The 57,671-nt window shown below is 38.4% G+C and carries 49 protein-coding genes, 8 tRNA genes, 1 pseudogene and 1 other annotated feature (1 of these 59 running past the window's edge); of the genes and pseudogenes, 12 read left to right on the top strand and 46 right to left on the bottom strand.

The window, feature by feature from the left end:
* Nucleotides 1-292: 292 nt before the first annotated feature.
* The 3 genes from clpB to rluD form a co-directional block, all read right to left on the bottom strand.
* Nucleotides 293-2,866, bottom strand: coding sequence for an ATP-dependent chaperone ClpB (clpB, locus tag DK861_RS01130; RefSeq protein ID WP_109399017.1), 2,574 nt, complete (start codon nucleotides 2,864-2,866; stop codon nucleotides 293-295).
* Nucleotides 2,867-3,011: 145 nt separating this feature from the next.
* Nucleotides 3,012-3,743, bottom strand: a complete 732-nt coding sequence (gene yfiH, locus DK861_RS01135; RefSeq protein WP_109399018.1) for a purine nucleoside phosphorylase YfiH — start codon at nucleotides 3,741-3,743, stop codon at nucleotides 3,012-3,014.
* Nucleotides 3,744-4,721: a 23S rRNA pseudouridine(1911/1915/1917) synthase RluD gene (gene rluD, locus DK861_RS01140; RefSeq protein WP_006534736.1), complete on the bottom strand. Its 978-nt coding sequence runs from the start codon at nucleotides 4,719-4,721 to the stop codon at nucleotides 3,744-3,746. It lies immediately after the preceding gene.
* Between the two features lie 135 nt (nucleotides 4,722-4,856).
* On the opposite strand from rluD, the gene bamD reads away from it, so the two are divergent.
* From bamD to pheA, 3 genes are all read left to right on the top strand, one after another.
* Nucleotides 4,857-5,591, top strand: a complete 735-nt coding sequence (gene bamD / locus DK861_RS01145; protein WP_006534737.1) for an outer membrane protein assembly factor BamD — start codon at nucleotides 4,857-4,859, stop codon at nucleotides 5,589-5,591.
* A 271-nt stretch (nucleotides 5,592-5,862) separates the two neighbouring features.
* A complete protein-coding gene (raiA, locus tag DK861_RS01150) occupies nucleotides 5,863-6,198 on the top strand; it encodes a ribosome-associated translation inhibitor RaiA (RefSeq protein WP_006534738.1) in 336 nt (111 codons plus the stop codon).
* 154 nt (nucleotides 6,199-6,352) lie between these two features.
* Nucleotides 6,353-6,469, top strand: a sequence feature (Phe leader region).
* A 35-nt stretch (nucleotides 6,470-6,504) separates the two neighbouring features.
* Nucleotides 6,505-7,662 carry a bifunctional chorismate mutase/prephenate dehydratase gene (gene pheA, locus DK861_RS01155; protein WP_109399019.1) on the top strand — a complete coding sequence of 386 codons (1,158 nt, stop codon included), beginning with the start codon at nucleotides 6,505-6,507 and terminating at the stop codon, nucleotides 7,660-7,662.
* Between the two features lie 73 nt (nucleotides 7,663-7,735).
* On the opposite strand, the gene DK861_RS01160 is transcribed toward pheA, so the two are convergent.
* Nucleotides 7,736-9,076 carry an anaerobic C4-dicarboxylate transporter gene (locus DK861_RS01160; RefSeq protein ID WP_006534743.1) on the bottom strand — a complete coding sequence of 447 codons (1,341 nt, stop codon included), beginning with the start codon at nucleotides 9,074-9,076 and terminating at the stop codon, nucleotides 7,736-7,738.
* A gap of 603 nt (nucleotides 9,077-9,679) precedes the next feature.
* Between DK861_RS01160 and DK861_RS18370 the strand changes: the two are divergent.
* A pseudogene (locus DK861_RS18370) lies at nucleotides 9,680-9,873 on the top strand (IS3 family transposase); the annotation flags it as partial.
* 78 nt (nucleotides 9,874-9,951) lie between these two features.
* On the opposite strand, the gene tyrA reads toward DK861_RS18370, so the two are convergent.
* The 7 genes from tyrA to ffh form a co-directional block, all read right to left on the bottom strand.
* Nucleotides 9,952-11,076: a bifunctional chorismate mutase/prephenate dehydrogenase gene (tyrA, locus tag DK861_RS01170; RefSeq protein ID WP_109399020.1), complete on the bottom strand. Its 1,125-nt coding sequence runs from the start codon at nucleotides 11,074-11,076 to the stop codon at nucleotides 9,952-9,954.
* Nucleotides 11,077-11,102: 26 nt separating this feature from the next.
* Complete coding sequence (locus DK861_RS01175; protein WP_109399021.1) at nucleotides 11,103-12,197, bottom strand: 3-deoxy-7-phosphoheptulonate synthase; 1,095 nt, start codon at nucleotides 12,195-12,197, stop codon at nucleotides 11,103-11,105.
* A 407-nt stretch (nucleotides 12,198-12,604) separates the two neighbouring features.
* The gene (rplS, locus tag DK861_RS01180) at nucleotides 12,605-12,958 is read right to left on the bottom strand and encodes a 50S ribosomal protein L19 (RefSeq protein WP_006534749.1); all 354 of its coding nucleotides are present in this window, start codon (nucleotides 12,956-12,958) and stop codon (nucleotides 12,605-12,607) included.
* 52 nt (nucleotides 12,959-13,010) lie between these two features.
* On the bottom strand, nucleotides 13,011-13,763 hold the full coding sequence (trmD, locus tag DK861_RS01185) for a tRNA (guanosine(37)-N1)-methyltransferase TrmD (RefSeq protein WP_006534750.1): 753 nt from the start codon (nucleotides 13,761-13,763) through the stop codon (nucleotides 13,011-13,013).
* A gap of 38 nt (nucleotides 13,764-13,801) precedes the next feature.
* On the bottom strand, nucleotides 13,802-14,347 hold the full coding sequence (gene rimM, locus DK861_RS01190) for a ribosome maturation factor RimM (protein WP_006534751.1): 546 nt from the start codon (nucleotides 14,345-14,347) through the stop codon (nucleotides 13,802-13,804).
* 18 nt (nucleotides 14,348-14,365) lie between these two features.
* Entirely contained in the window at nucleotides 14,366-14,614 is a 249-nt protein-coding gene (gene rpsP / locus DK861_RS01195) for a 30S ribosomal protein S16 (RefSeq protein ID WP_004244772.1), read from the bottom strand.
* 137 nt (nucleotides 14,615-14,751) lie between these two features.
* Nucleotides 14,752-16,113, bottom strand: coding sequence for a signal recognition particle protein (ffh, locus tag DK861_RS01200; protein ID WP_109396311.1), 1,362 nt, complete (start codon nucleotides 16,111-16,113; stop codon nucleotides 14,752-14,754).
* Nucleotides 16,114-16,286: 173 nt separating this feature from the next.
* On the opposite strand from ffh, the gene DK861_RS01205 reads away from it, so the two are divergent.
* Together DK861_RS01205 and DK861_RS01210 are read left to right on the top strand one after the other, a co-directional pair.
* Complete coding sequence (locus DK861_RS01205; RefSeq protein ID WP_072063505.1) at nucleotides 16,287-17,087, top strand: inner membrane protein YpjD; 801 nt, start codon at nucleotides 16,287-16,289, stop codon at nucleotides 17,085-17,087.
* Nucleotides 17,088-17,121: 34 nt separating this feature from the next.
* Nucleotides 17,122-18,396, top strand: a complete 1,275-nt coding sequence (locus tag DK861_RS01210; RefSeq protein ID WP_072063506.1) for an HlyC/CorC family transporter — start codon at nucleotides 17,122-17,124, stop codon at nucleotides 18,394-18,396.
* Nucleotides 18,397-18,444: 48 nt separating this feature from the next.
* On the opposite strand, the gene DK861_RS18115 is transcribed toward DK861_RS01210, so the two are convergent.
* From DK861_RS18115 to gpt, 23 genes are all read right to left on the bottom strand, one after another.
* On the bottom strand, nucleotides 18,445-18,594 hold the full coding sequence (locus DK861_RS18115) for a hypothetical protein (RefSeq protein ID WP_162556748.1): 150 nt from the start codon (nucleotides 18,592-18,594) through the stop codon (nucleotides 18,445-18,447).
* 132 nt (nucleotides 18,595-18,726) lie between these two features.
* Nucleotides 18,727-19,242: an S-ribosylhomocysteine lyase gene (gene luxS, locus DK861_RS01215; RefSeq protein ID WP_109399022.1), complete on the bottom strand. Its 516-nt coding sequence runs from the start codon at nucleotides 19,240-19,242 to the stop codon at nucleotides 18,727-18,729.
* A gap of 162 nt (nucleotides 19,243-19,404) precedes the next feature.
* Nucleotides 19,405-20,985, bottom strand: a complete 1,581-nt coding sequence (gene gshA, locus DK861_RS01220) for a glutamate--cysteine ligase (RefSeq protein WP_109399023.1) — start codon at nucleotides 20,983-20,985, stop codon at nucleotides 19,405-19,407.
* A 183-nt stretch (nucleotides 20,986-21,168) separates the two neighbouring features.
* Nucleotides 21,169-21,245 (bottom strand) — tRNA-Arg (locus DK861_RS01225).
* Between the two features lie 51 nt (nucleotides 21,246-21,296).
* Nucleotides 21,297-21,373: transfer RNA gene (locus DK861_RS01230), tRNA-Arg, on the bottom strand.
* A 51-nt stretch (nucleotides 21,374-21,424) separates the two neighbouring features.
* Nucleotides 21,425-21,501: transfer RNA gene (locus DK861_RS01235), tRNA-Arg, on the bottom strand.
* A 54-nt stretch (nucleotides 21,502-21,555) separates the two neighbouring features.
* Nucleotides 21,556-21,632: transfer RNA gene (locus DK861_RS01240), tRNA-Arg, on the bottom strand.
* Between the two features lie 89 nt (nucleotides 21,633-21,721).
* Nucleotides 21,722-21,798 (bottom strand) — tRNA-Arg (locus DK861_RS01245).
* Between the two features lie 89 nt (nucleotides 21,799-21,887).
* Nucleotides 21,888-21,964: transfer RNA gene (locus DK861_RS01250), tRNA-Arg, on the bottom strand.
* A gap of 51 nt (nucleotides 21,965-22,015) precedes the next feature.
* Nucleotides 22,016-22,092: transfer RNA gene (locus DK861_RS01255), tRNA-Arg, on the bottom strand.
* Nucleotides 22,093-22,101: 9 nt separating this feature from the next.
* Nucleotides 22,102-22,194, bottom strand: a tRNA-Ser gene (locus DK861_RS01260).
* Between the two features lie 463 nt (nucleotides 22,195-22,657).
* Nucleotides 22,658-22,846 carry a carbon storage regulator CsrA gene (gene csrA / locus DK861_RS01265; protein ID WP_004244778.1) on the bottom strand — a complete coding sequence of 63 codons (189 nt, stop codon included), beginning with the start codon at nucleotides 22,844-22,846 and terminating at the stop codon, nucleotides 22,658-22,660.
* Between the two features lie 221 nt (nucleotides 22,847-23,067).
* On the bottom strand, nucleotides 23,068-25,695 hold the full coding sequence (gene alaS / locus DK861_RS01270; RefSeq protein WP_072063508.1) for an alanine--tRNA ligase: 2,628 nt from the start codon (nucleotides 25,693-25,695) through the stop codon (nucleotides 23,068-23,070).
* Between the two features lie 901 nt (nucleotides 25,696-26,596).
* Nucleotides 26,597-27,667: a recombinase RecA gene (gene recA / locus DK861_RS01275; RefSeq protein ID WP_072063509.1), complete on the bottom strand. Its 1,071-nt coding sequence runs from the start codon at nucleotides 27,665-27,667 to the stop codon at nucleotides 26,597-26,599.
* A gap of 107 nt (nucleotides 27,668-27,774) precedes the next feature.
* Entirely contained in the window at nucleotides 27,775-28,281 is a 507-nt protein-coding gene (gene pncC, locus DK861_RS01280) for a nicotinamide-nucleotide amidase (protein WP_109399024.1), read from the bottom strand.
* A gap of 36 nt (nucleotides 28,282-28,317) precedes the next feature.
* Nucleotides 28,318-29,517: a lysophospholipid transporter LplT gene (lplT, locus tag DK861_RS01285; RefSeq protein WP_109399025.1), complete on the bottom strand. Its 1,200-nt coding sequence runs from the start codon at nucleotides 29,515-29,517 to the stop codon at nucleotides 28,318-28,320.
* Nucleotides 29,517-31,676: a bifunctional acyl-ACP--phospholipid O-acyltransferase/long-chain-fatty-acid--ACP ligase gene (gene aas / locus DK861_RS01290; RefSeq protein ID WP_109399026.1), complete on the bottom strand. Its 2,160-nt coding sequence runs from the start codon at nucleotides 31,674-31,676 to the stop codon at nucleotides 29,517-29,519. Before aas ends, lplT begins: the two co-directional genes overlap by 1 nt.
* Before the next feature lie 103 nt (nucleotides 31,677-31,779).
* On the bottom strand, nucleotides 31,780-32,292 hold the full coding sequence (gene aroL, locus DK861_RS01295; RefSeq protein ID WP_072063512.1) for a shikimate kinase AroL: 513 nt from the start codon (nucleotides 32,290-32,292) through the stop codon (nucleotides 31,780-31,782).
* A 144-nt stretch (nucleotides 32,293-32,436) separates the two neighbouring features.
* Nucleotides 32,437-33,690: a glutamate-5-semialdehyde dehydrogenase gene (locus DK861_RS01300; RefSeq protein ID WP_109399027.1), complete on the bottom strand. Its 1,254-nt coding sequence runs from the start codon at nucleotides 33,688-33,690 to the stop codon at nucleotides 32,437-32,439.
* A gap of 11 nt (nucleotides 33,691-33,701) precedes the next feature.
* Nucleotides 33,702-34,805: a glutamate 5-kinase gene (gene proB, locus DK861_RS01305; RefSeq protein ID WP_072063515.1), complete on the bottom strand. Its 1,104-nt coding sequence runs from the start codon at nucleotides 34,803-34,805 to the stop codon at nucleotides 33,702-33,704.
* Nucleotides 34,806-34,920: 115 nt separating this feature from the next.
* A complete protein-coding gene (crl, locus tag DK861_RS01310; protein ID WP_006534776.1) occupies nucleotides 34,921-35,322 on the bottom strand; it encodes a sigma factor-binding protein Crl in 402 nt (133 codons plus the stop codon).
* Between the two features lie 71 nt (nucleotides 35,323-35,393).
* Nucleotides 35,394-36,644, bottom strand: a complete 1,251-nt coding sequence (gene frsA, locus DK861_RS01315) for an esterase FrsA (RefSeq protein ID WP_109399028.1) — start codon at nucleotides 36,642-36,644, stop codon at nucleotides 35,394-35,396.
* 200 nt (nucleotides 36,645-36,844) lie between these two features.
* The gene (gene gpt, locus DK861_RS01320; protein WP_006534780.1) at nucleotides 36,845-37,306 is read right to left on the bottom strand and encodes a xanthine phosphoribosyltransferase; all 462 of its coding nucleotides are present in this window, start codon (nucleotides 37,304-37,306) and stop codon (nucleotides 36,845-36,847) included.
* A gap of 353 nt (nucleotides 37,307-37,659) precedes the next feature.
* Between gpt and pepD the strand changes: the two genes are divergently transcribed.
* On the top strand, nucleotides 37,660-39,117 hold the full coding sequence (gene pepD, locus DK861_RS01325; RefSeq protein WP_109399029.1) for a beta-Ala-His dipeptidase: 1,458 nt from the start codon (nucleotides 37,660-37,662) through the stop codon (nucleotides 39,115-39,117).
* Nucleotides 39,118-39,408: 291 nt separating this feature from the next.
* Complete coding sequence (locus tag DK861_RS01330) at nucleotides 39,409-41,571, top strand: TonB-dependent siderophore receptor (RefSeq protein ID WP_109399030.1); 2,163 nt, start codon at nucleotides 39,409-39,411, stop codon at nucleotides 41,569-41,571.
* Between the two features lie 75 nt (nucleotides 41,572-41,646).
* Here DK861_RS01330 and dinB read toward each other — a convergent pair whose 3' ends face one another.
* Complete coding sequence (gene dinB / locus DK861_RS01335) at nucleotides 41,647-42,702, bottom strand: DNA polymerase IV (protein WP_109399031.1); 1,056 nt, start codon at nucleotides 42,700-42,702, stop codon at nucleotides 41,647-41,649.
* Nucleotides 42,703-42,935: 233 nt separating this feature from the next.
* Between dinB and DK861_RS01340 the strand changes: the two genes are divergently transcribed.
* Entirely contained in the window at nucleotides 42,936-43,808 is an 873-nt protein-coding gene (locus DK861_RS01340) for a glycerophosphodiester phosphodiesterase family protein (RefSeq protein WP_109399032.1), read from the top strand.
* 92 nt (nucleotides 43,809-43,900) lie between these two features.
* Nucleotides 43,901-44,113, top strand: coding sequence for a CsbD family protein (locus DK861_RS01345; protein ID WP_109399033.1), 213 nt, complete (start codon nucleotides 43,901-43,903; stop codon nucleotides 44,111-44,113).
* Nucleotides 44,114-44,264: 151 nt separating this feature from the next.
* Here the strand turns inward: DK861_RS01345 and nqrM are convergent, their stop codons facing one another.
* From nqrM to DK861_RS01385, 8 genes are all read right to left on the bottom strand, one after another.
* Complete coding sequence (gene nqrM / locus DK861_RS01350) at nucleotides 44,265-44,492, bottom strand: (Na+)-NQR maturation NqrM (protein ID WP_036932601.1); 228 nt, start codon at nucleotides 44,490-44,492, stop codon at nucleotides 44,265-44,267.
* Between the two features lie 19 nt (nucleotides 44,493-44,511).
* Nucleotides 44,512-45,534 carry an FAD:protein FMN transferase gene (locus tag DK861_RS01355; protein ID WP_109399034.1) on the bottom strand — a complete coding sequence of 341 codons (1,023 nt, stop codon included), beginning with the start codon at nucleotides 45,532-45,534 and terminating at the stop codon, nucleotides 44,512-44,514.
* An 80-nt stretch (nucleotides 45,535-45,614) separates the two neighbouring features.
* The gene (gene nqrF / locus DK861_RS01360) at nucleotides 45,615-46,841 is read right to left on the bottom strand and encodes an NADH:ubiquinone reductase (Na(+)-transporting) subunit F (RefSeq protein ID WP_072063525.1); all 1,227 of its coding nucleotides are present in this window, start codon (nucleotides 46,839-46,841) and stop codon (nucleotides 45,615-45,617) included.
* Nucleotides 46,842-46,857: 16 nt separating this feature from the next.
* Nucleotides 46,858-47,454 (bottom strand): NADH:ubiquinone reductase (Na(+)-transporting) subunit E, encoded by a 597-nt coding sequence (gene nqrE, locus DK861_RS01365; protein ID WP_006534792.1) that lies wholly within the window; start codon nucleotides 47,452-47,454, stop codon nucleotides 46,858-46,860.
* Nucleotides 47,455-47,459: 5 nt separating this feature from the next.
* Complete coding sequence (locus tag DK861_RS01370; RefSeq protein ID WP_004244801.1) at nucleotides 47,460-48,089, bottom strand: NADH:ubiquinone reductase (Na(+)-transporting) subunit D; 630 nt, start codon at nucleotides 48,087-48,089, stop codon at nucleotides 47,460-47,462.
* Nucleotides 48,082-48,867: a Na(+)-translocating NADH-quinone reductase subunit C gene (locus DK861_RS01375; protein ID WP_006534795.1), complete on the bottom strand. Its 786-nt coding sequence runs from the start codon at nucleotides 48,865-48,867 to the stop codon at nucleotides 48,082-48,084. The genes DK861_RS01370 and DK861_RS01375 overlap by 8 nt, the downstream gene beginning before the upstream one ends.
* Nucleotides 48,860-50,098, bottom strand: coding sequence for an NADH:ubiquinone reductase (Na(+)-transporting) subunit B (locus DK861_RS01380; RefSeq protein WP_109399035.1), 1,239 nt, complete (start codon nucleotides 50,096-50,098; stop codon nucleotides 48,860-48,862). The genes DK861_RS01375 and DK861_RS01380 overlap by 8 nt, the downstream gene beginning before the upstream one ends.
* A gap of 3 nt (nucleotides 50,099-50,101) precedes the next feature.
* Nucleotides 50,102-51,442 carry a Na(+)-translocating NADH-quinone reductase subunit A gene (locus DK861_RS01385; RefSeq protein WP_072063527.1) on the bottom strand — a complete coding sequence of 447 codons (1,341 nt, stop codon included), beginning with the start codon at nucleotides 51,440-51,442 and terminating at the stop codon, nucleotides 50,102-50,104.
* Between the two features lie 415 nt (nucleotides 51,443-51,857).
* Between DK861_RS01385 and DK861_RS01390 the strand changes: the two genes are divergently transcribed.
* The gene (locus tag DK861_RS01390; protein ID WP_109399036.1) at nucleotides 51,858-52,625 is read left to right on the top strand and encodes a murein L,D-transpeptidase family protein; all 768 of its coding nucleotides are present in this window, start codon (nucleotides 51,858-51,860) and stop codon (nucleotides 52,623-52,625) included.
* On the opposite strand, the gene DK861_RS01395 is transcribed toward DK861_RS01390, so the two are convergent.
* The gene (locus tag DK861_RS01395; protein ID WP_109399037.1) at nucleotides 52,596-53,363 is read right to left on the bottom strand and encodes a class II glutamine amidotransferase; all 768 of its coding nucleotides are present in this window, start codon (nucleotides 53,361-53,363) and stop codon (nucleotides 52,596-52,598) included. The two genes, DK861_RS01390 and DK861_RS01395, sit on opposite strands and share 30 nt — an antisense overlap.
* Nucleotides 53,364-53,416: 53 nt before the next feature.
* Nucleotides 53,417-53,995, bottom strand: a complete 579-nt coding sequence (gene lpcA, locus DK861_RS01400) for a D-sedoheptulose 7-phosphate isomerase (protein ID WP_006534804.1) — start codon at nucleotides 53,993-53,995, stop codon at nucleotides 53,417-53,419.
* A 238-nt stretch (nucleotides 53,996-54,233) separates the two neighbouring features.
* Between lpcA and fadE the strand changes: the two genes are divergently transcribed.
* Complete coding sequence (fadE, locus tag DK861_RS01405) at nucleotides 54,234-56,681, top strand: acyl-CoA dehydrogenase FadE (protein ID WP_109399038.1); 2,448 nt, start codon at nucleotides 54,234-54,236, stop codon at nucleotides 56,679-56,681.
* Nucleotides 56,682-56,789: 108 nt separating this feature from the next.
* Here the strand turns inward: fadE and lysA are convergent, their stop codons facing one another.
* Nucleotides 56,790-57,671: the 3' portion of a diaminopimelate decarboxylase gene (gene lysA / locus DK861_RS01410; protein WP_109399039.1), read on the bottom strand. Its footprint extends 360 nt past the window's final position; the window shows 882 of its 1,242 coding nt (coding positions 361-1,242); its start codon lies beyond the right edge, outside the window; the stop codon is at nucleotides 56,790-56,792.

A 57,671-nucleotide genomic window follows, 5' to 3' on the forward strand; every position in this document is an offset into this window, starting at 1 on the left:
GTGGCTTGTTGTTTGCTCATCGCCGGTCAGTGGATGCGCATTATAGGGAGATCTCGGATTAGCGCAAGTGTTTTTTTAAAAAAACTTACCAAGCGAATGCTTTATAATCAAACATCCTATATTGGTATAAATAATAGACACTGATTGTTTAAAAAAGTTTCAATTTTATCTGTGATTCTTAGCGATTTAACCGTTAAATCTTCATTTATAAATTAAGAGCATAAAAAAGAGGCTTAAATAAGCCTCTTTTCAGTTTCACGACATCTCTTATTACTATAGAGAGGATGCTCTATTACTGTTTTGCAATTATCTTATTATTATCCAAATCTAAGATAATCTCTTTACCTGGTAATAATTTACCAGACAAGATGTCTTGAGCTAATGGGTTTTCAACCTCTTGCTGGATAGCCCGTTTCAATGGACGAGCACCATAAATTGGGTCGAATCCAACTTCGCTCAACTTCTCTAATGCAGCCCCAGTAATAGTAACGTGATAACCACGCTCTTCTAAACGCTGGTATAAACGACGCAACTGAATTTGTGCAATCGCTGCAATGTTTTCTTTGCCTAATGGATGGAATACCACAACTTCATCAATACGGTTGATAAACTCTGGTCTGAAATGATGGCCCACAACATCCATCACAATAGTTTTCATTTCTGGATAATCAATTGTCCCGAAACGTTCTTGAATTAAATCAGAGCCCAAGTTCGATGTCATAATCACAACTGTATTACGAAAATCGACTGTTCTACCTTGTCCATCCGTTAAACGACCATCATCCAATACTTGCAATAAGATATTAAATACGTCCGGATGCGCTTTTTCAACTTCATCTAATAAGATGACTGAATAAGGACGACGACGAACTGCTTCTGTTAAATATCCACCTTCTTCGTAACCAACATATCCTGGAGGCGCACCCACTAAACGAGAAACGGAGTGTTTTTCCATAAACTCAGACATATCGATACGAACCATTGCATCATCACTATCAAACAAGAAGTTTGCTAATGCTTTACATAATTCTGTTTTACCCACCCCTGTTGGTCCTAAAAATAAGAACGAACCAATTGGGCGATTAGGATCAGACAACCCTGCACGACTACGGCGGATCGCATTTGATACTGCACTCACAGCCTCAGCCTGACCAATAACACGTCTATGTAACTCTTGTTCCATTCTTAGCAGTTTTTCACGTTCCCCTTCTAACATTCTAGATACAGGAATACCTGTCCAACGCGCTAAAATTTCAGCGATTTCAGCATCAGTGACTTTATTACGTAACAGCTTCATATGCTTATCTTCAGCTTTATTCGCTTCAGCAAGCTGTTTTTCTAATGTCGGGATTTGTCCATATTGGATCTCCGACATTTTCGCTAAATCACCACTACGACGAGCCTGCTCTAAAGCAATACGAGCCTGCTCTAATTCAGATTTAATATGTTGAGTGCCAGTAAGCTCTGCTTTCTCAGCTTTCCACTCTTCTTCTAAAACAGAATACTCTTTCTCTTTCTCAGCAAGTTCTTCATTTAGCATCTCTAAACGTTTTTTACTTGCATCATCAGACTCTTTTTGCAGTGCCTGTTGTTCAAGTTTGAGCTGAATGATACGTCTATCAAGTCTATCTAGTGCTTCTGGTTTTGAATCCATCTGCATACGTAGGCTTGCACCCGCTTCATCAATTAAATCAATTGCTTTATCTGGCAACATACGGTCAGAAATATAGCGATGAGATAAAGTCGCAGCTGCAACGATAGCTGGGTCTGTAATTTGAACATGATGATGAAGTTCATAACGTTCTTTTAGACCACGTAAAATAGCAATAGTATCTTCAACTGTAGGCTCAGCCACATACACTTTTTGGAAACGACGCTCTAATGCAGCATCTTTTTCAATGTATTGACGATATTCGTCAAGTGTTGTTGCACCCACACAGTGTAATTCACCACGAGCTAATGCAGGCTTTAGCATATTTCCCGCATCCATAGCACCGTCGGCTTTACCTGCACCAACCATCGTATGTAATTCATCAATAAACAGAATGACACTGCCTTCCTGTTTAGATAAATCATTTAAAACAGCTTTTAAACGCTCTTCAAACTCACCACGATATTTAGCACCTGCTAATAACGAGCCCATATCTAAGGAAAGTACGCGCTTATTCTTTAAACCTTCAGGGACTTCACCATTAACAATGCGTTGAGCCAAACCTTCAACAATCGCCGTTTTACCCACACCCGGCTCGCCAATAAGTACAGGGTTGTTTTTAGTACGACGTTGTAAAACTTGAATGGTTCTTCTTATTTCTTCATCACGACCAATAACAGGATCGAGTTTGCCTTGTTCTGCTCTTTCCGTTAAATCCACAGTATATTTTTTCAATGCCTGACGTTGGTCTTCTGCATTTTGATCGTTCACTGTTTCTCCACCACGTATTTTTTCAATCGCTATCTCAAGACTCGCTTTATTCGCTCCGGCCGCTTTTAGCATGTCAGCAACTTGACCACCCGTTTCCATGGCAGCTAAAAGAAAGAGCTCTGACGAAATAAATTCGTCACCTTTTTTCTGTGCCAACTTATCGCACAAATTAAGGTGTTTAATTAAATCATTTGAGGGATGAACCTCTCCACCAGCACCTTCGACTTTAGGTAATCGAGATAAAGCATCATTAATTCGCTCATTAAATTGCGATGCATTAACGCCTACAGATGTTAATAAAGGGCGAATTGAGCCACCTTGTTGATTAAATAACGCACTCAGTAAATGTATGGGTTCTATAAATTGATTATCGTTCCCAAGTGCCAATGACTGGGCGTCTGCGAGAGCTTGCTGGAATTTATTGGTTAATTTATCCAGACGCATAACACCTCCAAGTAAAATTTAAAGTAAAATTCGTAACTGGAGAATAGATGAGGTCATTTTGACAATATTCAAGCTCAAAATAAAAATTTTGAGCAAAAATATTTATCAATATTTGAGATAAGTGAGAAAAACGGTTGAGAGAAGTTTATTTAATCCAGATTAATGACGCCATTCGACCTGTTATCTGTTCGCGTCTATATGAAAAGAAACGCGATTTCTCTGTCACAGTACAGAAATTACCACCGTAAATCTGAGTTACCCCATTTTCCTGTAAAATTATTCTCGCTAACATATAGATATTAGCTAAATATTTACCATTATGAGGAATAAATGCAGGATCAAAGGCCTTATTTTTTTCAATAAAGGCCAAACGGACTTCAGAGCCTACCTCAAAAGCAGTTGGCCCAATTGCTGGCCCTAACCATGCCATTATTTGATGTTTTGGTGCTTTAAACTTCGCTAGTGTATTTTGTAATACACCATGGCAAAGCCCTCGCCATCCACCATGAGCTGCGCCAACTTCTGTTCCATCAATAGTTGTAAAAAGAACAGGTAGGCAATCTGCCGTCATAATTGCACAAACTTTTTTCTCAGTAGCGGTATAAAGGGCATCACCTCGTACTTCATTATTTTTCTCAGTATTTAGCGTAACAACATGGGTACCATGAACTTGTTCAAGCCATAATGGCATTTCAGGCAGTTGAGCTTGCTGACAAAGTCTGCGTCTATTTTCTTCAACATCAGATAATTTATCACCAACATGAGCACCTAGATTGAGGCTATTATAAGGTGGCAGACTAACTCCCCCCTCTCTCAAGGTACTGCAAGACCCAATATTTTCAGGTTGTGGCCAATCTGGAAAAATCAATGAAGTCATTTACCAATCCATTTCATCTTTAAACTGTTCAACGTCAGCTTTTAGCACATCGATAAGCTTAACCATATCATCAGGTAATGGTGCATGCCATTCCATTTCAATACCTGTTATTGGATGATAAAGACGTAGCATCGTTGCGTGCAAAGCTTGTCTATCAAATAAACGTAACGTTTCTCGTAATTCATCTGAAGCCCCTTTTAAAGGACGAGGTCTTCCTGCATAAAGCTGATCACCAATTAAAGCATGATGTATATGTGCCATATGAACACGAATTTGGTGAGTACGACCGGTTTCTAAACGTAAACGCAAACGTGTATGAGCACGGAAATGCTCCATAACACGATAATGTGTTACTGCAGGTTTACCCATTGGGTGTACAGCCATATGTGTACGTTTAGTTGGATGTCGAGAAATAGGTTCATTCACTAATCCTCCTGCTGTCATTCTTCCTGTTGCAACCGCTTCATACTCACGCGTGATTTCACGACGTTGTAAAGCTTCGACTAAATGCGTTTGAGCAGGAACTGTTTTTGCAACAACCATTAAACCTGTTGTATCTTTATCCAAACGATGGACAATACCAGCACGAGGTACATTAGCAATCTCTGGATAACGATAAAGTAATGCGTTTAATACGGTGCCATCAGGGTTACCCGCACCAGGATGTACAACAAGATCTCTTGGCTTATTGATAACTAAAATATCATCATCTTCATAAACGATATTTAACGGAATATTCTGAGGCTCCCAGCGAACATCCTCTTCAATTAAGGCATCGATTTCAATTTTTTCACCGCCAAGCATTTTTTCTTTTGGCTTATTGATGATTTTATCGTTAACCTGCACTCTATTGTCTAAGATCCACTCTTTTATACGAGATCTTGAATAATCAGGGAACATTTCGGCCAAAGCCTGATCTAAGCGTTGACCCAGCTGTGAATCTGCGACTGTAGCATTAAGTCGTATTTGTTGAGACATAAATAATTTTCTATTAATTAAGTTAGTGTTTTGACGGCACAGCCGTTTCATTTAAAATGAGTTATAGTGTAACCGATTTCAGGGGAGCTTCACGGAGAGACTCCCCAAACCTATTCAGAGGATAATCAATACGTGATGAGACGCATTAAATACCTAGTGGCAGCGGCCACTGTAAGCCTGTTACTTGCTGGCTGTTCGAGTTCAGACAAAGACGCTACTGCCGATATGTCGCCTTCTGAGCTTTACTCAACCAGTCAGGAAAAATTGCTAGATGGCAATTATGGAGCGGCTATCAAACAATTAGAGTCTCTCGATAATCGCTATCCTTTTGGCCCTTACTCGCAACAAGTTCAACTCGATCTGATTTATGCTTATTATAAATCAGCGGAACTACCAATGGCGATTTCGGCAATCGACCGTTTTATGCGATTAAATCCAACCCATCCTAATATCGACTATGTTCTTTATATGCGTGGCTTAACGGCTCAGGCATTAGATGATAGTGCATTACAAGGGTTCTTTGGTATTGATCGTTCAGACCGAGATCCTCAACATGCAATTGTAGCATTCAAAGATTTTAGTCAATTAGTTCGCTACTATCCAGACAGCCTTTATGCCGCTGATGCAACTAAACGTCTTGTCTTTCTTAAAAACCGTTTAGCGAAGTATGAGCTTTCTGTTGCAAAATTCTATACTAAACGAGGGGCTTATGTCGCGGTTATTAATAGAGTAGAGCAAATGATGCGTGATTATCCTGATACACAAGCCACTCGCGACGCGCTTGTTTATATGGAAAACGCTTATAAAGAATTAGGTCTGACACAAGAAGCAGAAAAAGTAGCTTCACTGATTGCAGCCAATCCAGCCTAATTAAAGCCTCACTATCAAAAACAGCAGCTTATCGCTGCTGTTTTTTTATTCTTTGCTAGCTAAATTGTCTTTACTTTTTATCAGCCCAACCTTCCTAATATGACCGAATAAATACAACTTAACAAGCGGTCTTTTTCAGCTATTTATCATTTGTCACGTTTTTATTACTAGTTACACATACATCTAACAAAAAGTGATTTTGATCATGTTTTAAATTGTGTATCACGATATTCTGAATTTATCGAAGATGGAGTAATAAAGAGGTAACTATATGATTATAAATATTACTAGCAAACAAATGGAAATTACCCCAGCACTACGAGAACACATTGAAAGCCGTCTAACTAAACTTAATAAATGGCAGGTGAATTTAATCAATCCTCATATTATTCTTACGAAAGATCCTAAGGGTTTTAGTGTTGATGCCAGCATTCATACTCCAAATGGGCAATTGGTCGCTAATGCACAACACGCCGATATGTATGTTGCAATTAATGACTTACTCGCAAAACTTGAACGTCAATTAAACAAAGTTCAGCATAAAAATGAATCTCGCCGGGCGAATAACAGCCTGAAAGAAGAGAATTTACTTGTCGATGAAATGTAAATAGTAAAGCAAGATTAAAAATTAGAATAAATCACTGACTCAAAACGCCTCTGCGCATCCTCGTGATGCGCTTTTTGTTGTATTTTTCTTGACTCCTTTCACATCATCATGTTTGATAGCGATATGTTAAATAATTTACCAATCAATATAATGAACAAATATCCACATTTGCCTTTCTTCTTTTTCTTTCTACTCTTTCATTAAGAGGCTTTGTCATTTCAGAAAGAAAAGTAAGAACGACAATAGCCTCCAAGTTGGAGGCTTTTTTATTTATGATGGTATGACATAACGGTATAGGGCTTAAACATGGAAAAACTCGATTTATTAGCAATCAGAGATAAAATTACAACGTTAGATTCAGAATTACTAACGTTGTTAGCAAACAGACGCCAATTATCTGCTGACGTAGCTCAATTTAAATTGAATACACATCGCCCTATTAGAGATAAAAATCGTGAGCGTGAATTACTTGATTTATTAATTGAGAAAGGAAAAAAAGTTGGGCTAGATGGTTTTTATATTAGTCGTATTTTTCAAATGATCATTGAAGACTCTGTATTAACGCAACAAGCCATTCTACAACAACATCTTAATGCAACCCCCAATGAATCAGCCAGAATTGCTTATTTAGGACCTAAAGGTTCTTATTCACATATTGCTGCCCGTCAATATGCAGCCCGCCATTTTGATACCTACGTTGATTGCACTTGTCAAAAATTTGACGACATTTTTACACTTGTCGATACAGGTCAAGCTGATTACGGTTTACTACCCATTGAAAATACTAGTTCGGGCGCAATTAATGATGTTTACGATTTATTGCAAACAACATCAATCTCTATTGTTGGTGAAATTCGCATCCCTATTAATCATGCGCTTTTAACAAGTGTTGATAGCAGTACAGAAGAATTGCAAACTATTTATAGTCACCCTCAACCCTTCCAACAATGTAGCCATTATTTAAACCAGTATCCAAACTGGAAAATTGAATACTGTGAAAGTACTGCCGCTGCAATGGAAAAAGTGGCTTTCGCACAATCGCCACATGTTGCGGCTATTGGTAGTGAAGCTGGTGGCTCTCTTTATGGTTTAAAACCTTTAGCTAATAATTTAGCAAACCAGCAAATAAACGTAACACGCTTTATTGTTATTGCACGAAAAGCCATAGATGTTTCAGAGCAAGTACCTGCTAAAACAACCTTCTTAATGGCAACAGGACAACAAGCAGGTGCATTAGTTGATGCATTAATGATTTTAAAAAAATACGACATTATTATGACAAAACTTGAATCTCGTCCTATTAATGGCACACCTTGGGAAGAGATGTTTTATATTGATGTTCAAGCAAATTTACGTGACATCAATATGCAAAAGGCCTTACACGATTTATCACAAACAACACGTTCATTAAAAATACTAGGCTGTTACCCTTCAGAAAATGTTGTTCCTGTTGAAGTAAAATAAACTCACTCTCAGATAAAAGCCAAATAGCATATAACTATCTGGCTTTTCTTTTTGGCTCTTATTTTAAAATTAATTATAAGAAACCATACATCGCAGCAAATACCCAGCCAAAGACACAGGAAACGGTTACACCAATTAACCCTGGTAAAATAAAGCTATGGTTAATAACAAAACGCCCTATTCGAGTTGTACCAGAACGGTCAAATTGAATTGCCGCTAAGTCACTAGGATAAGTTGGCAGAATATAATAACCGTAACAAGCAGGTGCCGATGCAATGATATAAGCAGGATCAACACCAATACCCAGTGCTAAAGGAACAATTGCAGCTAAAGCTGCCGCTTGAGAGTTAACAAACTTAGATACCAATAGTAAGACAACGGCATAAGCCCAAGGATATTCTCGTACTAATTGTCCTAATGCTGCTTCTATTTCTTTCATATGTGCAGAGAACATGGTTTCTGCCATCCAAGCAATACCATATACAGCAACAATTGCTATCATCCCTGAACGGAATACTTCATTTTTAGATATAAGAGACGGATTGGTTTTACAGATAATAATAATTGATGCGCCTGCTAATAACATAAACATCTGAATAACGAGCACCATAGATAACGGTTTGCCATTAAATACAGGACGTATTTCAGAAAAAGCACCTAATATTGCAACAACAGCAATTGCACCTAAAAATATCCACATTGCCACCCAGTTTTTCATAGGGAGCTTTTTATCTAGAAGTGTCGCTGTATCTCCATAAACATAATCATGGTTTTCAGGAACTGAAACAAACTCTTGGAAACGTTGGTCTTTATCTAAGTCTTTTCCTCTAAACCAGCTAAAGATACCAATGGCTAAAATACCGATAAAAGTAGAAGGTATAGTAATTGCCAATAAATCTAAAAATTCAAGGTGTTTACCATTAAAAGTCACATCACCGAGCATTGCGACTAATGTAACAACGGCAACGGAAACGGGGCTTGCAATAATCCCCATTTGCGAGCCGATTGTACTTGCTGCCATTGGTCTTTCAGGGCGAATATTATTTTTTATCGACACATCATAGATAATTGGCAATATAGTATAAACAACATGCCCAGTACCACATAATATTGTAAGAGTACAAGTTACGAGTGGTGCAACAATAGAAATATATTTGGGATTTTTTCGTAATAATTTTTCTGCTATTTGCAACATAACATCTAATCCACCAGATGCTTGTAATGTTGCTGATGCAGAAACAACGGCAATAATAACTAACATTACATCAACAGGTGGTTTTCCCGGAGGGAGATTAAAAACAAAAACTAAAATAACTAGACCTACACCACCTAATAAACCTAATGCAATTCCGCCCTTCCTAGCCCCATAAAATAGACACACTAATATAATGGCGAGTTGTATTAAAAAATCCATAAATTACCCCTTGAAAAACACGTCGGAATATAAATAAAAAATAATACAATTGAATTTTTAGCACTTCTTGCAAAAAAAAGAGTCTATAAAATATAATTTACGATAATTGTTATAATCATTTTTTTGATCATTGTTATAGTTTACATAATACCTTTCAATTTCATTCAGTTTTAAGATCTCATCAACAAATAACTTTTAACGAAGAGACAATATTGAACATTAATTATTATGTAATTAAACCAAGTAATAACAATTAAATAACAAGACATTACTGTATATAAAAATTAATAATTTCCAATTATCAAAAAACATTAAAATCCCATTAAAAATAGAAGTTTAATCACTTACTTTTCCGATATAACGTATACATGATTGTTTTACTTCTTATGAAATACCAGAGAGGTTGTTAGATAAAATAGAATTATGCTTTAAGCATAAATAGGATGATTATATGAATAAATTTATATTATTGATTTTAAATGTAATTTTTATTTTTTTCACAGCAAATGCTTATGCATCACAAAGTTCTTATTCTGAAGTAACAGTAAGTTCGATAAACCAGCTTCATTGTACTGTTAGCCCATGTCCTAATCCTAAGGATTATTAGATAATGCAGTAATAGAGAATTTTTTGGCATATTAAAAACAGAATATTTTTATACTAAATAATTTAGAGATGTAGATGAATTAGAAGAAGAACTTTATGAATATATCAAGTATTACAATACTGAAAGGATCAAGATAAAATTAAAAGGACTGAGTCCAGTTCAATACCGAACTCAGTCTTTATCTAACTAATTTAAACAGTCCAATAAACTAGGGTCAGTTCACTTCACACAATTAATTGACTGTTTTTTTATAAAATGAAGCTTTAAATTATATTCGGCTATCATTTGCTTTTTGTAATAAGATTCCACTTTCTTTCATAAATTGAGAAGCATAATCACCAAACCAATAACTCACGTTATTAAACGAATGAACAAATTCACTCTTTGCATTTATATCTAATAAATCGATAGCTTGACCTAATGACTGATGATATCGACGAATTAATTCAATATTCTCTTTCGATGACAAAATAATATCAGCATAAAGTTGTGGATCCTGAGCAAATAGGCGCCCTATCATTGCCAATTCTAACCGGTAAATAGGAGATGAAAGCCGCAGTAAACTGGCTAAATCAACTTTTTCTTTTGCTAAATGCTGGCCGTAAGCAAAGGTTGTAAAGTGTCGAAGTGCTTGAATAAAACTCATATTTTTATCATGCTCTTCCGGCGTAATCGCCTCAATTCTTGCTCCCCATACCATTAATTGCTCTAACAACCATTCAAATTTTTGATGATTTCGTCCTTCACAATAAGCCACAACCTGCTTTGCTAAACTGGGCACATCAGGGCCAAACATTGGATGAAGACCTAAAACTGGCCCACTATGTGCTTTTAACATTGCGTCTAAAGGTTGTTTTTTAATAGAAGCGAGATCTACTAACAAACAACTTTCAGGTAAAGGAGGAAGCGTCTCAATAACCTCAACAGTTAAATGGATAGGTACACTAATTATTACCATTCCTGCATTATCAAAAATAGCAGGTGATTTAGTTTGCCATTCATCAGCTTCTAAGCTTTCAACTTGATAACCAGAGAGTGTAAACAAACGAGAAAATAGTTTACCCATTTTCCCATTTCCGCCCACAATAACGATTTTACCCAATTGAGGATTAAGCGTTTTAAATCCCTTATCATTCTCTTTAGTATAGGATTCTCGCATTACTCGGCGTAACACATCTTCAATCAAATCTGGGGAAATCCCCATCATTTGAGCATCATTACGACGAGAAGCAAGCATAGAGGCCTCTCTATCAGGTGCATAAATCGGTAAGCCATAACGGTTTTTAACTTCTCCCACTTCAGCTACCAGTTGCATTCTTTTTGCGAGTAAAGAAAGCAGTGATTTATCTACCTGATCAATTTGCTCACGCAAATTTTGTAATTCTTCAGCCATCTATGCTTGCCTCTTTTTATTTATGATTAACTAACTTTTTTTAACTGTGCTTCACGCTGAGCCAGAATCGGGGATAGTTGAGCATGTAAATTTCTTAACACTGATTCCGTTGTTTCCCAACTAATACATGCATCTGTTACTGAGACACCGTATTTCATTTCACTGCGAGGCTGCTCTGACGATTGATTGCCTTCATTAATGTGACTTTCTAACATAATACCAGTGATAGATTCATTACCTTTAGTAATTTGCTCAATCACTGAATCAACTACCGCCGTTTGACGACGGAAATCTTTATTAGAATTACCATGGCTACAATCAATCATTAATGATGGTTTTAATCCAGCTTTTACCATCTGAACTTCACACTGAGCAACATCTTCTTCATGATAATTTGGTGTTTTACCACCACGTAAAATCACATGACCATCTGGGTTACCTTGTGTTTGCAATAAACAAACCTGCCCTGATTGATTAATTCCCATAAATCGATGTGGCATAGAAGCCGCTTTCATCGCGTTAATTGCAGTATCTAGATTACCATCTGTACCATTTTTAAATCCAACTGGCATTGAAAGCCCCGATGCCATTTCACGGTGAGTCTGAGATTCTGTTGTTCTGGCTCCAATAGCAGACCAACTAAATAAATCACCTAAGTATTGTGGATTGTTAGGATCTAACGCTTCTGTTGCTAAAGGCAAACCTAATTGCACTAGTTCAGTCAATAACTTACGGGCAATATGTAATCCTTTTTCCATTTCAAAACTACCATCCATAAACGGATCGCTGATTAAACCTTTCCAGCCAACAGTAGTACGAGGTTTTTCAAAGTAGACACGCATCACAATGTACAGGCTATCACTTAATTCAGAGGCTAAGACTTTCAGACGTTTTGCGTAATCTAACGCAACATCAATATCATGAATGGAACAAGGCCCACATACCACGAGTAAGCGAGGATCACGACGTTGGACAATTTCAGAAATTGTTTGACGTGACTGAGCAATGGCATGCAGATCATTGCGACTCAATGGGTATTTTTGTTTTAACTCTTCTGGAGTAATTAAAACCAGCTCTTCGCTGATATTCACATTATTGAGTGCGTCTTTTTGCATGATCATAATCTTTACCTTTTTATATCTGTCATTGTGATTTTTGTGTGTCTGAAAGATAAGATAACATGCAATGTAAAGAAATCAATCCATATTTTTGACATTTTTGATAAACCTGTAAACATATGATTACATAAAAGATGATTATCAAAAATAAGCGATAGATAACAATAAGTTACAATAAAAAAATAGAATAAAGATAATGTGATCAACATTGAACCAAAACACCGAACTGTAATAATATATTTACAGCTTATCTTTTAATGAATCTCAATATAAGAATAATAAATAAGATAGGAATATAGAGGCAACAGAGATGAAAAACTCACAAACAATATTTTCAACATCGTGAGATATAAAAAAAGGTCAGCAAATGCTGACCTTTTAACAATAACTTTCGGATGTGCGAAAGCGTATTATTTAGCGTTAAGACGCTCTTTGATACGAGCAGCCTTACCTGAACGCTCACGCAGGTAGTACAGTTTAGCTTGACGAACCGCACCACGACGTTTCACAGTGATGCTATCTACGACTGGAGAGTGAGTTTGGAATACACGCTCAACACCTTCGCCATTAGAAATTTTACGAACAGTGAATGCAGAGTGCAGACCGCGGTTACGAATAGCGATAACCACGCCCTCGAATGCCTGCAGACGTTTTTTAGAACCTTCAACAACCCATACTTTAATTTCTAAAGTATCACCAGGACGGAATGAAGGAACATCTTGCTTCATCTGTTCTTGTTCGATTTGTTTAATAATATTGCTCATAATAATTCTCTTACCCTAGGTAAACTGATATTAATGACATCTTGTGTCAGACTTACTCTGCTGTTCCTGACAGATGTTCCCGTTGGAACTCTGTTAACAGCACTCTTTGCTCGTCAGTCAGAGCTAGGCTTTCCAGAAGCTCAGGTCTTCTTAGCCAGGTTCGACCCAGTGATTGTTTCATACGCCAGCGATTAATATGTGCATGGTTTCCTGACAGTAAAACAGCCGGAACTTCCATACCATCTAAAACCTCTGGGCGAGTATAGTGAGGATGATCAAGTAAACCTTCAGCAAAAGAATCTTCTTTCGCAGAGGCTGCGTGTCCGAGAACCCCCGGAACAAAACGCGCTACTGCATCTATCATTATCATGGCAGGTAGTTCCCCACCACTTAATACGTAATCACCAACAGACCACTCTTCATCGATTTCAGTCTGAATGACGCGCTCATCTATACCTTCATACCGACCACAAACCAGAATTAACTTCTCATTTGTTGCCAGTTCACAAACTCCTTGTTGATCGAGTTTGCGTCCCTGAGGTGATAAATAAATCACCTTTGCTCCATCACCTGCCGCAGCTTTTGCTTGATGAATAGCTTCCCTTAAAGGTTGAACCATCATCAACATACCAGGACCACCGCCATATGGACGATCATCAACAGTATTGTGTCTGTCGTATGTAAAATCTCGGGGATTCCAACATTCTACATTGAGCAGACCATGCTTCACTGCCCGACCAGTCACCCCGTACTCGGTTATAGAGCGGAACATTTCTGGAAATAGGCTAATTACCCCAATCCACATTTTAGTGTCCCACTATTGAGAACCGTTAACCGGATAATCTAAAAACCAGGATCCCAATCAACGATAATTTTTTTCGCTGAGAGATCGACTTTCTTGATAACCTGCCCATCAAGAAACGGAACTAACCGTTCCCCGATACCGAACGCATCTTTCAGATTCGCTTTAATCACCATGACATCATTTGAGCCCGTTTCCATCATGTCTGTAACGACACCCAGATCGTAGCCTTTGTCCGTTTCCACATGGCAACCCATCAGATCTTTCCAGTAATATTCACCTTCAAGTTCTGGAAGTTGCGAAGCATTCACGACAATTTCAAAATTAGTCAGGAAGTTAGCCGCATCTCTGTCATCAATACCTTTTAGCTTGACGATAATATCTTGGTTGTGATGTTTCCAACTTTCAATTTCAATGGTTTCCCACTGTCCATGACGCTGAATAAACCACGGTTGATATTCAAAAATGTTTTCGGCGTGTTCGGTGGAAGAAAAAACTCTGAGCCAACCACGGATCCCGTAAGGTGAGCCCAACTTACCCATAACAATAGGTTCTACAGGCTCTTTTAAGGTTTTTTGTTCGCTCATTGTTACCACCGCGACAGATTAAGCGCTTTTCTTCGCTGATTTGATCAGGCCAGCAACACGTTCTGAAACAGTTGCGCCTTGAGCAACCCAGTGTTCAACACGGTCTACGTCTAAACGTAATTCTTCTGCATTACCGGTTGCCAGTGGGTTATAAAAGCCTACGCGTTCAATAAAACGACCATCACGCGCATTGCGGCTATCGGTTACTACTACTTGATAAAACGGACGCTTTTTTGCGCCGCCACGAGCTAAACGAATTGTTACCATAACATCCTCATTAGTTAATAAAACAACCAGACGCCATCGAGGAACGGAGTCCGGTTGTCATATAAAAAGCCCGAAAAGTTTACTCACTTTGGCGAAAAAAGCAATCCAAAGCACGTTTTTTTTCCAGCTTTTTGATTTTATCGGCCAGGGAATCCAGGTGGCATCATACCTTTCATGCTACGCATCATCTTAGCCATGCCACCTTTTTTCATTTTTTTCATCATACGTTGCATATCATCAAACTGTTTTAATAAACGGTTGACGTCTTGCACTTGTGTTCCAGAACCTGTAGCAATACGGCGTTTTCTGGAACCTTTAATGATTTCCGGTTTTTGGCGTTCTTTTTTAGTCATGGAATTAATAATCGCTTCCATTTTCACTAAAATTGAATCATCCATTTGTGATTTCACTGCATCTGGCACCTGAGACATACCCGGCATTTTGCTTAGCATACTTGCCATGCCGCCCATGTTCTTCATTTGCTTTAATTGATCTAAGAAATCATTTAAATCAAAGCCATCACCTTTTTTAAGTTTTGTCGCTAACTTTTCAGCTTGTGCTCTATCAACTTTGCTTTCAATATCTTCAATTAAAGACAGAACATCACCCATGCCTAAAATGCGGGAGGCGATACGATCTGGGTGAAAAGGTTCTAAAGCTTCTGTTTTTTCCCCAACACCGAGGAATTTAATTGGCTTACCCGTGATATGGCGAATTGATAATGCCGCCCCACCACGCGCATCACCATCAACTTTGGTTAATACAACCCCGGTTAATGGCAATGCTTCATTAAATGCTTTTGCTGTATTTGCCGCATCTTGACCCGTCATGGCGTCAACAACAAATAAGGTTTCCACAGGATTAATGGCTTTATGGAGAAGTTGGATCTCTTCCATCATGCCTTCATCTACGTGTAAACGACCTGCTGTATCCACCAGCAATACATCATAGAATTGAAGTTGCGCATGTTTTAATGCATTACTTGCAATTGTGACTGGATTTTCTTGAACAGTCGAAGGAAAGAAATCAATGCCAACCGTTTCGGCTAACGTTTCAAGCTGTTTAATCGCTGCTGGACGGTAAACGTCAGCAGAAACAACAAGAACTTTTTTCTTCTTTTTCTCTTTTAAGAATTTACCTAATTTTGCGACACTGGTTGTTTTACCTGCACCTTGTAAACCAGCCATTAACACAACAGCTGGCGGTTGTGCTGATAGGTCAAGGTCAGTATTCACTTCCCCCATCGCATTGACGAGTTCATTTTGAACAATCTTCACAAACTCCTGACCCGGTGTCAGGCTTTTGTTAACTTCATGCCCTACTGCGCTCTCTTTGACGCGCGCAATAAAATCACGAACCACGGGTAAGGCAACGTCAGCTTCTAATAAAGCCATACGCACTTCACGCAGTGTCTCTTTAATGTTTTCTTCGGTCAGTCTTCCTCGACCGCTTATATTGCGCAATGTGCGCGATAGTCTGTCACTTAAATTCTCAAACATTATCTTAGCTCAGTGTTAAAGTTGGGCTTATCGGTCATGTATGCCACCGATTATATCACGATGACTCGCGGATCTCTGCATAGAGATTTAAGCTTAATGACTTCAATAGTTGGAGCCGTATGCTCCTAGCGCTATACTAGGAAGTTATTCAAACAATATATGTAAGCGAAACTATGCCCGTTATATCAATCTCTATCGTCGCTGTCTGCGCTTATTTACTCAGTCTGGTAATGTTTTTACCCGGTCTGTTACGAAAAGAGCAGAATGGATACCGCGGATTAGCTCTGCTATTTGCGGTAATTGCACTTGTTGCACATGCCATCTCATTAAAATTTTTAATTTTCCGTCCTCACAGTGGACAGAATCTTTCACTCACTAATCTAGGTGCAATTGTTAGCCTAATGGTCTGCGTTATCATGACGATTGTGGCTTCTCGTGGTCGTGCATGGTTCTTACTGCCTATTGTTTATTGTTTCGCAATAGTCAATCTTGTTATTGCAGCACTGATGCCGGGTGAATTTGTTACACATCTTGAAAGTAGCACATCACTCTTTATTCACATTGGATTGGCGTTATTAAGCTATGCCACTCTGTTAATAGCCGCCTTATATGCATTACAACTTAGTTGGCTCGACTATCAACTAAAAAATAAGAAACTAAAATTCTCACCTCAAATGCCACCATTAATGTCAATTGAGCGTAAAATGTTTCATATCACACAAGTGGGTGTGGTATTACTGACACTGACCTTATGTACAGGTTTGGTGTATATGGATAATATTTTTGGTAAAGAAAACATCCATAAATCTATTTTCTCTATCATTGCTTGGTTTGTTTACATCATTTTATTATGGGGACATTTCCGAGAAGGCTGGAGAGGAAAGAAAGTCATTATTTTTAATTTAATTGGCGCTCTTATTTTGACATTAGCTTTTTTTGGTAATCGTTTATTACAAGAGTTAGTACTTAATTAATTTTCTATTTTAGGGTTGCAAAAGGATCTCAATTTTGGAGCATGTGTCGACAACTACGCTCATTATCATACTTGTCTGTATGATTATTGCCTCAGCTTATTTTTCTGGGACTGAAACCAGTATGATGACGATTAATCGCTATCGTCTCCGTCATGCTGCGAAACAAGGAAATCGCTCTGCAAAACGTGTAGAAAAATTATTACAACGTCCTGACAGATTGATTAGTTTAGTATTGATTGGCAATAATCTGATTAATATTGTTGCGTCTGCGCTAGCTACCATTGTCGGTATGCGTTTATATGGTGATGCAGGCGTAGCAATAGCTACGGGTGTACTGACCTTTATTATCCTTATTTTTGCTGAAGTGCTCCCAAAATCAATCGCAGCACTTTATCCAGAGCGTTTTGCTTATCCAAGCAGTGTAATTCTTTCTCCTTTACAAAAATTGATGCTACCTATTGTTTGGTTTTTTAATAAACTCACATTAATATTAATGCGCATTTTTGGTATCAAATCTCCAGTAATACAAGGGAATGCAGTCTCAAAAGAAGAGTTAAGAACTATCGTTCATGAATCTAAATCAAAACTTTCGCAAAGAAATCAGAATATGTTGCTGTCGATTTTAGATTTAGAAAAAGTGACGATTGGCGATATTATGGTGCCAAGAAATGAAATTTTTGGTATCGATGTCAATGATGAATGGAAATCTATCGTAAGACAGTTAACTCATTCTCCTCACGGTCGGATTGTGCTTTATCGTGATACTTTAGACGATGCGATTGGTATGTTACGAGTACGAGAAGCTTATCGCTTAATGACCGAGAAAAAAGAATTTACCAAACAAATTCTGATGAAAGCTGCCGATAAAATTTACTTTATTCCAGAAAGCACACCATTAAACCTACAGCTCGTCAATTTCCAACGTAACAATGAAAAAGCGGGGATTGTGGTTGATGAATATGGTGAAATTCAAGGTTTAGTAACCGTTGAAGATATTCTTGAAGAGATTGTTGGTGACTTTACTACTTCGATGTCCCCATCTTTAGCTGAAGAAGTTATTCCTCAAAAAGACGGTTCATTATTAGTTGATGGTACGACAAATATTCGAGATATCAATAAAGCTTTCGGTTGGCATTTACCTGAAGATGAAGCTCGAACGATCAACGGCGTTATTATTGAAGAGTTAGGTGACTTACCTGTTGTAGGTAATAAAATAACTGTGAGTGACTATGAATTTGAAATACTTGAAGTTCAGGATAACGTCATCAAAAAGGCGTTAATTCGCCATCTTTCAATCCCACATCATTAGTAAAAAGAAATAAGCGCCTTAGCCTTAAAAGGCGCTTATTTTTGCTGTTTATCCTAACTTAAATCGTAATTTGCTATTACGAAAATCAAACTCTCTGGCAGATTTCATATAGAAAGGCTCTATCGCTTGCTCTTGTACTAGTTTGGCTGGCTTTACTTGTTGATAATCAGAATAAAAACCATGATTTTTGACCCACATAACTAAGTTTAATGCTGGTTGATAAGAATAATCAGCGACATATTCTTCACGCCTGCAAATAAAAAAGAGACAATAAATCAGAATGCGAATTTCCTGATCTATTATCCCCTAATATTATAAATTAGCGATTACTTAGATATGTAACTCTTTTAAAGTCTCTTCAGGCAACGCTAATTCATCGTTATGATTAATACCAATGCTATGAGATAAAATATCACGTGCGATATCTTGTGCTTCTGTCAGCGAATGCATTTCATAGGTACCACATTGGTACACATTTAGTTCTGGGATATGGTTTTGATCTTTTACTTTCAAAACATCTTCCATTGCGGCTTTCCATGCATTCGCTACACGTTGCTCTTCAGGTTGCCCAATTAAGCTCATGTAGAATCCTGTACGGCATCCCATTGGGGAAATATCAATTATCTCAACACCACTACCGTTAAGATGATTACGCATAAATCCAGCAAACAGATGCTCTAGAGTATGAATTCCTTTCTCAGGCATGGCTTTTTTATTTGGTACCGTAAAACGTAAATCAAATACCGTAATAGTATCACCCGATGGCGTTTTCATGGTCTTAGCAACGCGTACAGCAGGTGCTGACATACGCGTATGGTCAACAGTAAAGCTATCCAATAAAGGCATAAAAAACCTCCTAAGAAAAATTTAAATATTTTTAAGAAAAAATGAAACTTTCTACAAGTAGCACGGTCTTAGTAACGAATACGCGCAAAATGTTATCATCCCTATTTCTCTATAGAATTTTTTAGCCACACAAATCTTAGTGTGGCTTTTTTCTATCTAAGTTTAGGAAGCCACATTATCGGTGTTAGTCCCCGCATGGATCTTCAAATACTCATCAAAAGAAATGGTATCACTCTTTTCTAACTCTTCTTGACGTTTTATGGATGAAATTCTCTCATGTTCAAAAGCTTCATCAGTTAACGTTTCATAAGGTGTTTTAATTAATTCTTGGTAATATTCTTCAGCCAAAGACAAGCCAAAACCACCAATGCCTTGTGTTTTAATTTTGTCTAAAAGTCTGCCTGAAAAAGTTAATTCAGGATTATCGAACATTTCTTCTAACTTAACACAAACTTCCATATATTTAGTGCCTGAACAACAATCAAGAACATTAGCAACACGTGCTAAATCAGCAAATAAGGCTTTACCTACTTGCGCTAATGGCTCTTTTCTTTCGCCACAACCCATTCCAATAACTTGACCTGGCTTACGCCCTTCTAGAATAACGTTATTCCAATTTGAACGGCAGCACGCTAATTCAGAAGCATCCATTTCTGGAGCATCAGCTAATACACACCAAATCAGGAATAAATCAAGGAAGCGAATTTGTGTTTCGTCAACACCAATAGGGGTAAATGGATTGATATCAAGTGAACGAACTTCGATATATTCAATACCACCACGTAATAACGCATCAGAAGGCGATTCATCCCCCTTAACCACACGTTTAGGACGAATAGGTGCATAGAGTTCATTTTCAATCTGCAACACATTGGTGTTTAACTGAATATACTCACCGTTTTTCTTAACACCTAATTTAGCAAACTCTTCTGAAGGCTTATGAATCGCTTTTTTGAGCCCTTTGACATAAGTTTCAAGATGATTAAAGGTGATATCTAAATCGCTTTGAGATTTATTGGTATACCCTAAATCGCTTAAACGTAATGAAGTTGCATAAGGTAAATACTTCGCCCCCTTAAGCGTACTTTCAAATGGTAAATTTGTTTCTCTTCCTTTTAAGAAAGATCCACAAATTGCTGGTGATGCACCAAAGAAAAATGGAATGATCCAACCAAAGCGATAGTAGTTACGAATAAGACGTAAGTAACCATCAGAAATCGCCTCTTTTCCACTCTCTTCATCTTTTACATTTGCCCATGCTTGCCAAAATTCGATAGGTAATGAGAAGTTGTAATGCACACCTGAAATGGTTTGCATTAATGCACCATAACGATTTTTAAGCCCTTCGCGATAGAGTGTTTTAAAACGCCCAACATTCGATGTGCCAAATTGAGCCAGCGTAATCTTATCTTCCGCTTCAATAAAGCAAGGCATACTCATAGGCCACATACGTTCATTATCTAAGTGACGAGCTGTATAGCGATGTAAATCACCTAAAAAATGCAAGGTATGTGCAATGTTGTCATCAACAGGTGTAATAAATTCTAATAAAGACTCAGCAAAATCAGTTGTGATCCATTTATGAGTTAATGATTTACCTAATGAAATAGGATGCTCTGTTGATGCTAAATTGCCTTCTGGCGTAACTCTTAAAGTTTCACGCTCTATACCACGGTGGATGCCACATAAAACTTTAGGGTGTGCTTCTAACCAAGAAAGCGCTTTTGATACGTCCGGGATCAAAGGTGACCTCCCGCGTTGATTGATGTTAGTAAATAGATAGGAGTTACTTTATCGCAAAGTCACTAAATTGTCGCTTATTAGATGATGTTAGCATTGTTAGTTGGTGCTAAACAAAAACGTTATTTATGCAAAATAATAGAATAGTAGAAAGCAAAAAGCCCCGCTATTGCGGGGCTTTTAATATGGTGCATCCTGGAGGATTCGAACCTCCGACCGCTCGGTTCGTAGCCGAGTACTCTATCCAGCTGAGCTAAGGATGCAGGGCTGACGTTTTTGCTAGAAATAATTAAACTAAGTAATCTAATAAAAGATGGTGCATCCTGGAGGATTCGAACCTCCGACCGCTCGGTTCGTAGCCGAGTACTCTATCCAGCTGAGCTAAGGATGCAGGTCTGACGTTTTTGCTAGAAATAATTAAACTAAGTTATCTAATAAAAGATGGTGCATCCTGGAGGATTCGAACCTCCGACCGCTCGGTTCGTAGCCGAGTACTCTATCCAGCTGAGCTAAGGATGCATCGTAGTTATTTTCTAGCTGTTCATATTGCAATTAGCAATCTGAGTAATGAGATGGTGCATCCTGGAGGATTCGAACCTCCGACCGCTCGGTTCGTAGCCGAGTACTCTATCCAGCTGAGCTAAGGATGCGCCGTTTTAATACTTTACGCTTTTAATGCAAATTATTCATCATTTGCACCAAAATAAAAACCCCATACAGTAATCATGGTGTTGGAATATGGTGCATCCTGGAGGATTCGAACCTCCGACCGCTCGGTTCGTAGCCGAGTACTCTATCCAGCTGAGCTAAGGATGCGCCGTTTTAATACTTTACGCTTTTAATGCAAATTATTCACCATTTGCACCAAAATAAAAACCCCATACATTAATCATGGGGTTGGAATATGGTGCATCCTGGAGGATTCGAACCTCCGACCGCTCGGTTCGTAGCCGAGTACTCTATCCAGCTGAGCTAAGGATGCAGGTCTGACGTTTTTGCTAGAAATAATTAAACTAAGTTATCTAATAAAAGATGGTGCATCCTGGAGGATTCGAACCTCCGACCGCTCGGTTCGTAGCCGAGTACTCTATCCAGCTGAGCTAAGGATGCAAATCTAAATGGCGGTGAGAGAGGGATTCGAACCCTCGATGCAGCTTTTGACCGCATACTCCCTTAGCAGGGGAGCGCCTTCAGCCTCTCGGCCATCTCACCATATTTAGAACCACTCGAAGAAGTTCTTACTGAACATCTCGTCTCTGTGTGGCGCACATATTACTTTCTCAGCCTAAGAAGTCAAACGATTTTTCTCAACTTTTTACGAATATACGTTTGTTTGAACACTTCACAAACAAACTGATGCGTTTATCAGCAAGATTGGCTAAAAAAGTCCTGAACACAATGATATCGCTGATGAAAAATCATTCAAGTATTTTATTCTCTTAGTTAATAAATTCATTCGCACATCAAATTATTATGAATCGAATTATTAGAGGTAAAAAGACTTTCAATTCTGTCAATCAGAATAAACGGATAGTGCAATAATAAATACAGTTCAAGGAAAGAGAAGATAGGAACAAAGAAGGGAATCAAACGTCTTATAAAGAGAAAAGCGCCCAAACCCGGCAAAAGTGTGGACGCTTACGAATGAATTGTGACTAACTAAAATAGGAATTATTTAGTAGTTATCAGTAGGCTGAGTTTTCTCGGCCTGAATTCGTTGATAGATCTCTTCACGATGGACAGATACTTCTTTAGGTGCGTTTACGCCAATCCGTACCTGATTACCTTTAACCCCTAAAACGGTTACGGTCACATCATCGCCTATCATAAGCGTTTCACCAACTCGACGAGTTAGAATAAGCATTCTTTGCTCCTTGAAAATTTACAAGAGTCGGGTCTCTAGAATTTCCCGGCCATTATCCATCATACATTGTCAATTCGTATAATCATTATTTATCACAAGTAACTTATACTTCATAACAAAATATAAATTTAGTGATTGATTATTTAACGGATTATCAATATCTCAATAAGGCGTTATCCCTATAAATCAGGAATAGCGCCTTTTTTTCAGGTTATTATCGCTTACAGATGCGATTCAACCCACTCGTCAACACTTGCCAAAGCCGCAGGTAAAGCGTCAATATCAGTACCACCAGCTTGAGCCATATCAGGGCGACCGCCACCTTTACCACCGATTTGCTGTGCTACAAAACTAATTAACTCACCTGCTTTAACTTTAGCAGTTAAATCTTTAGTGACCCCAACAATTAAGCTCACTTTACCATCAGAAATAGTGGAAAGCACAATAATTGCAGAACCTAATTGATTTTTTAAATCGTCAACCATTGTTCTTAACATTTTTGGCTCAACACCATTAAGCTCACGAACTAAAAGTTTGATACCTTTCACATTTTTAGCCTGACTACCTAAAGAGGAACTCTCTTGAGCAGCTTGCTGATCTTTTAGTTGTTGGAGTTCTTTTTCTAATAAACGATATTTTTCTTGGACTGTTTTGATTCTTTCGACCAAGTTTGTACCATCGCTTTTTAGAACTTGTGCAACAAGAGAGATAAGATCTGATTGTTCATGAATACTCTCAATTGCTGCAATACCAGTAATTGCCTCAATACGACGAATACCAGCAGCAGTGCCTGACTCACTGACAATGCGGAATAAACCAATATCCCCCGTTCTAGAAGCGTGAGTACCACCACAAAGTTCAGTAGAGAAGTCACCCATTGTTAAAACACGAACTCGTTCGTCGTATTTTTCACCAAAGAGTGCCATCGCACCTTTTTCTTTCGCATCTTCAAGATCCATTAACTCAGTGACAACTGGTGAGTTAAGTCGGATTTGCGCATTGACAATATCTTCAATTTCTCGTAATTGTTCTGGCTTAACTGCTTCAAAATGAGAAAAGTCAAAACGCAGATATTTATCGTTAACCAAGGAGCCTTTTTGAGTAACATGCGTACCCAGAACTTGGCGCAATGCGGCATGTAATAAGTGCGTCGCAGAGTGATTTAAACGAATAGCATCACGGCGAGCAATATCGATAGTGGCATTAATTTTATGGTTAACAATAAATGACCCTACGTTAACTTTACCAATATGACCAATCGCTTTACCGTATTTTTGCGTATCTGTGACTTCAAACAGGCTATCTTTACCAGTTAAAACACCTTTATCACCAACTTGTCCACCAGACTCTGCATAAAATGCGGTTTTATTTAAGAAGATAATACCTTCTTCGCCGGCTTTCAATTCAGTGACTGATTGTCCGTTATGGAAAATAGCGGTGATTGTGCCCTGTTGTTCATCATGATCATAACCAGAGAACTCACTACGGCTATCCACTTTGATTAGACTATTATAGTCAGTACCAAAACCACTAGATTCACGCGCACGTTTACGTTGCTCTTCCATCGCGACATCGAAGCCATTTTCATCAACCTTGATATTTCTTTCACGACAAACATCGGCAGTTAAATCAAGAGGAAAACCATATGTATCATAAAGACGGAAAGCGGTTTCACCCGGAAGAATGTCATCTGTTAAGTTAGCCAGTTCTTCATCTAATAATTGAAGACCGCGTTCTAATGTACGAGCAAATTGCTCTTCTTCCGTTTTTAATACTTTTTCGACGATAGCTTGTTGACGTTTTAATTCTTCACCTGCCTCTGCCATAACTTCAATTAATGGAGCGACTAACTTATAGAAGAAGGTATCTTTGGCGCCAAGCATATAACCATGACGTACTGCACGACGAATAATACGACGCAGAACATAGCCACGGCCTTCATTAGAAGGGATAACGCCATCGCAGACAAGGAATGAACAAGAACGAATATGATCGGCAATAACGCGTAATGATTTATTTTCTAAATCCGTTGCATTAGTCACTTGTGCAACAGATTTAATTAAAGAACGGAATAAATCAATGTCATAGTTAGAGTTTACATGTTGTAAAACAGCAGTAATACGCTCTAACCCCATTCCCGTATCAACAGATGGTTTCGGCAGTGGATCCATAGTGCCATCTGACTGACGATTAAATTGCATGAAGACGATATTCCAGATCTCAATATAGCGATCGCCATCCTCTTCTGGTGATCCAGGAGGTCCGCCCCAAATGTGATCACCATGATCATAAAATATTTCGGTACAAGGTCCACAAGGGCCTGTATCCCCCATTTGCCAGAAGTTATCTGATGCAAATGGTGCACCTTTATTATCACCAATGCGGATAATTCTTTCTGCTGGAATACCAATTTCTTTATTCCAAATATCATAAGCTTCATCATCTGTGGCATATACCGTTACCCAAAGTCTTTCTTTAGGTAAATTAAACCACTCTTCGCTTGTTAATAATTCCCAAGCAAAATTGATTGCATCATGTTTGAAATAGTCACCAAAACTGAAATTACCTAGCATTTCAAAAAAAGTATGGTGACGAGCGGTATAACCCACATTTTCTAAATCGTTATGTTTACCACCTGCGCGCACACAGCGTTGCGCAGTTGTCGCTCGGGAATAAGGTCTATTATCCAATCCAAGAAATACATCTTTGAATTGGTTCATCCCTGCGTTTGTAAACAGCAATGTTGGATCGTTATTTGGAACCAAAGAACTGCTAGGTACTATTTGATGTCCTTTAGTATGAAAAAAGTCGAGAAACGCCTGACGGATCTCAGCGGTGCTTTTGCTCATAATTATCCCGAAATCAAGCTGGAAAAACAGAAATTAGAAATCTAGTTAGAGGAGGTTTATTATTACCTCTACTTAGCCAACGAATACATAAGTAGGGATAAGATAGAATTTCTTCTGTCAGAAGTAAAACCCCCGATAAACTTATTCGTGTTGACATTGTAAATCGTCTAGTTTTTTTCTGAAAGTGGGATTGTTATCTGAGAATGGGACTTTTCTCTATTTAAGAGCAATTATCTTGGAAAATGTTAGCAACTTAAAGTATTTTCATTTTGTAATTATTAAAAAGTATTTGTTATTACTGCTTTTTTATGAGATGACTCGCTATACGTTTTTTTCCTTTCATAATCTCTTTTTCTCATGGCAAATAGTAATAAATACATAAGCGCCATTACTTAAAAAATATATTGATATAGTGATAACCTACTAAAACAAAAGCACTTATTACTACAAAATACACCTTACATCTCAACAAACCTTTAAATACAATTTAAATTAGATCCAAATATATTGAAGATATTTATCTTTATATGTCAATTATTTATTATCTGGTACAACCAAATTATAATAATGATTCTTATTTCTATTTTTTATTGGTAAGGATATATCACCAAAATTTCACTATATAAATTTTCATATAACTATCAAAAACAAATTAGTAAAAAATATCGTTATATTAAATAAAGTAGTGTTAAAGGCTATTTTTCATGGAAAGGAAACAAAATAAGACTAATTTTAATCCTCTTTTGAATAAAAGATACAACATATAACAAAAAGGAAGCCATTTGAGAGCTTCCTTTTTTAAGTGAGTTAAATCACATTAATTGGCTAATGGTTAACAACTGCAATGATCGTAATATGTTTTAATATACATTCAATGTGCAATTTAGGCATTAGTAAAAAATTATTTTTCTGTTTCTTCAATATCTGCTGCGTCATCACTATCATTAGCAAAATCAGCTGCGCTAGTAAATTCACCTGCGTGATTTAATAACATTTCACGAAGTTTAGTGTTTAACTCATTGTACATTTCAGGGTGTTCTTTTAGATAAGTTGTTGCGTTGGCTTTACCTTGACCAATTTTCTCACCATTGTAGCTGTACCATGCACCAGCTTTCTCTACCAATTTGTGTTTAACGCCTAAATCAATCAATTCGCCAAAGGTATTGATGCCTTCACCATACATAATTTGGAATTCAGCTTGTTTAAATGGTGCTGCAATTTTGTTTTTCACCACTTTAACGCGTGTTTCACTACCAACAACTTCATCACCGTTTTTAACAGAGCCGATACGACGAATATCTAAACGAACAGATGCGTAGAATTTAAGTGCATTACCACCTGTTGTGGTTTCTGGATTACCAAACATAACACCGATTTTCATTCGAATTTGGTTGATGAAAATAAGCAGGGTGTTGGAGTTTTTCAAGTTACCCGCTAACTTACGCATAGCTTGACTCATCATACGAGCAGCTAAACCAACGTGTGAATCACCAATCTCACCTTCAATTTCTGCTTTTGGTGTTAAAGCTGCAACGGAGTCAACAACGATAACATCAACTGCACCAGAACGAGATAATGCATCACAAATTTCTAGGGCTTGTTCACCAGTATCAGGCTGAGAACAGAGCAGGTTATCAATATCTACGCCTAGTTTTTGAGCATAGATAGGGTCTAAAGCGTGCTCAGCATCGATGAATGCACAAATCTTGCCTTCACGTTGAGCAGCAGCGATAACTTGCAGTGTTAATGTTGTTTTACCAGAAGATTCTGGGCCATAGATTTCAACAATACGCCCGCGTGGTAAACCACCAGCACCTAAAGCAACGTCTAATGATAAAGAACCCGTAGAGATGGTTTCAACGTTCATGGAACGATCTTCGCCCAGACGCATGATAGACCCTTTACCAAATTGCTTTTCAATTTGACCAAGTGCTGCGGCCAATGCTTTTTGCTTGTTTTCATCAATAGCCATGTTATCTCCCTCTGGGCAGTGAAGCATAAAAATGAGTCACTACCATTAAAACGTATATGATTTTGCTTGTTGAAATTCATTATACTGTATAATCATACAGTATCAAGTTAATTATTAATAATTTCTTTAAGAATTGATTTTAAAGAAAAAATAACAGATTCAGCTCTTATTTGATCTCGAGAACCACTGAATATACAGTGTGTTGCCGTAGCTTGAATACCTGTTGATGTTTTCATTGCAAAGCCAAACCAAACTAAACCAACGGGTTTTTCTTCACTACCACCACCAGGGCCTGCAATACCACTAACTGAAACAGCAAAATCTGCATTTGCAGCGCTAAGTGCGCCTTTCGCCATCTGAAGAACAACTTCTTCGCTAACAGCGCCGTATTTAATCAAGGTTTGCTCATCAACACCTATCATTTCATGCTTCGCTTCATTGCTATATGTTACAAAGCCACGCTGATAATATTCAGAGCTTCCTGCAATATCAGTGATAACTTTCGCAATCCATCCGCCAGTGCAAGATTCAGCTGTTGTTATCGTACGCTTCTTTTCAAGTAACACTTTACCCATTTCAATACTTAGACGGGTCATTTCATCGTAATTTATCATTAAGGTTCATCTAACCTCTATTATAAATCTCACTGTTTAAGATTTCTTCCTAGTGCAATCCCATAACCATAGACCACCAATTGCTAGGGCAAAAATAGCCCCAAAGCCTATTCCGATAGCAACAACAGATACACCAATGCTTGTAACCAATGAGAATAAACCAAGCATTAATAACATTGCTGTATTTTCACCGAGATTTTGTACTGCGATAGCATTACCAGCACCAACACTGTGCTTTCCTTTGTCTTGTAATAACGCATTCAATGGCACGACAAAGAAGCCACCAAAAACACCGATGATAATGAGAATTAAGTAGGATGGAATAATTGAAGTTTGTAATGAGAAATAAACAACACCAAGACCAATTAAAATACCTGCAGGCATACAGCGCCGTACTGTTTTCAGAGTCACAAATTTAGCAGCTAATCCAGCACCGACCACAATACCAATCGCAACCATCGCATTTAATACTGTTGGGGTTGTATTATCAGTCATACCTAAAGCAATAGGTACCCACTGCACAAGTAAAAAGCGCAATGTTACTCCTGCCCCCCAAAACATGCTGGTTCCCACTAAAGAAAAGCGACTTTCTTTATCAGCCCATAAAGTATGTGTAGCCTCAAGAAACTGTGTAAACATTCTTTTAATGTTCCAACCACGACCAATTTGAGCAGCTGATAATTTAGGTATACCAAAGTTAACAAATACCGCTAAACCATACATTGCCGCACAAACACCTAATGCAAAAACAATGCTCCAATCTGATAGTAAACCACCAATGACAGATCCCAATAGAATAGCGGCAATTGTAGAAGCTTCCATTAAACCATTTGCTTTAACTAAACGTTCGCCATCGGTTAATTCACCTAAGATGCCATATTTAGCAGGAGAATAAACAGCGGCACCAATTCCAACGAGAGCATAGCCAAGGAAAGGATCAGAGCCAACGCAAATAAGAAATGCGCCTACAAATTTTAACAGATTACCACTGAGCATTACCCTACCTTTAGGATTACGATCAGCAAACTGCCCTACAAAAGGAGCTAAAAGAATAAAAGCCAGCACAAAAACCATCTGTAAAACAGGCTGACTCCACTCTGGATACAGTGATGATTTAAACTGCGCAAGAATAGCAAACAGTAAGGCATTATCGGCAAAAGCAGAAAGAAATTGCGACAAAAGTACCGCTTTCATTCCCCTACTCATTAAAGGAGGCTGACTAATATTCTCTGGCATTAATTATTTTCCTGTTCAGCAAGTTTCTTCAATGAAACAAAATCCGTTTTTCCACTTCCTAATACAGGAATCTCTTTGATAAAACGAATGTCTTTTGGTACAGCGATTTCGGCAACACCTTCAGATTTTGCCAGTGTTGATAGTACACTACGATCTAATTGTTTATCTGTTGTAAAAAGAACTAATGATTCACCTCTGCGCTTATCACTTATTGATACAACCGCATGCTCACCTTGAGATGCTTTGCGTGCAAGTTGCTCAACCCCTTCGAGAGAAACCATTTCACCTGCAATTTTTGCAAAGCGTTTAACCCGTCCTTTAATTGTATAGAAACCTTCACTATCGATAGCAACAATATCACCGGTGTCGTACCAACCTTCCTCATCAATACCTTCAGCATTAGCTGCGACTGGGGTTTCCAATTTTTCAGGGGATTCAACGCGTAAGTACCCCATCATTACATTAGGACCACGTAGTTGTAGTCTACCGCCATCAGTAATGCCATTCATTGGAATTAAACGCCCTTCCATGCCGGGTAATAAACGCCCTACAGTATGAGTTTTGGCACTCATAGGCACGTTGATTGACACAACAGGTGCGCATTCTGTTACACCATAACCTTCTAAAATACGAATACCAAATTTCTCTTGCCATAAAACACGAGTTGATTCAGAGAGTTTTTCAGCGCCAGCAACCACATATCTCACTCGGGCAAAATCATAAGGATGAGCAAATTTTCCGTAGTTTCCTAAAAAGGTTGATGTCCCAAATAACACCGTACAGTTTTGGTCATAGACTAATTCGGGTATAACTCGATAGTGTAACGGGCTGGGATAAAGAAAAACGCGTGCTCCCAGACAAATTGGAGTTAACAAGCAAGCTGTTAAACCAAATGCATGGAATAACGGCAATGCTGACATAAATTTATCTTTCGGTGAAAAGTCAGCAATAGCTCGAATTTGCTCAACGTTAGCCAGTAAACTCGAATGGCTGTGAACAACGCCTTTAGGCGTCCCTTCCGATCCTGATGTAAATAGAATAACGGCTGCATCATGTGCATCTTGCGGTAACATCGCTTTATGTGGCGTAATAAGGTGTTTGAGGATCCAGCGTTTATCTTCACTCGTCACACTATCTTTGAGATCTTCAAGGTAAACCCAATTAGCTTCAGGGGTTTGCTCAGGAATATGTAATAAATTCCCTTTTTCTAAAAACTGGCGTGATGTAAAGATGGTTTTGATTGATGCGGCTTTCATCGCATTTTGTACACCTAAACTACCTGCCGTGTAGTTGAGCATTGCAACAACACGTTGACGCATTGTTGCACCTAATAGTGCAGCCGCAGTTACTGTTGTATTTGGAAGCAGTAAACCTATACGCTCTTTGGGTTCTGTGTAGCGTTCAATCAAACGACTGAGCCCTAACGTTTTTTTCAGTAACCCTTGATAAGAATCTTCTTTTAAGCTGATATCAGAAATTAGCGGACTAAATCGGCCATATTGAGACATTGCCTGTAAAAATGCTTCATACAACGTAAGATTAGGGCGTGTTTGCATGATGGCTTCCATCATGATGTCACGCATAGCTTCCCCCGCTAATCGGCGACGCTCAGAAGATTTTTCAGCTTTTGGCATCGGTAAATCAACTGCAGGAAGCACCTTGATAGTGATTTTAGGAAAGAATTGAGACTTTACTCGTAAACTTTTACGTATTCGTGAAAAATAGCTGAATTCAGCCCCTTCAATTCTAACAGGAACAACTTTAGCGCCTGATTTTGCGGCAATAAAAGCAGCACCTTCATAAATTTTCATCAAACCATTTGTTACTGTGATCCTTCCTTCTGGGAAAATCACAATTGGACGACCTTTATCCACTTCTTTAACTAACTGGCGCACGGCCATTGGATTGGCGGGATCTAAAGGTACAATATCAGCATAACGACCTAACCATCTTGTCGTTTTTGCAGAAGCCACTGAAGTATAAACAGCAAACACAGGATTAATAGGTAGGAATAAACGTAATAATATACCATCAATAAAAGAAGTATGATTTGGTGTAATTATACATTTTTCATATTGGGAAAACTGATTAACAAGTCCTTCAATTCTTATTCTAAATAAGAACTTAAATAGTGTTTTAAAAAACGCTATTAACATCATATCCATATCTCATTTTGCTATAATTAGCCTTACTATAAATAGGATGTGATGAAAATAAAATAGATGACCTCTGTTTTGTCCTTTATATCAGACGACTTCCTAATTATTTGGCAAGTTTTGCGAGAATTACCGCAATAATTTCATTAATAGATAACCCAGCATCAACAATAATATCTGCGCATTGCATGTATAAAGGTTCGCGCTTAATTAAAACATCATGCATTTCTGAAACTAATGTTTTACCTGTCAAACTAGGTCTTTGTGCTTCATTTGGATCTTGGGATAAACGTTCAACTAATGTTTCAAGTGAGGCCTGTAAATAAATTGTAACACCCGAGGTTTTCATATAAGCGCGATTTTTATCTGCTAAAACCATACCACCCCCCGTTGAAATAACTTGGTTAGGTTGGCTTACTTGGATTAGTGCTTCTGATTCAATTTGACGAAAGAAATCCCAACCCTTCTCTTCCACCATAGAAGATATAGTTTGTTGATATTTTTTGGTTATCCAATAATCCGTATCAATAAATCTATAATTTAAAGAGAGAGAAAGCGCTTTACCTACTGTTGTTTTCCCTGCACCTCGAGGTCCGATAAGGTAAATTGTACTTTCCATAAAATGCACTATCTCCATAGTGTGTTCCCTTCCAGAGTTGTAATTAAAAGTTTACATACTGTAAAGTATAAAATATCATACCTGATGTAACAAAAAAATAAAGCCACACTTTAGAAAGTATGGCTTATTTCATTATCTTAATAATTAGCTACGAATTGTATTATCGCCGTAACCAATCCATTTATAGGTCGTTAAGGCATCTAATCCCATTGGGCCTCTAGCATGTAATTTCTGTGTACTAACAGCAACTTCGGCACCTAAACCGAATTGTCCACCATCGGTAAAACGCGTGCTTGCATTAACATACACAGCAGCAGAATCAACTTGGCGAACAAAACGATCAGCATTAGAGATAGATTGTGTTAAAATAGCGTCAGAGTGCGCGGTACCATAACGGCGAATATGGCTAATTGCCTCCGTTAACCCACTTACTACTTCTACATTTAAATCAAGTGACAACCATTCATCGCAATAATCAGCATCTTTCACATCAACTACAGTAGCTCTGCCTTTTTTCAGCCCTACCAATGCTTTCTCACTTGAATGCAAAGTTACCTTTTGAGTAGCCATGGCATCACTTAACTGTGGCAAAAATAGATCTGCAATATTTTCATGTACTAAGAGCGTTTCTAAAGAGTTACACGCGCTTGGGCGTTGTACTTTTGCATTTACGATAACCGTTAATGCTTTTTCTAAATCTGCACTTTCATCTACAAAAGTATGACAGACACCAATGCCGCCAGTGATAACTGGAATAGTTGATTGTTCACGGCAAAGTTTATGCAATCCTGCACCACCACGCGGAATAAGCATATCAATATACTCATCCATTTTTAGCATTTTAGCGACTAACTCACGATCAGGCTTATTAATCGCCTGAATAGCACCAGCAGGAATACCACATTTTTCTAAAGCTTGTTGAATAACGGCAACTACCGCTTGATTGGTATGGTGAGTCTCTTTTCCACCACGAAGAATGGCAGCATTACCTGTTTTCAAACATAAAGAAGCGACATCAATTGTAACATTAGGGCGAGCTTCATAAATAACGCCAACAACACCTAACGGCACACGGCGACGTTCTAAACGTAAACCGCTGTCTAACATACGGCCATCAATAACTTGCCCCACCGGATCTTCTAAGCGACATACTTGTCGAACATCATCAGCAATAGCTTTTAAACGTTCAGAAGTCAGCAATAAACGATCTAGCATAGCGGCATTAATATTGGCTTCACGAGCTGCTTGCATATCTTTTTCATTCGCTGCAAGAATTGAGGCCTCATGTTGTTCTAATAAATCAGCCATAACTAATAATGCCTGATTTTTTTGCTCTGTTGAGAGTTGAGCTAAATGCCAAGAGGCTTCTCTTGCAGATTTACCCATTTGTTCTAACATCAGAAGGCTCCTTAGCTAACAATCATATCGTCACGATGCACAGCAACACTGCCATACTCGTAACCTAAAATTTGACTAATTTCTTGTGAATGGTGTCCTGCTATTAAACGCAGTGCATCACTATTATAATGGGCAACACCATGAGCAAGATCTTTACCTTGTAAACTTTGAACGCGGATAACACACCCACGAGAGAAATCGCCTTTAATTTCTTTGATACCTTTTGGTAAAAGGGAGCTACCTTTTTCTTTAATTGCTTTTTCAGCTCCTTCATCAACCACAATCACACCAGCAATTGGCGCGCCAAAGATCCACCGTTTACGCGCTTCTAATGGGCTTTTTAAGCCATGGAATAATGTTCCAACAGGTTCATTATTGATAACTTTAGCAATAACTTCAGGTTGTACACCGGCTGCAATGACAACATCAATACCCGCGCGCCCAGCAACAGTTGCTGCTTGCAGTTTTGTTGCCATGCCCCCCGTACCTAAGCCGGATACGCTATCACCAGCCATTTGGCGTAATTTATCGTTGATATCAAAAACTTCGGGGATCAATTTAGCATCTGGATTACTACGCGGATCAGCCGTATAAAGCCCTTCAATATCTGTTAGTAATAACAGTTTATCTGCGCCACCTAAAATAGCAGCTAATGCTGATAAATTATCGTTATCACCCACTTTAATTTCCGCGGTAGCAACAGCATCATTTTCATTGATAACAGGGATAATATGGTTATCTAACAGTGCATGTAATGTATCACGCGCATTTAGGAAACGTTCTCTATCTTCAATATCAGCACGCGTTAATAGCATTTGACCAATATGAATACCATAGATAGCAAATAACTGTTTCCATACTTGAATTAAGGCACTTTGCCCTACAGCGGCCAACAACTGTTTTGAAGCAATAGTTGCCGGCAAATCAGGATAATTCAAATACTCACGCCCTGCTGCAATTGCACCAGAAGTAACAATAATAATCCGGTGACCTTTTTCGTGTTGTTTAGCGCATTGGCGAACCAGCTCAACAATATGAGACTGATCCAGACGTCGTGAACCACCAGTTAGTACACTTGTCCCTAATTTAACAACCAGTGTTTGGCTGCTACTCATAACATTTACCATTCTTGTTGATTATTTAAAAAGATAATACACAGTTTTATCAGGAGAGAAGCGTTATGCCAACCGACATAACGCAAAATCTATGAAAAGTTGCCCTAACACAAAATTAGGGCTGGATGGGGAGCGGAAAATTGTTCATTTTTTCATCTGGCATAAGTGTCATATCTAATTCACTCGCTGCCGTTTTAAGAAATTGATGAAAACGGATCAGTGTTTCATTGATTGATTCAACAACATCATTTTTACTTATATTCTGATGTATCCAATCACCATTTTTATCGAATAGCCCAATCTGATAATGATAAATGAGCTGTTCATTGTTGCGTTCTAATTCCATCCACCAGCCCCAAAACTCACGTTTTTCTGGTACGATTTTCTTATTTACACAAACAGCTAAACAGTCAAAAAAGAACTGGTTCTCTTGGCATTGATGCTCTCGGATATAAGGGCCGATTTGAGCAAAACGCTTTAATAACTTACCTCGGGTAGGGTTCAAAGATGAAGTCATAAATTCAGTCTCCTTAGAAACTCTACTGTTATATAATCTAATGTAATTAGCAAGTTATTGTTCATAATTAATTATATTAATTTGTCATAGATCCAATCAGCACTTTTTTGTAACGCTAGCTCTAAACCTTCATAAAGCGGTTTTTCATTGATAGCAAGAATATCACCATCCATAGAGGAGCGAGCAATTAACTGAGAATCCTCTTTAGGACTCATTTCATCCCCTTTCCAGTAAACGCCCATCATAGGAACGGGCATACGTCGCCCAATCAAGCCTTGGTTTTTCAGAGAGTAACTGCTCAACGATAATCGAAGATTATTCTCATCAATATTCCATAACCCCAAGCGACTTGCTAATACATCAAGATACATCACAGGGATCTTTTTCTGCAATTCAGCTTGGGTAAAGAAAGCATGGATCAAAGGACCTAAAGCAACAACACCTTTAATTAATTTTGGGTAGATATAAGCCAATCGCACAGCAATATTACCGCCAAAACGAAAGCCCATCACACCAACGCGAGTATGATCAATCCAAGGCACTTCAGAAAGTTGTTTCAGAACTTCACCTTGTAATTGGCATGTATCTTCCGTTAGTTTTTGTTTTACTGAATAACCAATTCCAGGCATATCCAGTGTTAACATTGCAATACCTTTAGAGGAAAGGTAATCACGGAAGAAGCTAACATAATCGCTTTGAAGACCATCTAACCCACCGCAAAATAATACTGTGGGATATGGACCTCTACAATCTTTAGGTAAATGCAGAAAACCCGTTGTCGACCCTTTCCCCTCTAATTTAAATGTCAGTTTTTTCACCTCAAAGGATGAAAATTTTGTCGCATTCTCAAATGCTTTCATCGACAAAGTAACGGCTTGATCTGCTAAAAAATCACCATTAATAAAAGGATACGCAGCAATACTATACAGATGTGCAGCCCGCAACCAACAATCAGCGGCCGCATCTCCTGACTCTTTTCTCAATGCTTTTTGTTGCCAAATCATCGCTTGATGTGACCATTCATATGACCAGCCACCTTTGCGGTAACCCACAACGGTATCAATAAATTTATCATCACTACGAGGGGCATCATGTACAGCAATTCGACTTAACACTTCTTCTATTTCAATAGGAGAAATTCCACGCCAAATCCACAGTAAACGTTGAATAGTACGATACCAATTTTGCTGACTTGTACCATTAAGCACAGTATAGGTATTGATATTTGATTTTGGATGAGTGTACTGAATTAGTGTTGAAGTTTCAGCGTGCTTTGCTCTAGGTTTAAATAGCGTTTCAGAAAGGTTTGTATTATTTGCCATATCACTCTTCAAATCAGTCGATATCGAATAAAAGGGGCTAAAAGTCTGGCTTTATCATAGCATGAAATCAACATGAACAGTGTGTATCACCACAAGTGATAGCACGAAGGTATAACACAAAGGAAGAATAAATGCATAAAAACAAAAATCCCCGCCAAGGCGAGGATCTCAATTAAAACAGCCAAATAAATGTTATCAAATTATTTTTGATCGCAAACTGGTGGAATAAAGGCGACACCCATATCCCAAGGCTGTTCAATCCAAGTATTTTGTGGAATATCAACCACGAAATCATCTACTAATGGGCGCCCTTCTGGTTTTGCGAAGATAGTCACAAAATGGGCTTTTGGATACATTTCGCGGATAACTTTAGCAGTACCACCAGTATCGACTAAATCGTCAACAACGATAAAGCCTTCACCATCACCTTCTGCTTTTTTTAAGATTTTGAGGTCACGCTGATGATCATGGTCATAGCTAGAAATGCAAACTGTATCCACATGACGGATACCTAATTCACGAGCAAGTAATGCAGCAGGGACTAATCCCCCACGACTGACAGCAATAATGCCTGTCCACTGTTCGACTGGTAATAAACGTTGCGCCAATTGACGGGCATGTATTTGCAACATATCCCACGTTACAACATATTTTTCGCTCATAATATTGTGATCCTAGCTACTTGAATTTCGAGAGAAGCTTTTTTGCGGAAAAAAAGGTTGCGCGAGATTATAGTGATTTGAGCACCTAAAAACCAGAGAAAACGTGAAAACAGGTGAGATTATCCTTATTTTTTTCTGTAATGCCTTTTTCTGATTAAAAAACAAACCATATAAAAAATGAATGCAAAATGGGGACTTAATTTCTTAGATAGAGATGTGAATAGAATGACGCATTCATCAGAAGAAAGTGATATTCTCAACTATATTGGCGTATAACGCTCAGAATAATAAAGCTAACCCTTAAAAAAGCGGTAGGCTATCAATAACACAGATGCTGTTAGAGGAGATCCATCGTGTCTGAACTATCTACTCTATCCCCACAACCACTATGGGATATTTTTGCAAAAATTTGTTCGATTCCACATCCATCACATCATGAAGAAGCCTTAGCTACCCATATTCTTTCTTGGGCAAGTGAAAAAGGACTTTTTGCAGAGCGCGATGCAGTTGGCAATATTTTAATTCGTAAACCAGCCACCAAAGGTATGGAAGATCGTAAGGCCGTTGTTTTACAAGCACACTTAGATATGGTGCCACAAAAAAACAACGACACTGTTCACGACTTCACTAAAGATCCAATTCAACCTTACATTGATGGCGAATGGATCAAAGCTAAAGGCACCACATTAGGTGCTGATAATGGCGTAGGTATGGCATCTGCATTAGCGGTTTTAGCTGATGACACTGTTAAGCACGGCCCATTAGAAGTGCTACTAACTATGACTGAAGAAACAGGCATGGACGGTGCATTTGGTTTACAGCCAGGTTGGTTACAAGCTGATATTCTTATCAACACAGACTCTGAAGAAGAAGGCGAAATCTACATGGGTTGTGCGGGTGGTATTGATGTTAAAACCACGGTAAAACTTTCTTACGATGCAATTCCAGCTGGCCACGTTGTTAAACAACTGGTTCTGAAAGGATTAAATGGCGGTCACTCTGGTGGTGATATCCATTTAGGTTTAGGTAACGCCAATAAATTATTAGCACGTTTCTTAGCTGGTCACGCAGAAGAATTATCACTGAAATTAATTGATTTCCACGGTGGTACACTGCGTAATGCTATTCCTCGTGAAGCAAATATCGTATTTGCAATTCCAGCAGATAAAGCAAGCCAACTAGAAACAGTAAAAGCGAAATTTGAAGCTCTGTTAAAAACAGAATTAGCTATCGCTGAAAAAAATCTGAAAATTGAGTTAATTGATACAACAACAGATAAAAAAGTTTTCACAGCTGACTGCCAAGAACGATTAATCAACCTACTTAATGCAATGCCAAATGGCGTTATTCGTATGAGTGATGATGTTGAAGGTGTTGTTGAAACATCATTAAACGTTGGTGTTGTTAGCATTGTTGACGATAAAGTAGAAATACTTTGCTTAATCCGTTCTCTGATTGATAGCGGAAAAACCTATGTTGTCAGCATGCTGACTGCATTAGCAAAACTAGCTAAAGCTGATATCGAAACAAAAGGCGGTTACCCTGGTTGGAAACCTGATGCTGACTCACCTGTTATGCATTTAGTTCGTGATACCTATCAGCAACTGTTTGATAAAGTGCCAAACATTATGGTCATCCACGCAGGTCTTGAGTGTGGTCTATTCAAAAAACCTTACCCAGATATGGATATGGTTTCTATTGGACCAACAATCCGTGGTGCTCACTCACCAGACGAACGCGTTCACATTAAGAGCGTTGGTCAATACTGGCAGTTATTAACAGCAATTTTAAAAGCGATCCCTGCTAAATAATCTTGCTTTAAATATCATAATGAACCCGCTTAATTGGCGGGTTTTTTGTTACTAACGCTACCATAAGAAATAATTTATCCCTCTACACACTCTATTTTCCTTAAGTATCATAATTTATTCCTTATAGAACAAATACCAATCCGACTTATTCAATTTTGAAATAAAGAAATAATCTTAATAAAGATAATTTATAGAATGCTAATTATTATCATTAGTATTAATGTTTATTGAGTGGTATTTTCATGCCTTCCGCATTTAAAGTTAAAAAATAAAAATCCAAAGGATCCTATTGTGTCTAACAAAAATTGCGTTGCTAGCGTCATTCTCGCCTTACCTTTAAGTTTACTCTCTGTTCAAATTCATGCGGCAGTTAATCAAAATACATCTGAAAAGATAATTGTCACCTCAGCTCCATCACAGGACCCACAATCTCCTGTTTCAGGCTTTATTGCCACAAAAACACTATCAACAAATAAAACACCAACTGAAATTGAAAAAACACCGCAATCCATTAGCGTGATCACTCGTGACCAAATGGACGCTCAAGATGTCAGTTCAGTTTCTCAAGCGCTACGTTATACACCCGGCGTTTTCACCGAATATCGAGGGAGTTCTAATCGTAATGACGAGGTTTTTATTCGTGGATACAGTTATGCACCACGTTTTCTTGACGGCCTAAGCTATGGAATGGGAGCATCATCATCAACAGGAGCACTTGACCCATGGTTATTAGAACGCGTTGAAGTTGTTAGAGGGCCAGCATCTGTTCTTTATGGCCAAGTAAATCCAGGTGGCCTCGTTGCAATGACAAGTAAAAGACCAACTGCATCCCCTATTCGCCACATTCAAATACGAGCAGGTAATGATAAATTGGCAGAAACGGCTTTTGATTTTTCAGGTGCATTAAGTGATGACAATCGTGTTCTTTATCGTCTAAATGGTATTGCCAAAACACAGCACACTCAAATAAAAAACTATAAAGAAGAGCGTTTTGCCCTCGCTCCTGCTATTACTTTTTTACCTAATGAACAAACACGTTTAACGTTATTAAGCTTTATTCAGCAAGAGCCTGAAGCGGGTTATCGTAACTTTTTACCCGCTTATGGTACGGTGAAAAAAACACCTGAGGGTACTATTCCTTTTGATTTCGACGTAAACAACCCTGATTACCACCAATCGTGGCGTCAACAATATGGCGTAGGCTATGAATTTGAACATGAATTTAGTGACTCACTAAAAATTGTACAAAATGCACGATATAGCCATATTAATCAGAAATATAAATATCTTGTATTTGGATCTTTAAGAAAAGATAACCCTTATGTCCTTGAGCGCCGAGCGCAACAAGAGCAACGAGAAACAGATACTTTAGGAATAGATACTCGCTTACAAGCCGACTTTACTACGGCAAAACTTAATCATACGGTGATTGCAGGTATTGATTATCAGTGGAGTAAAGATCAAGATAATTTACGCAGGGCTACAGGCTCAGAGTACGATCTGGATTGGCGTGATCCTAATTATAATTATCCGATTAATATGAACTTACAGAAACCTGCAACAGATCAGTTGCAAAAACGCGATCAAATCGGATTATATTTACAAGATCAGATCCAATGGAAAAATTGGATATTACTTACCGGTTTACGCCAAGACTGGGCGCAAGTACGAACTCATGATTTCTTAGCAGCCACATATGATCAGCAAGATGATAGTAAACTAACGGGTCGTGCTGGTATTTTATATGCTTTTGATAATGGTATTTCACCTTATATAAGTTACAGCACCTCTTTTGAGCCTAATTTACAAACTCGCCGAGCACCAGGAAGTGCCCCTTTTGAGCCTAGCGAAGGTCGTCAATTAGAAGCAGGAATTAAATACCTCACACCTAATGAACAAACATTGGCAACACTCTCTGTTTATCAATTACAACAACGCAATGTTACCAACTATAATGCTGAAAAAGCCTATTTTGAACCCGTGGGTGAAATTAGAAGTCGTGGTGTCGAAGCACAAATTAATAGCCAACTAACTGAAAATATTTCCTTCATTAGTAGCTATGCTTATACCGATACAGAGGTCAGAAAAACCATTATTGCAGGAACACAAGGAAAAGAGTTACCTAGAGTCCCTAAGCATATGGCATCATTCTGGGGTCAATATGATGAAATCTCTGGGCTATTTAATGGAGCTAAAGCAGGCTTTGGTGTGAGATATGTAGGTGTATCTCAAGGTGATACCAAAAATACAATCAGTGTCCCTGCGGTAACCTTATATGATGCGATGATAGGTTATTCATTAGGTGAGTTATCACCTTCTTTAAAAGGGGCTGAAATTCAGCTTAATATGAATAACATTGCAAACAAACATTATGTTGCATCTTGTGCTGGTGATACCGCATGTTTTTATGGGATCGGCAGAACAATGACAGCAACAATGAATTATCGCTGGTAATACTATATAGATTAACTACATAAATTAATTGCGTTACCCATAGCCTATCTATTGATCGGCTATGGTTTTTTATTCTTATAATGCTAAAAGAAGTTGTCGTTCTAGTTGTGGATCTTGCAAAGTGACATGAAATCCGATTAATCGCACACCTCGACCATTTCGGCGTTCATGCCATGCTTGGTAGGCAATATTTATTAAATCAGCTTTTTCTAAAATAGGATGAGTATGCTCTTGTGTCGTTAATTGAAAATCATCAAATTTTAGTTTAACACCTTGTCTTGCTATCCTTAAATCAGGTTTCACCTTTGTCAATCGCCTTTCTAATTCACTATATAATCCATCAAGTAATGCCAAGCAATCATCCCAAGAATTAATATCTGAAGCAAAAGTACGTTCAACTCCCACTGATTTTCTAAGTCTATCAGGGGTTATTTCACGCTCATCGATACCATGACTGCGTTCCCATAAATTTTGACCAAATTTCCCTAATGCTTTTACCAAAGAAATAACATCGGTACGGCGAATATCAGCACAAGTTTCTAGCCCCATTTCTTGCAAGCGAGCAAATGTTACCTTACCTACACCTGGTATTTTATTAAGCGGTAATTTCAGAATGAAATCATCAACTTGCTCAGGAGTAATAACAAATTGCCCGTTAGGCTTATTAATATCTGAAGCAATTTTCGCCAGAAATTTAATTGGTGCAATGCCTGCGGATGCAGTGAGATTTAACTCATCAAAAATTTGTTGGCGAATCTCTTGAGCTATCAATGTTGCCGAACCGTAACAATGCTTACTGTCAGAGACATCAAGATAAGCTTCATCGAGTGAAAGAGGTTCAATAAGATGAGTATAACGAGAAAAAATTTGGCGGATCTTTGCTGATGTCTCTTTATAGAGAGCCATTCTACCGGGTAAAACTTTTAAGTGGGGACATAACTTCAACGCTGTTGCCGTTGACATAGCACTACGGACACCAAAACGACGGGCAGGATAATTCGCCGTACAGATCACTCCTCGGCTAGAAGCATTGCCTCCAACCGCAATGGGGATCTCTTTTAGTGCTGGATTATCTCGCATTTCAATCGCAGCATAGAAACAATCCATATCAACATGAATAATTTTACGCATACAATAACCTCACCTCATTTACTGTTTAAATATACAGTAAATAAATATTAACTACAATTTTTATTCCTTCTCATCTCCCTCTATTGAGGTGTAATTCTCATAAAAATCTGAATTAGTCTGTTTATTTATAGAATTGTCACAAAGTGGTGATAAATTGTTTTTGCTCGTTGACTAATTACACTAATTTTAAACATTGTTTTGTAACTATATATAAAACAAGGAAATAATTTTTCATGATCAAATTATTCATCGCTATTTCTCTCTTTTGTTATTCTGTAATTCTTATGGCATCTCCTAAAATTATCGCACATCGTGGTGGCACAGCTGATGCCCCAGAAAATACTGAAATTGCTATAAAAACAGCACTCTCTAATCAAGCTGATGCAATTTGGATCACTATTCAATTATCGAAAGATAATATTCCTGTTCTTTACCGCCCTAGCGACTTAAAAAGCTTAACAAATGGGCAAGGTAGTATTTCTGACTTTACTGCACAACAGCTTAAACAATGGGATGCGGGCTATAAATTTGGTGAAGCACAACAATTTCCTTATCGAAATAAAGGTGTCACTATTCCGACATTGGATGAGATCTTAACTCAATTCCCCACAACACAGTTTTATCTTGATTTAAAATCACCAGATGCTGATCCCGTTGTTCAAGGTGAAGCGTTAGCTACAGTTCTCAGTAAACATAATGCACTTGATAGAACCCGTGTTTATTCTACTAATACCGCCTTTCTTGAAGCACTCCCGACTAATGTAGAACGTTTTGAAAGTCGTGATATTACTCGTGATATTTTAGCCAATATCACAATGAACCATGTTTGCCTGCTACCTGAAAATTTAGATATTACTCGTTGGTATGGACTTGAGCTTCACCGCAAAGTAGAGGTCGTTGAGAAGTACACACTAGGTGAAGCTCGCTCAAAATCTATTCTGAGTTGGGATAAGGATGCCATGTCTTGTTTTCGTGCTGGTGGCAATGCTCATATTGTTCTTTTCGGGATCAATACAGAGAAAGATTATACTCAAGCCACAGAATTAGGTGCTGATGCTGTTATGGTCGACTCTCCAGCAAAAATGAAAATATTTAGAAAAGGATAAATAACCCTATTTAGGTTTACACTTTTATCTTCACGTTATTCTCTTCTACACTTAATAATATCATCCGATAGAAATAAGTAAGGAGAAATAAAATGTTAAGCAATAAAATCTCTGGTGATTGGAATTTATTCAAAGGAAAAGTAAAAGAAAAGTGGGGAAAAATCACGCATGATGAACTTGATGTTATCGAAGGCACTAGAGAGCAATTGATTGGTAAACTTCAAGAACATTATGGCTATACCTACGAAGAAGCCAAAAAAGAAGTTTTAGAATGGGAGGGGCAAAACCCTTATCCATGGAAGTAAACCTTTATTAATAGGTGTTGCTTTTTATTATCCTACTTCTATTTTATTAAAAACCTTTTAGCGTTTTCGTATTTACAGAATGAGTGAAATAAAAAAGAGTGATAGATATAAATCTCATCACTCTTTTTTTATCTAAATATATTTTTTATTATTAAAGAATTCGATTCTTTTTCAGTAACTCTTCTCGTGCAGACTCTTTTGCCATACGTTTTTTACGTGCATCACAAGGTTCAGGACAATCACACTCTTTTTCTATACCCATAGCCCCTAAACCACCGCAACTGCCTTGAAGGCTTTTACGCTTTACAATATATCCTAACGCCATTCCAAAGAAGGCAATCAAGAATAAGATGAAGGCAAAAAGAAATATTTTTAACATAACCTTCTCTCCTTAAATTCTATTTTTTTAAGAATGGGGCGAATGCTTTACTATAACGCTCTTCAAACCCATTTTCAGTTTTCACTATCATAAAGACAGGAATATTTAGTTTATTTGCTACTTCTAACCCCTTTTCAGGTCCTAACACATTCAATCCTGTCGAAAGACCATCAGCACTCATACAAGTTGGTACAATCACAGTGATAGAAACAAGGTTATGTTTAATAGGATAGCCTGTGGTTGGGTCAATAGTATGGGAATAACGGATACCGTTTTCTTCAAAATAGTTACGGTAATCACCAGAGGTTGCAATTGAATTATCACCCGGTTCAATAATTAGCTGAACACTCTGTTTTGTACCATCATTAGCTGGTTTCTCAATCGCTATACGCCAAGGCTTGTCATTACCATTTACACCTTGTGTTCTTACTTCACCACCAATATCAACCATATAGTTAGTGATATTCTGTGATATTAAATACTCAGCAACAGCATCAACACCATATCCTTTAGCAATAGAAGAGAGATCGACATAAAGCTCAGGGATCTTCTTGATCAGTGTATTTCCTTCAACAGATAAGTAATCAATGCCAATCCACTGCTTACGCTTTGATAATTCATCTTCAGAAGGCTGGTGAGTAAATCGACCCTCTGGGCCAAATCCCCATAAATTGACTAACGGCCCAACAGTCACATCTAAAGCACCATCAGTCATTTTATTAATACGAATGGCTTCACTCACAACTTTAGCGGTAGCAGGCGAAACAGGGAATGGGGTATTAATTTCACGGCTTTGATTAAAACGACTCAATTCAGAATGAGGACGATATGTTGACATTTGATCGTTAACTTCTTCAAGAATACGATCAATTTCTGTTTGTAAGACGTTTTGTGGAGGGGAGTTACTGTCAGGAACATATTTAATCGAGTAATAAGTTCCCATGGTTTCGCCTTCTAATACCTGCTGCTTTTCACCACATGCAGATAATAGAACTAATGCGGACAGCATCACTATCCAATTTATCATCTTTCTTTTTAACATAACTCTCTCTTCTGATCATGAGCGCCCACATAAGTGGGCGCTTGTCATTTCATTCATTTATGCTTGATCGGAGGTTAGGATCAACCGCCAAAGTCATCCAGCATAATGTTTTCATCTTCAACGCCTAAATCTTTGAGCATTTTAATAACAGCTGCGTTCATCACTGGCGGTCCACACATATAGAATTCACAATCTTCTGGTGCTGGATGATTTTTGAGGTAATTCTCAAACAACACATTGTGAATAAATCCAGTATATCCCGTCCAGTTATCTTCAGGTAAGGCGTCTGAAAGTGCGACATGCCATGTGAAGTTTTCGTTTTCTTTTGCAAGCATATCGAAGTCTTCAGTGTAGAACATTTCACGCACAGAACGAGCACCATACCAGAAGCTGATTTTACGTTTAGAATGTAAGCGTTTTAACTGATCAAAAATGTGTGAGCGCATTGGTGCCATACCTGCACCACCACCAATAAAGATCATCTCTGCATCAGTTTCTTTAGCGAAGAATTCACCAAATGGCCCTGAAATTGTCACCTTATCACCCGGTTTTAACGACCAAATATACGATGACATAATTCCTGGTGGTACGTCAGGATTACGTGGCGGAGGTGTTGCAATACGCACGTTTAACATGATAATGCCATGCTCTTCAGGGTAGTTTGCCATTGAATAAGCACGTACTGTGGTTTCTTTTACTTCAGAAACATAACGGAACAAATTAAATTTATCCCAATCTTCACGATACTCTTCTGGTACATCAAAATCTTCATAACGTACCGTATGAGGAGGACATTCGATTTGAATAAATCCACCAGCACGGAAAGGTACAACCTCACCTTCAGGAATTTTTAACACTAATTCTTTAATGAAAGTGGCTTTATTATCATTTGAGATAACTTCACATTCCCACTTTTTAACACCAAAGATTTCTTCTGGTAATTCTAATTTCAGGTTATTTTTTACGTTTACCTGACACGCTAAACGACAACCTTCTTTAGCTTCACGTTTGTTAATATGTGAAAGTTCTGTCGGTAAAATATCACCACCACCTTCCAGCACTTTAACGCGACACTGACCACAAGAGCCACCACCACCGCAAGCTGATGAAATAAAAATACCTTCATTTGATAATACGTTAAGTAATTTATCACCTGCTGGTGCATTAAAACTTTTGTCTGGGTCTCCATTGACCTCAACAGAAATATCCCCTGTATTGACCAGTTTTGATTTTGCGAACAAAATCAACGCTGTTAATACCAATACAATCAGGGTAAACATCACGACACCTAGAATAATTATATCCATGAGTTCTTCTCACCCTTTATAGCTGAACACCAGAGAAGGACATGAAACCTAATGCCATCAACCCTGTGGTGACAAAAGTAACGCCTAACCCTTTCATACCTGCCGGTACATCCGCGTACTTCATTTTCTCACGGATAGAAGCCAGTAATACGATGGCTAACATCCAACCAATTCCGGAACCGAAACCATAAACAATAGACTCGCTAAAGTTATAGTCACGTTGTGCCATAAATGACACACCACCGAAGATGGCGCAGTTAACGGTAATAAGTGGCAAGAAGATCCCTAGTGCGTTATACAGCGCTGGGAAATAACGATCTAAAATCATTTCTAGGATTTGTACCAGTGCCGCAATCACACCTATGAAAGTGATAAAGTTTAAGAAACTTAAATCAACACCTTCCATTAATGCATTATCACGTAACACATAGTTGTAAACCAAGTTATTCAACGGTACAGAAAGACCTAGAACAACGGTAACAGCGATACCTAATCCAAAAGCTGTTTTTACATTTTTAGAAACAGCGAGAAATGTACACATCCCTAAGAAGAATGCGAGCGCCATATTCTCAATAAAAACAGCACGAACAAACAGGCTTATATAATGTTCCATGGCGATTAGTCCTCTTCAACCTGTGCAGGTTTTAATGTACGTAATCCCCAAATTAGCAAGCCAATGATAAAGAATGCACTTGGAGCTAACAGGAATAAACCATTAGGCTGATACCAGCCACCATTCTGAATAGATTCCATCACGGTAATGCCGAATAATTTACCTGAACCAAAGAGCTCACGTAAAAAACCAACAAGGATCAAGATAACGCCATAGCCTAAGCCGTTACCAATACCATCCATAAAACTTTCAATAGGAGGCGATTTCATTGCATAAGCTTCAGCACGCCCCATTACAATACAGTTAGTAATGATAAGACCAACAAAAACAGAGAGTTGCTTAGAAATCTCATAGGCATAAGCTTGTAAAACTTGGTCAACAACGATAACTAATGAAGCAATAATCGCCATTTGAACAATAATACGAACACTACTTGGTATGTAATTACGGATTAGTGAGATAAAAAAGTTTGAAAATGCAGTAACTAAAGTCACCGCAATTGTCATCACTAATGCAGTTTCAAGTTTTGTTGTTACCGCCAATGCAGAACACACACCTAACACCTGTAAGGCAATCGGGTTGTTATCTAACAATGGCCCAAGTAAAACTCGTTTAATTTCTTTTGTATCAGCCATTGATCTCTCCTTCACGAACTTTTTTCAGGAATGGGCCGAAACCTTTTTCACCTAACCAGAAATCGAACATATGCTGGATACCATTTGAGGTCAATGTTGCTCCAGAAAGCCCATCAATACCATAAGGACTGTCAGATGCGCCACCACGCACAATCTTAATCGCGGGAATACCTTCTTCAGTCAGTAAACGCTTACCTTTCCATTGTGCTTTCCACTGTGGGTTATCGACTTCACCGCCTAACCCTGGTGTTTCACCATGTGAATAATAAGTAATCCCTTTCGCTGTTACTCCATCAATATCTACAGCTACGAAAGCGTACATGACAGACCATAAACCTGAACCATATACAGGTAGCACAACTTCCGTTGTTTTACCTTGAGCATCGAGAACGAAGTAAACTTCAGCGGTATTGGCACGACGACGAATTTTAGCAATATCTTCAGCTGGCGATAACGCAATAGATGTTTCATCGCTACGTAATTCAGCATTTAAATCAAAATTGCCTTTACTATCAGTCAGCTCACCTGTCTGAAAATTAACAATTTTTGCTTTAATTCGAGTGTCATACACTTTCAGTACATCTGTCGCACTCATTTTCGGTACGAGCAGACCCGCAACATCAAGAATATTACGTTGTTTATCAAGAAGTTTCTGTTCTTCTTGTTTAGACTTAAGCCCAACAGCAGCTCCTGCTACTACCACAGAACACACAAGACATAGAATAAATACAACGAGGAACGTTCTTGCGACGCTATCTTTGTTTTTCTCTTTAGCCACGAGCTTTTCTCCGCTTAATATTCGCCTGAACAACCACGTAATCGAACAGTGGTGCAAATAAGTTTGCGAATAAGATTGCCAGCATCATACCTTCTGGGTAAGCCGGATTGACGACACGAATAAGCACAGCCATTACGCCAATCAAAATACCGTATGCCCATTTACCTTTATCGGTAAACGATGCAGATACTGGATCTGTTGCCATAAACATCATACCGAAAGCAAAACCACCTAATACTAAGTGCCAGTGCCAAGGCATTGAGAAGAGAGGATTGGTATCTGAACCGATAAAATTAAATAGGTATGACATTACAATCATGCCCACCATTACCCCAGCAACAATACGCCATGAAGCAATTCGGGCAAAAAGAATGACAGCACCGCCGATTAAAATCATCAATGTTGAAACTTCACCGATCGATCCTGGAATATTTCCAAGGAAAGCATCCATCCAAGAGATAGGTTGTTGAGTGACGGTATTTAATAATGCACTTTCACCCGATACAGACCATTGTGATAATGGTGTCGCACCAGAGAAGCCATCTGCCGCAGTCCAAACTAGATCACCTGAAATTTGAGCCGGATATGCAAAGAACAGGAATGCACGACCTGCTAATGCTGGGTTTAAGAAGTTACGTCCTGTACCACCAAAGATTTCTTTCGCAATAACCACACCAAACGTAATACCTAATGCAGCCTGCCAAAGTGGTAATGTTGGCGGTACGATCAAGGCAAATAAGATTGATGTAACAAAGAAACCTTCGTTAATTTCATGACCACGAATAAAGGCAAAAAGAACTTCCCAAAATCCACCAACCACAAAAACAACAAGATAAATAGGTAAAAAGTAAGTTGCACCAAGTAGCATCTTACTTGCCCATCCAGCATCTGTTGTTAATGATGCGCCGAGGAATTCAGCAAGACGATAGTGCCAATCTGAAGCAATTATTTGCTGTAATTCAACACCGCTATATAACTGATTAAGTGCAGGGATCGCTTGATGACCGACATTATACATTCCCCAAAACATTGCTGGGAAAACGGACAACCAAACTAAGATCATCATGCGTTTTAGGTCAATAGTGTCACGAACATGACCACCATTACGCGTGACAGTACCTGGCGTATAAAATACCGTGGTAACTGCTTCATAAAGCACATACCATTTTGCTAATTTGCCACCGGGCTCAAAATGGTGCTCTACTTTTTCAAATAAATTTTTCAAACCCATGAGTTACCCTTCCTGCTCAATTTTGGTCAATACTTGGCGCAGTGCTGGGCCATACTCATATTTGCTTGGGCAAACATAAGTACATAATCCCAAATCTTCTTCATCCAATTCCAAACAACCTAAAGCTTGAGAACTGTCAGTATCACCTACAATTAAATCACGTAATAAATGCGTTGCCATAATGTCTAAAGGCATCACTCGCTCATAGTTACCAATTGGTACCATCGAACGTTCACCACCATTCATTGTGGTTGTAAATGCAAAGCGTTTATTTTTTAAGAAGTGACCGATAGTTGTACGCGTGATAGAAAATTTATCGCTACCTGGCATACCCCAACCAAATAACTCTTTATCACGACCTTCACGCAATACAGAAACTTGGTTATGGAAACGACCTAAATAGTGATGAGCCTTATCAGATTTCCATCCCCATAATACAGAGCCTGAAATAATGCGATTCTCACCATCAACTAATTGATCTTTCGTTAACTCATAGAGATCAGCCCCTAAACAAGTACGCACTAAACGAGGTGCTTTTACTTGAGGGCCTGCTAATGCAACAACACGTTCTGTATATAAAGAACCTGTTGTAAACAGATAACCAATAGCAATGACATCTTGATAATTTAAATGCCAAACCATTTTCTTAGTACTCACAGGTTCTAAGAAATGGATATGAGTACCGACTAATCCTGCAGGATGTGGGCCTGCAAATTGGTTATAGCTAATTTGTCCGTCATTTAATTTTGTCGGCGATTTTTCACCATGACAAACATAGACTTTACCTTCAGTTAAACGAGTTAAAACAACAAGGCCATCATTAAATGCCTTCTCATTTTGCTCTATAATAACCATAGGATCGGCTGCTAGTGGATTGGTATCCATCGCAGAGACAAAAATGGCGACAGGTGTTGTGCCTAAATGCGGAGTACGACTATAAGGACGTGTCCTTAACGCAGTCCACATTCCCGAATTAACAAGGTTAGTTTCGACTTGTTCGCGGGTCAGGTCTGAAAGCGTTGAGCTATCATAACGGTTAAAGGTGATTTCTTCATCGCCATCAATTTCGATAACGATAGATTGGAACACACGGCGCTCGCCGCGGTTAATTTCAACGACTTTACCACAAGCTGGGCTGGTGAAAACAACACCGGCATTCTTTTTATCTTCAAAAAGAATTTGCCCTTTTTTTACATGCTCACCTTCCGAAACCATCATAGAAGGACGCATACCGACATATTCTTCACCTAGCAATGCTACGCGTCGAATCGCGGGTCCGTCTTCTATCACTTGGGCAGGCGCTCCTGCAATTGGGAGGTCGAGTCCTTTTTTAATTTTAATCATAAGATTTGCACAAGTTTATCAGTTAAACCCTAAGCTACAAATTCACCCCGAAAATGTAGCGACTCTGTAATAAAAACATCTTAAGGTGTTTTTGAACCCTAAGTTATTTATCTCCGATAATTGTTACTATTTTCTCTTATTCCGCCGAACTGAATTTTATCATCTCAGCCTGAACCTGTCTGACTATTCGAGTGATTTAGCTCAAGCAAATGGGAATATTATTTTGACTGAAACGTTAACAACTCGTATAAACCGAATTAAAATATCATCTTTTTCGACTAGCGATTAAATTTCATACAGAATATTTTGTAAAAGAAAAGAAACTATATCAGATTTTAATTTACAAATTTATTGCTTCATAGCAATCTACGATCTACTTTATCAACAAATTTTAAGCTATTTTTCTGATAAAACCATGACCAGTCACGCAAAACAACTAATCAGTTTTTTAACATTAATGTTAATTTCCTTATTAGTTAACGCCGATAACAGTTTAAGTTTTCTAATGAAACCTGTTAAAAAAAGTACAGGTCAGCCCATCTATATTCAGATTTTCAAAGAAGAAAGTTTACTTGAACTGTATACGGAAAAATTAGATGGACAATTAGAAAAAGTACGTACCTACCCTATTTGTAGCTATTCTGGAGGTCTTGGACCTAAAAAGTTTCAAGGTGATTTAAAAAGCCCTGAGGGCTTTTATCAGGTTAATTTCTCACAATTAAATCCGAACAGTCGATTTTACCGAGCTATCAACCTAGGATTTCCTAATCAATATGATAAATCAAAAGGATACACTGGCGATTTTTTAATGATCCACGGTGCATGTAAATCAGTAGGTTGCTATGCAATGACAGATCCTGTGATGGATGAAATTTATCAGTATGCTGAATTGGCGCTACAAAGAGGTCAATCTACGATTAACATTCATATTTTTCCATTTAAAATGACTGCTGAAAATATGAAAAAACACCAGTATTCAAAAGATATGGATTTTTGGCAACAACTTATGCCTGCCTACCAATATGTTGAAGCATACAAACAAATCCCAACTATTACTGTTCAAGATGGGCGTTATTTCGTTAATAGCACTTTGGCTTCACCTAGTAGTGTAAACCCTGTAATTAACTTATCGCAAAATAGTGAAAACAGATGGTTACAGAATACGAACACCACGATCAAATAAGACAAACTCACCTGCTGGAATACGCTGCCAAGACTCATTTCCAGTTAATGGTAATGTTGAAATAACAGAAACAACATCATCGGATTGTGTGTGTTGCTGGAAATCGATTTCTACATCTTGATCAAGTAATTTGGCTTTGCCGAAAGGCGCTTTACGTGTGATCCAGTGTAAATTCGTTGAACAATATGCCATTACAAATCGGCCATCTGACAACAGCATATTAAAAACCCCTTTTTGCTTTAATTGAGAGGCTAAAACAGCGATAAAACGAAATACAGCAGGCCAATTCACAGGGGTTCGTTTATAACGATTCTCGAGCTGATTTAAGATCCAGCAAAAAGCTTTTTCACTGTCTGTTTGACCGATGGCTCTAAAGCGCCCTGTTTCAAGAGATTGATAACCTTTTAGTTGACCATTATGCGCATAAGTCCAATTTTTTCCCCATAATTCACGGGTAAAAGGATGGGTATTTTCTAAAGAGACATTCCCTCGATTCGCTTGACGAATATGAGCGACCACTGCCTCTGATTTAATTGGATATTCTTGCACGAAGCGAGCGACTGGCGAAATTGCGCTAGCTTGAGGATCTTTAAATGTACGGCATCCTAATCCTTCGTAGAAAGTAATTCCCCAACCATCTTTATGAGGCCCTGTTTTGCCCCCTCTTGGAATTAACCCACTTAGACTGAAATTAATATCTGTCGGTACATTTGCACTCATGCCTAACAATTCACACATCGCTCACTCCTTCTTGCCGATGTTTATTGCTAATTTATAGCAATATCAACAAATTATTTTTCCATTTCTTTTTCAATTAATTGGATCAGAATATGGATAACTTTGATATGGATTTCTTGAATGCGATCAGCATAACCAAAATGAGGAACGCGAATTTCAATATCCGCTGTACCGTCCATTTTGCCACCGTCTTTACCTGTCAGAGTAATGACTTTCATGCCTTTTTCACGTGCAGCACTAATTGCTTTGATGATATTGCCTGAATTACCTGAGGTTGAAATACCTAGCAGAACGTCACCTTCTTTACCCACAGCTTCAACATAACGAGAGAAGATATATTCATAGCCAAAATCATTACTTACACATGAAATATGGCTTACATCTGAGATAGCAATAGCAGGATAGCCAGGGCGATTTTCGCGGTAACGTCCAGTTAATTCTTCTGCAAAGTGCATGGCGTCACAATGAGAACCACCATTACCACAAGATAATACTTTGCCACCAGCTTTAAAAGAATCTGCTAATAATACAGCCGCTTTTTGAATAGCTTCAATGTTTGCATCATCTTGAAGAAAGCGAGAAAGGGTATCTGCTGCTTCTGTTAACTCACCACGGATAAGATCTTGGTACATAGGATTTTTACTCCAGAAAGGGTAATCGAAATTTTCTGTTTCTCAGTGTAACGGATTAAATGTCATGAAAGAAGATACCTATGATCGACAAATGCTAACTTCTCTCATTTACGAATAAATTGTGAGCTATATTGTAATTAGAATGTAAATATATTGATAAAAGTTAGTGACTGAATTAGATCTAAATAACAAACAACAGGTCTGACCTCTGATCTCTTGGTAAATGCAGGAGTTTATTATGACACTACTCAGTATCGTACTTTTTATTGTTCTTATTGGCGTACTTAGTTATCGCAAATTCAGTATCGCAGTAAGTAGTTTCGCGCTTATTGCTTATACATTAGTTATGGGTCTCACCAATATTTGGAGTTACTGGTTACTCCTTCCAGTTGCATTGGTTTTATTACCCTTTACTATCCCTTCTATTCGTAGAGCCTATATCTCAGTACCCGCACTTAAAGCATTTCAAAAAGTCATGCCTTCTATGTCTAAAACAGAACAAGAAGCCATTGATGCAGGAACAACATGGTGGGAAGGTGAACTTTTCCGTGGTACTCCAGATTGGAAACAACTTCATAATTACCCTAAACCACAACTAACGGCTGAAGAACAAGCTTTTCTTGATGGTCCAGTAGAAGAAGTTTGTCGCATGACAAATGACTTTGAGATCACTCATGAACTCGCTGACTTACCTCCTGAAATTTGGCAATACCTCAAAGATAATCGCTTCTTTGCGATGATCATTAAAAAGGAGTACGGCGGATTAGAGTTTTCTGCCTATGCACAATCTCGTGTATTGCAAAAATTAGCTGGGGTATCTGGTATTTTAGCCATCACAGTCGGTGTACCTAACTCCTTAGGCCCTGGTGAACTATTACAACACTACGGTACTGATGAACAGAAAAAACGCTATTTACCTGGTTTAGCCAAAGGGGATGAAATTCCTTGCTTTGCCTTAACAAGCCCTGAAGCGGGTTCTGATGCTGGTGCTATCCCTGACAGTGGCGTTGTCTGTATGGGTGAATGGCAAGGTGAGCAAATATTAGGTATTCGCTTAAATTGGAATAAACGTTATATCACGCTTGCGCCTATCGCGACCGTATTAGGACTAGCGTTTAAATTGCGTGATCCTGACCATCTATTAAGCAATGACGAAAATCCAGGTATTACCTGCGCGTTAATTCCAACTGATGTCAAAGGTGTTGAAATCGGTCATCGTCATTTCCCATTAAACGTGCCATTTATGAATGGACCGACTCGCGGTAAAGATGTTTTTGTTCCTATCGATTACATTATTGGTGGACCAAAAATGGCAGGGCAAGGGTGGAGAATGCTAGTGGAATGTCTCTCTGTTGGACGTGGCATAACATTACCATCAAACTCTACTGGTGGATTAAAAAGTGCAGCAATGGCAACAGGGGCTTATTCTCGTGTCCGTCGTCAATTTAAAATTCCTATTGGTAAAATGGAAGGTATTGAAGAGCCATTAGCTCGCCTTGCTGGAAATGCTTATCTGTTAGATGCTGCATCCACTTTAATTACCACAGGTATCATGTTAGGTGAAAAACCTGCCGTATTATCCGCCATAGTCAAATATCATTGTACTCATAGAGCGCAACGAGGCATTATCGACGCAATGGATATTGTTGGTGGTAAAGGGATCTGCCTTGGCCCTTCAAACTTTGTTGCTCGCTCTTACCAAGGTTCCCCTATTGCAATCACTGTTGAAGGTGCCAATATTTTAACTCGTAGTATGATAATTTATGGTCAAGGTGCTATCCGTTGCCATCCTTATGTATTAGATGAAATTGCAGCCGCACGAGATAATAACCTACATGATTTTGACCGTGCTTTATTTGGCCATATCGGTCATGTGGTAAGTAATACCCTGCGTAGTTTGTGGTTAGGTATCACTAATGGTCGATTAAGTCATTCACCCACTAATGATGAAACCCGTCGTTATTATCAACAAATTAACCGTTTGAGTGCCAATATGGCGCTATTATCTGATGTTTCAATGGGAGTTTTAGGTGGAAGTTTAAAACGTCGTGAGCGTATTTCTGCTCGTTTGGGTGATATTTTAAGCCATATCTTCCTCGCTTCTGCGGTCTTAAAACGCTATGAAGATGAAGGTCGTCATACTGCCGATTTGCCATTAGTGCATTGGAGTGTGAAAGAGTGTCTATACCAAGCTGAAAATGCAATTGATGAACTGTTACGTAATTTCCCGAGCCGAATGATTGCAGGTACTATGCGCGCTATTATTTTCCCTCTAGGTAAAGCGCAAAAACTGCCATCCGATAAACTAGACAGTAAAGTGGCTCAAATTATTCAACAACCATCTGAAACTCGCGATCGTATTGGTAGAGGCCAATTCTTAACACCAAGTGAACATAATCCACATGGTTTAATGGAAGAAGCATTGCTTGATATTTTGGCAGCAGAACCTATTTTCGACCGCATTTGTCGCCTCTACGAGAAAAAATTCAGTTTTACTCAATTAGATAAATTAGCAGACAAAGCACTGGCTGATAAAAGAGTAACTCAAGAAGAAGCTGATATCTTACGCAAAGCAGAGCAGAGTCGCTTACGGAGTATCAATGTTGATGAATTTGACTTTGATGCATTGGCGGTGCCTGCAAAAAAGCCGAAAACTGACCTAATCAAAACAGACAAAGCTGCTTAACAACAGATATAAAGGGAAATATCTCCACTGATAAAACACAAACACCTCATCACTTTTAGTCATGAGGTGTTTTTATCCAAACCAAATTATTGAGAAGCAAAAAATGAATTAAAGATCTAACTCTAATGCTAATAACTCTTCTATTGTTTGGCGACGACGAATTAATTGAGGAACACCCTCTGTTATCAATACTTCAGGAATAAGTGGTCGACTATTATAATTTGATGACATTGAAGCACCATAAGCCCCTGTATCATGAATCACTAAATAATCACCTACCTGTGCTTGAGGCAATAAACGAGGAACAACCATACCTCCCTCTTGCTGAGTAAAAACATCTCCAGACTCACACAAAGGACCTGCCACAATCGTTTCTTGTAATTCTGTCATTGGTTTAATTTGACCATGGCTATCTAAAACTGAAATTTGATGATAACTGCCATACATTGCTGGGCGCATTAAATCACTAAATCCAGCATCCACCAGCACATAATGACGACTTCCCATTGATTTAACGGCTCTCACTTGTGAAATCAATACACCTGATTCAGCCACTAAGAAACGCCCCGGCTCAATTTCTAACTCAATTGAATGCCCTAAATGTTGTGCAATACGTTGGCGAGCCTTATCCCATAAAGAAAAATAGTGATCCAAATCGACCGTCGCATCCCCTTCTTGATAAGGCGTTGATAATCCGCCTCCTGCCGAAATAGCTTGAATATCAACTTGAGAGGTAAGCACTTGCTCTACCATCGCATCACAGACACTAGAAAGATGTTGATAATCAACACCAGAACCAATATGCATATGAAAACCAACTAGAGTTAGATTGTATTGTTGGATCACTGCTAACGCTTCAGGCACATCTTCATACCAAATACCATGCTTACTGTTTTCACCACCAGTATTGGTTTTTTGGCTATGACCATGCCCAAATCCGGGGTTAATTCTTATCCAAACCGCATGCCCTTGATTGCGTTTACCTAATTG

The organism is Proteus sp. TJ1640 (assembly GCF_003144445.1).
GTDB lineage: Bacteria > Pseudomonadota > Gammaproteobacteria > Enterobacterales > Enterobacteriaceae > Proteus > Proteus penneri.

Coding starts and splice junctions, on each gene's coding strand:
- clpB (WP_109399017.1), bottom strand. CDS start 2,866: ATGCGTCTGGATAAATTAACCAATAAATTCCAGCAAGCTCTCGCAGAC.
- yfiH (WP_109399018.1), bottom strand. CDS start 3,743: ATGACTTCATTGATTTTTCCAGATTGGCCACAACCTGAAAATATTGGG.
- rluD (WP_006534736.1), bottom strand. CDS start 4,721: ATGTCTCAACAAATACGACTTAATGCTACAGTCGCAGATTCACAGCTG.
- bamD (WP_006534737.1), top strand. CDS start 4,857: ATGAGACGCATTAAATACCTAGTGGCAGCGGCCACTGTAAGCCTGTTA.
- raiA (WP_006534738.1), top strand. CDS start 5,863: ATGATTATAAATATTACTAGCAAACAAATGGAAATTACCCCAGCACTA.
- pheA (WP_109399019.1), top strand. CDS start 6,505: ATGGAAAAACTCGATTTATTAGCAATCAGAGATAAAATTACAACGTTA.
- DK861_RS01160 (WP_006534743.1), bottom strand. CDS start 9,076: ATGGATTTTTTAATACAACTCGCCATTATATTAGTGTGTCTATTTTAT.
- tyrA (WP_109399020.1), bottom strand. CDS start 11,076: ATGGCTGAAGAATTACAAAATTTGCGTGAGCAAATTGATCAGGTAGAT.
- DK861_RS01175 (WP_109399021.1), bottom strand. CDS start 12,197: ATGATCATGCAAAAAGACGCACTCAATAATGTGAATATCAGCGAAGAG.
- rplS (WP_006534749.1), bottom strand. CDS start 12,958: ATGAGCAATATTATTAAACAAATCGAACAAGAACAGATGAAGCAAGAT.
- trmD (WP_006534750.1), bottom strand. CDS start 13,763: ATGTGGATTGGGGTAATTAGCCTATTTCCAGAAATGTTCCGCTCTATA.
- rimM (WP_006534751.1), bottom strand. CDS start 14,347: ATGAGCGAACAAAAAACCTTAAAAGAGCCTGTAGAACCTATTGTTATG.
- rpsP (WP_004244772.1), bottom strand. CDS start 14,614: ATGGTAACAATTCGTTTAGCTCGTGGCGGCGCAAAAAAGCGTCCGTTT.
- ffh (WP_109396311.1), bottom strand. CDS start 16,113: ATGTTTGAGAATTTAAGTGACAGACTATCGCGCACATTGCGCAATATA.
- DK861_RS01205 (WP_072063505.1), top strand. CDS start 16,287: ATGCCCGTTATATCAATCTCTATCGTCGCTGTCTGCGCTTATTTACTC.
- DK861_RS18115 (WP_162556748.1), bottom strand. CDS start 18,594: ATGTGGGTCAAAAATCATGGTTTTTATTCTGATTATCAACAAGTAAAG.
- luxS (WP_109399022.1), bottom strand. CDS start 19,242: ATGCCTTTATTGGATAGCTTTACTGTTGACCATACGCGTATGTCAGCA.
- csrA (WP_004244778.1), bottom strand. CDS start 22,846: ATGCTTATTCTAACTCGTCGAGTTGGTGAAACGCTTATGATAGGCGAT.
- alaS (WP_072063508.1), bottom strand. CDS start 25,695: ATGAGCAAAAGCACCGCTGAGATCCGTCAGGCGTTTCTCGACTTTTTT.
- recA (WP_072063509.1), bottom strand. CDS start 27,667: ATGGCTATTGATGAAAACAAGCAAAAAGCATTGGCCGCAGCACTTGGT.
- pncC (WP_109399024.1), bottom strand. CDS start 28,281: ATGATAAATTACGATGAAATGACCCGTCTAAGTATTGAAATGGGTAAA.
- lplT (WP_109399025.1), bottom strand. CDS start 29,517: ATGCCAGAGAATATTAGTCAGCCTCCTTTAATGAGTAGGGGAATGAAA.
- aas (WP_109399026.1), bottom strand. CDS start 31,676: ATGATGTTAATAGCGTTTTTTAAAACACTATTTAAGTTCTTATTTAGA.
- aroL (WP_072063512.1), bottom strand. CDS start 32,292: ATGGAAAGTACAATTTACCTTATCGGACCTCGAGGTGCAGGGAAAACA.
- DK861_RS01300 (WP_109399027.1), bottom strand. CDS start 33,690: ATGTTAGAACAAATGGGTAAATCTGCAAGAGAAGCCTCTTGGCATTTA.
- proB (WP_072063515.1), bottom strand. CDS start 34,805: ATGAGTAGCAGCCAAACACTGGTTGTTAAATTAGGGACAAGTGTACTA.
- crl (WP_006534776.1), bottom strand. CDS start 35,322: ATGACTTCATCTTTGAACCCTACCCGAGGTAAGTTATTAAAGCGTTTT.
- frsA (WP_109399028.1), bottom strand. CDS start 36,644: ATGGCAAATAATACAAACCTTTCTGAAACGCTATTTAAACCTAGAGCA.
- gpt (WP_006534780.1), bottom strand. CDS start 37,306: ATGAGCGAAAAATATGTTGTAACGTGGGATATGTTGCAAATACATGCC.
- dinB (WP_109399031.1), bottom strand. CDS start 42,702: ATGCGTAAAATTATTCATGTTGATATGGATTGTTTCTATGCTGCGATT.
- DK861_RS01340 (WP_109399032.1), top strand. CDS start 42,936: ATGATCAAATTATTCATCGCTATTTCTCTCTTTTGTTATTCTGTAATT.
- DK861_RS01345 (WP_109399033.1), top strand. CDS start 43,901: ATGTTAAGCAATAAAATCTCTGGTGATTGGAATTTATTCAAAGGAAAA.
- nqrM (WP_036932601.1), bottom strand. CDS start 44,492: ATGTTAAAAATATTTCTTTTTGCCTTCATCTTATTCTTGATTGCCTTC.
- DK861_RS01355 (WP_109399034.1), bottom strand. CDS start 45,534: ATGTTAAAAAGAAAGATGATAAATTGGATAGTGATGCTGTCCGCATTA.
- nqrF (WP_072063525.1), bottom strand. CDS start 46,841: ATGGATATAATTATTCTAGGTGTCGTGATGTTTACCCTGATTGTATTG.
- nqrE (WP_006534792.1), bottom strand. CDS start 47,454: ATGGAACATTATATAAGCCTGTTTGTTCGTGCTGTTTTTATTGAGAAT.
- DK861_RS01370 (WP_004244801.1), bottom strand. CDS start 48,089: ATGGCTGATACAAAAGAAATTAAACGAGTTTTACTTGGGCCATTGTTA.
- DK861_RS01380 (WP_109399035.1), bottom strand. CDS start 50,098: ATGGGTTTGAAAAATTTATTTGAAAAAGTAGAGCACCATTTTGAGCCC.
- DK861_RS01385 (WP_072063527.1), bottom strand. CDS start 51,442: ATGATTAAAATTAAAAAAGGACTCGACCTCCCAATTGCAGGAGCGCCT.
- DK861_RS01390 (WP_109399036.1), top strand. CDS start 51,858: ATGACCAGTCACGCAAAACAACTAATCAGTTTTTTAACATTAATGTTA.
- DK861_RS01395 (WP_109399037.1), bottom strand. CDS start 53,363: ATGTGTGAATTGTTAGGCATGAGTGCAAATGTACCGACAGATATTAAT.
- lpcA (WP_006534804.1), bottom strand. CDS start 53,995: ATGTACCAAGATCTTATCCGTGGTGAGTTAACAGAAGCAGCAGATACC.
- fadE (WP_109399038.1), top strand. CDS start 54,234: ATGACACTACTCAGTATCGTACTTTTTATTGTTCTTATTGGCGTACTT.